The organism is Alistipes sp. An116, from assembly GCF_002161005.1.
Lineage (GTDB): Bacteria > Bacteroidota > Bacteroidia > Bacteroidales > Rikenellaceae > Alistipes > Alistipes megaguti.
Genome location: NZ_NFLR01000007.1, coordinates 57,672 through 115,342 on the forward strand (window position 1 = coordinate 57,672; position 57,671 = coordinate 115,342).

The following is a 57,671-nucleotide window of genomic DNA, read 5'->3' on the forward strand; positions in this document are numbered from 1 at the left end:
ATTCTGATTCTCGCCGATGACCTCGGCGCCGAATGTCTCGGCTGTTACGGCGGCGTCAGTTACCAGACCCCGCACCTCGATTCACTCGCCCGACAGGCCATCCGCTTCGAGAACATGCACGCCTTGCCGCTCAGCACCCCCTCCCGAGTGCAACTCATGACCGGCGTCTACAACGACCGAAACTACGTCAACTTCGGATACATGAACGACGACGAACACACCTTCGCCCACCTCGCCCAACAAGCCGGATACTCCACGGCCATCGTCGGAAAATGGCAACTCGGACGATCCCGGGAGATGGTTCCCAAACTCGGTTTCGACGAATGGTGTCTCTGTCAACTCGAAATCTACAAGGAACTCGCCGGCGATAAGGCCACAGACCGTTACGCCTTCTCCTATCTCGACAACAACGGCCGTTACGACTTCAGTTACTACGGCCCGGATGATGCTCTGCGATACGCTTTCGACTACATCGACCGGCAGGCCGCGGCCCGAAAACCATTCCTGCTCTACTACCCTACGCCGCTGGTACATACACCCCATGTGCCGACGCCCGACTCCGAATGCTGGACCGATAACCCGGAAACCCGGTTCATCCATGACACCCGCCACTTCCCGGACATGGTCGCCTATCTCGACAAACAGGTCGGCAAGTTCGTCGACAAACTCCAGACCGACGGCCTTTGGGACAACACCATTCTGATCTTTGTCGGGGACAACGGAACCATGGAACAGGTCGTCTCGAAACTGGACGACGGCCGCGAAATCAAGGGCGGAAAAGGCAACTCCACCTCCAACGGTACCCATGTCCCGCTGCTCATCGCCTGGGGTGACAAGATCAAAAGCGGACGAGTCAGTCAACGTCTCGTCGATTTGACCGACTTCATGCCGACGCTGGCCGATGCCATGGGTGTCAAGATCCCCGATGAGTGGAACACTGAAGGAATTTCGCTCTATCCCGAATTATGTGGCGATAAACCCCTCGAGCGAGAGTTCACTCTGATGCACTTCAACCCCCTCTGGCCGCACAAAGCCTACCCGAGAGCGGCCCGCTGCGCCTTCAACACCCAGTACAAATATTATTGGGACGGACGATTCTACAACTTTGCGGAGGATCCCATGGAACAGCACCCGATCGACGTAAAACAATGCTCGCCCGAGGTACAGGCCTTGTATGCAAAACTCAAGGCCAAAGTCGACGAAATGCCCGATTGGTATCCGGACAAACCCGGAGCTCCCAGACACGGTGACTACAAGAGTTTTTACGACGCCAATCCCAAACCCGCAATCTGAAAACAGAAGCCCCGGCCTTCGTGCCGGGGCTTTCGCTTGAACGGAATGGGCAATCTCCGAACAGAGACCGCACCCGTAGCAGAATCTCATACCTCCGGAACCCCTGCACCGGATGCGGATGATGCTGGCGGGGCCGGAGTTGAAACGTCGGGTGATGACGATGCAGATGATGCGGGGGAAATCGAGGCGGGTGATGTCGAGGACGAAGGCGTGGAGGACGAAGGATTCGATTGCTGCGGCATATACTCCTGCAATATATAGGTCGTGAAGATCGGGAAGAACATCATCCCCAGCGACGGCAGCAGCACGCAGACCACCTTCCCGACGGCCGTCACCGGAAAGATCTCCGCACCGACGGTCGTGACGTTCATCCACGCCCACCACAGCGCATTGCCGAACCCTTCGAGTTTCGGATTCACCAGCACCTCGTAGTCGTAGAAGACCAGCGCCGAAACGTAGGTGAAGACCACCACCGTGAAGAGATACGCCGCAAAAAGCCACCGCATCCGGCCGCCCCGTTTGCCCCGCACCATCCACTCCACGATGAGAAACATCGCCAGAAAGGCCCGAAGCATCGGAACCAGTCCGACCAGGATCCCCCAATCGTGGGTCATGCGGACGCCCGTCCACGAAATCAGCGTCAGGTAGGGAATCGATATCAGCAAATAGAACAGGTGGCGCACGAAAAAACGACCACGGTGCTCGGACTGCAGTATCCGAAGCAAAAAGTCATAGAGAAAAATCACGCAAACAAAAAACTGGATCGTCAAATAGGTCATTGAAAGGTAGCGGTGATCCCCGGCTATGATCTCCCACGAAAGGGACACCAGCAACGTGATTCCGGCCAACAATTTGACAATGCCCAGTCGGTCGGTCGATTCGGCGTGTTTGGATTCAGAGATGGTCATCGTATTTCAATTTCACGCAGGTGTCTCAAAATCAATGCCAAGGATTTCAAGGCCCAATTTTCTCGCGTTTTTTCGCCCGAATATTTTGCAGGTTTCGATTTTTCCATTACCTTTGCACTCGCAATCAAGCAATGGCGGGATAGCTCAGCTGGTTAGAGCGCATGATTCATAATCATGAGGTCGAGAGTTCAAGTCTCTCTCCCGCTACAAACCCTCCGAAAACCACTTGCTGGCAGCAAGTGGTTTTTCTTTTACTACTTACTACTCCCCTTCATACACGCGATGTGGCCGCTTGGCAATCCGCCACTCCCCCACCTGCAGCATTCCCGCACCAAACAATTTACACCGATTCCATCACAAAGCACCACTTCGTGAAGCTATCCTGAGGCGTGTGGAGTCCGTACAGACCGGGGCGATTGCCGATTGCATCAGCAAGAAAAGACGGAAGGGAGGGGGGGATAGGCGGCAGAGTCTATGGCGGGACAAGGCAGGAAAGGGAAGAGGGCAAAAAGATGGCGGGGCAAGGCAGGAAAGGGAAGAGGGCAAAAAGAAAACCGCCCGCAACCCAGGTTGCAGGCGGTCGTTCACAAGTCGAAAGGTTATCAACCGATGTCGACCAGCGGAGCGTCCGTCGGAACGTTCTGGCCCACGCTTACAAAGATCTGCTTCACCTCACCGGCATAATCCGTCGTGATGGAGTTCTCCATCTTCATCGCCTCGAGAACCAGAATCTCGTCGCCGACCTTCACCTGATCGCCGACCTTCACCTTCAGCTCGATCACACGACCCGGCAGCGGCACCGTAACGGCCTTGCCCTGAATGGTGATCGAAGCGGCTTCCGGCTCGGCAGCCGGCTTCGAGGCCGGAGTGGCAGCCGGCTTCGAGGCCTCGTAGGCCTTCACCTTCTCGTTCGTCAGGAAGGTCTTCGCTACAAGCGGGAACAGCTCCAGCAGCAGCACCTCCTTCTCGTTGGCCGCCAGTTTCACGCCGCCGGCCTCGGGAAGCGTCGGATTCGGCTGCATCTGGTATTTCGACGTATCGTAGGGGGTCTCCTCACGCACACCGCAGATCTTGAAGCGGAACTCCGGGTCGATCTTCACCGGCGTCTTGCCGTATTCGCCCCTCACCAAGCCGACAAACTGCGACGATTTGTTCGTGTACATCGGACGGCCGGCTTTTTCGTCCAGGGCGCAGTTCACGGCCTGAGCACCCACGATCTGCGACGTCGGCGTCACCAGGGGCGGAAGTCCTGCGGCCAGACGAACCGTCGGGATCAGCTCCATGGCGCGCGGAAGGATCTCCTCGGCCTTCAACTGCTTGAGCTGGGCCACCATGTTCGAGTACATGCCGCCCGGGATCTCGGCCTTCTGGACCAGTTCGTTCGGAGCCGGGAAGCCGAAGTAGGCCTCGATCTTGCGGCAGGCGTCGATCGTAGCAGCCTCGTCGTCGGCCTGCGCAGCCTTGATGGCGCGGTCGAACAGGGCGTCGATCTCCGCCGGCAACTTGTCCGTCAGCGGGTTGAAAGGTTTCGGCTCGGGTTTCTCCACGCCGAAGACCGACATGTTCAGCTCCTTGCGGATCTCACGCAGCTGCGTGTTGATCTTCGCGACGGCCTCCATGTTGACACCCAGGTCGATGCCCAGCTTCTTGCAGAAGACGTAGACCAGCTCGATGGCCGGAGCTCCCGTGCCCCCGGCGAAATACCAGCAGTTCGTATCGACGATGTCGACGCCCGCGATGATGGCGACCAGCACCGATGCCAGACCGTAGCCCGGCGTACAGTGGGTATGGAAGTCGACCGGAATCGAGAGGTTCTGCTTGAAGAGTTTGACCAGCGTGGCAACGCGGCGCGGCGGAATCAGTCCCGACATATCCTTGATCGTGATCATGTCGGCGCCCAGTGCGGCCATCTGGCGGGCCTTGTCGAGGAAATAGGCATCGGTGAAGACCGGAGCCGGATTCTTCTTGCCCTTGAGCTTGTCCCAGAAGCTCAGCGCCGGATATTTCGGGTCCACCGTATAGCAGACGGCGCAATCGGCAATGCCGCCGTACTGCTTGACATATTTGACCGTGGATTTTACGTTGTCGACGTCGTTCAGCGCATCGAAAATACGCATGATACCCAGTCCGCTCTCAATCGCATTGCGGCAGAAGCCGTCGATAATCTCGTCCGTATAGGGCGAATAGCCGAAGAGGTTGCGGCCGCGCGAGAGGGCCGTGAGTTTCGACACGTTGCCGACGGCCTTGTAGATCGTCTCCAGACGCGTCCACGGATTCTCGTTCAGGTAACGCATCACCGAGTCGGGCACGGCGCCGCCCCAAACCTCCATCGCATAGAAATTCGCATCCTTGTAGAACGGCAGGCAGCGGTCGATCTGCTCCTGGTTCATACGCGTCGCAAACGACGACTGCTGGCCGTCGCGCAACGTCAGATCTCTGATTTTGAGATTTCTTGCCATTTGTATTCCGATTTTACTGTTATTACAATAACAAAGGTAGTAAAGCCGTACAAATTTGCAACTTTTTTATGGGATTTTTTTACAAAAAGATGTCAAAAAGGCCCTTCACGATAAGAAAACGGGGTATCGGAGGGTCAACGAGGCTGTGAATCGAGAACGAAAAGGCAGTCCGGCGTGCGGTAACGACACCGGAACGGAGTGCCGTCGGCGGAGGAAACCGGCTATCGGAAAGAATCTTACGGGGTAAACGGCCGGCGGAGAGTCACTGGCAGATGCGGTTCCGCTCCAGGTAACGGCACTTGAAGAGGTTGACGAAGTAGAGAAACATCGCCAGAAGCAGCGGTCCGAAGATCACCCCCATGAAGCCGAAGAGCGAAAGCCCGATAATGACCCCGAAGATCGTCACCAGCGGATGGGTATGGGCCATGCGCCGCTGCATCAGGAAACGCACGACATTATCCACGTGGGTAACCACCAGCGTCCCGTAGAGCGTCAGCCCGATAGCCGGCGCCCAGCTACCGGTCAGGGCCATAAAGAGTGCCAGCGGAATCCACACCAATGCCGTGCCGACGATCGGGATGACCGTCGCAAAGCAGGTCAGCACCCCCCAGAACAGCGGACTCGGAGCCCCGAACACCAAATAGCCCACGTAGGCCACGATGCCCTGGATGACGGCCAGCAGCGGGATGCCGATGGCATTCGAACGGACGATGAGGTGGATTTCGTGGATAACCTTGCGCGAGATGCGGGGGTCGAAGGGCATCAGAGAGCTGCAGTAGGCCTCCATCCGACGACCGCCGGTGAGCATGAAGTAAAGCACGAAGAGCAGCACCACGAGGTTGATGGCGAAATCGACTGCCCCGACCACCACCCACTGCCCCACGCGCGGAATATATCCCAACAGCCACCGCACGTTGGCCTCGGACCAGAGTTCGTAGCCCGTGCGCGCCTCGACCAGTTCGACAAGGTGTTTCACCGGGACGAGGATCGAACGCGGATCGACCACCACACGCTGGACCTTCACGGCGACCATCCAGCCGATCAGCGATATGGGAATCAGAAAGCAGATCACCGCCTCCGCCAACAGCACCGTAGCAGCCAAACTCGGACGCCAGTGCCGGTGTTCGGTCAGTTGCCACAGCTGACGCCGCAGCAGAATGTAGATCGTCACGGCTCCGAGCAGTCCGCCCAGAAAGGGAAGGATCTCCACGAAGATCGTCACGCCCAGGCCGGCGATCAGTACATAGAGCGAATATCGCCCGTATTTTTCGCGAAAGGATGACATACGCGGCCTCTGTGCTGCAAGGAGCGTGCCGCAACATACGCGAGAGGACGGGCATGAAGGGGCTCGATGCCAAGAGGGAGAGGTGTACGGGGAGGTACTCAACGCCGACGCGGTCCAAGAGATGGCCGGGAGAAATACCCAACGGCGAAGCGGGCCAGGAAGTGTCGGGCGGAGGCTCAGCCGAGCAGCTGCCGGCGCAGCGTCGCACAAGAAGCCGACGGATTCCGGTGGTCGAAGAGGAAACCGTGGATGCCCAGCCGTTCGGCCGCTGCGACGTTGGCCTCGCGGTCGTCCACAAAGAGGCTCTGCGAGGGATCGAGACCGTAACGCTCGAGCAGAATCTCGTAGATGCGCGGCTCGGGTTTGACGACAAGCTCCTCGCACGAGATGACCTCGCCGTCGAAAAGTCCGTAGACCGGGAAACGGCGCAGGTGGGCAATGAATTCGTGGGCCATGTTCGACAGAACATACAACCGGAAGCGGCCCGAAGCCTTCAGGTCGCGGACAAGCTGCTCGGTCACCGGAATCGGCTCCTGCAGGTCAATGGCCTGTTGCAGCACCTCGGCACAGCGGGCGTAGGTCTGGCCCGTCATCTCCACAAGCGTACGGGTCACCGACTCCAGCGTATTGGTGCCCCGGTCGTAATCCTCCCAGAAGCGAGGCATTTGAGGCGCCCGCAAAAAGCTGAAATAACCCAGCAGATCCGCATCGCATTTCCGTTTGTCACGGGCGAACAGCACGCCCCCAAGATCGAATATGATATTTTTCATGGTCGTCGTTTTCGGGGGCAAAGATACGGATCCTCCTGCGCAGAAGCAAATTTTGCACGCCCGTTCCGCCCATACGGCACAGAAAAAGGAGACAGCCCTCTTTGGAGAGCTGTCTCCCTGAATCGTGCATCGAACGGTATGAGGCATGAACCGGGCGGTCGTTCCGCGGTTCGCACACCCCGCATTCCGAACCGGGCAAAGGCATCGGCGCACACCCCTCCCTCTTCCGGTCCCCGGGTCAGAAGAGGTGCCAGACCACCGTAAGGCCCGCCATGACGATCGAGACCATCGACATCAGCTTGATGAGGATGTTGAGCGACGGGCCCGAGGTATCCTTGAAGGGATCGCCCACCGTATCGCCCACGACCGTCGCCTTGTGGCATTCGGAGCCCTTACCGCCGAAGTGTCCCTCCTCGACCATCTTCTTGGCGTTGTCCCACGCTCCGCCGGCATTGGCCATGAAGACCGCCAGCACGAAGCCCGAACTCAGGCCGCCGATCAGCAGCCCCATGACGCCCGCCACGCCGAAGATCAGACCGACGGCCACCGGAACGATGATGGCCAGCAGGCTCGGGAACAGCATCTCACGCTGTGCTCCGCGCGTCGAGATAGCCACGCAGCGCGCATAATCGGGCGTTCCCTCGCCGGTGAGAATCCCCCGGATCTCGCGGAACTGACGCCGTACCTCCTGCACCATGCTCTCGGCGGCACGCCCCACGGCGTTCATCGTCAGGCCGCAGAAGAGGAACGACATCATCGCCCCGATGAAGATGCCGACAAGCACCGTCGGGTTCATCAGCGAAATATGGTAGTAATCCATGAAATCGAGGATCGAGGCGTCCTGCACGAAGCGCGTCACACCACCCGGCAGGTCGAGCATCGTCACGCCATTATGCAGCAGTCCGATGCGGATCTCCTCGATATACGAGGCCAGCAGCGCCAGGGCCGTCAGCGCCGCCGAACCGATGGCAAAGCCCTTGCCCGTGGCGGCCGTCGTATTGCCCAGCGCATCGAGCGCATCGGTGCGTTTGCGAACCTCGGGGCCCAGACCGCTCATCTCGGCGTTGCCGCCCGCATTGTCGGCAATCGGACCGTAGGCGTCCGTGGCCAGCGTGATGCCCAGCGTCGAGAGCATGCCCACGGCTGCAATGCCGATGCCGTAGAGCCCCAGCGAGAGGTTCTGCGGCGCCAGCATGTTCTCCACGTCAAAGCCGATGGCGCACAGGTAGGCCAGGATGATCGCCACGCCGATCGTCACCACCGGAACGGCCGTCGAGATCATGCCCGACCCCACACCCGCGATGATGACCGTCGCCGGACCGGTCTGCGAACTGCCGGCAATCTTCTGCGTCGGTTTATACGAGTGCGACGTATAGTACTCCGTGGCCTGGCCGATGACGATGCCCGCCACCAGTCCCGTGATGACCGAGAACGACAGCCCCAGCCAGTTCTGGATCCCCAGCAGGTAGAGGATGCCGAACGTCGCCGCGGCGATGAGCAGCGAACTGAAGTTGACCCCCACGCCCAGCGAACGCAGCAGGTCGCGCATCGAGGCCCCCTCCTTCGTGCGGACCAGGTAGATGCCCACGATCGAAAGGACGATGCCCACCGCCGCAATCAGCATCGGAGCCAGCACCGCCTTCAGCTGCAGAGCCTCGCTGCCCGCCGTGGCAAAGGCCGCCGCACCGAGGGCTGCCGTCGCAAGGATCGAACCGCAGTAGCTTTCGTAAAGGTCGGCACCCATGCCGGCCACGTCACCCACGTTGTCGCCCACGTTGTCGGCAATCGTCGCCGGGTTGCGCGGGTCGTCCTCCGGGATGCCCGCCTCGACCTTGCCCACCAGGTCGGCGCCCACGTCGGCCGCCTTCGTATAAATGCCGCCGCCGACGCGCGCAAAGAGCGCCTGCGTCGAGGCACCCATGCCGAAGGTCAGCATCGTCGTGGTGATGACCACCAGTTTCTGCGGTCCGGCCACGTCGACAAACGCATTCAGGATGAGATACCAGAACGAGATATCGAGCAAACCAAGGCCCACGACCACCAGTCCCATCACGGCGCCGCTGCGGAAGGCCACCTTCAGCCCCCGGTCGAGCGACTGCTGCGCCGCATGAGCCGTACGCGCCGAGGCATAGGTCGCCGTCTTCATGCCGAAGTAGCCGGCCAGTCCCGAGAAGAAGCCTCCGGTCAGGAAGGCAAACGGAACCCAGCCGTTCTGCACACCCGCCCCGTAGGCCAGGTAGGCGAAGAAGAGGGCCAGAATCACGAAGACAATGCCCACGACCTTGTACTGCTGGCGCAGGTAGGCCATCGCCCCCTTGCGCACGTGGGCCGCAATCTCACGCATGCGCTCCGTACCCTCGTCCTCGCGCTTCATCAGCCGGTAGAAGGCCCACGCAAAGAGCAGAGCCACGATCGAGGCCGCGGGTACAACCCAGAAAATTGTCGGAATGTTCATATCAGGTAGTTGTTTGATGATTGGCTTATTTGTTATAAAGGTACGAAAATATTGCGAATCCGGTATCGTTCAGCGCGATATTTCGGCAAAAAAACAGAGATTGGGCGGTGCAAGGAGGAGTCGGAAGGCCGTATGCAGGTCGGGACGACGGCTGGTCGGGACGCGACAGGTCGGGACGCGACAGGTCGGGACGCGGCAGGTCGGGACGCGGCAGGTCGGGACGCGACAGGTCGGGACGACGGCCCGCCCGAATGCCCGGAATCCGCCCGAAAGGGGCTCCGGTTCGAACGGCGCTGTTCCTCAGCGGCAAACTGCTCTGACACCGGCCGGACTGACAAAAAGAGCCGGGACCCGATCGGGTCCCGGCTCTTTTCTCCGGTTGGCGGCCGCTATCAGCTGCCGAAGTTGTCGTAGAGGATATTCTCAGGCGGCACGCCCAGCGAGTCGAGCACCTTCACCACCGACGAGATCATCATCGGAGGTCCGCACATGAGGTAGATGCAGTCCTCCGGGGCCTGATGGTTCTTCAGGTAGTTCTCGTAGAGGACGTTGGCCACGTAGCCCGGCGTATAGGGGATACCGGCGGCATCGGCCTCCGGATCCGGACGGTCCAGCGCCAGATGGAACGAGAAATTCGGGAACTCCTTCTCGATCTCGTGGAACTCGTGCAGGTAGGGAGCCTCCTTCAGCGCACGCGCTCCGTACCAGAACGATACCGGACGCTTCGTCTTCTCGGTCTTGAACAGATGCATGATGTGGCTGCGCATCGGGGCCATGCCGGCGCCGCCGCCCACGAAGATCAGCTCCTGCGTGTCGGGCAGGTTGTCCGGCAGGAAGAACTCGCCGTAGGGGCCCGAGATCGTCACCTTGTCACCCGGCTTGCGCGAGAAGATGTACGACGAGCAGATGCCCGGGTTCACCTTCATGAACGTTCCCGTCGCACGGTCGAACGGCGGCGTGGCGATACGGATGTTCAGCATGATGATGTTGCCCTCGGCCGGGTGGTTGGCCATCGAGTAGGCGCGGAACGTCGGCTCGGGATTCGTCGCCACCAGATCCCACATCTTCATGCGGTCCCAGTCGGCACGGTAGCGCTCGTCGATGTCCATGTCCGAGAACTTGATCGCATCGTACTTCGGAATGTCGATCTGGATGTAGCCGCCGCTGCGGAACTTCAGGTGCTCACCCTCCGGGAGCTTCACCACGAACTCCTTCAGGAAGGTCGAGATGTTGCGGTTCGATACCACCGTGCACTCCCACTTCTTCACGCCCAGCACGGCCTCCGGCACGTGGATCTTCAGATTCTCCTTCACCTTCACCTGGCAGCCCAGACGCCAGTGGTCCTTGGCCATCTTGCGCGTGATGAAGCCCGTCTCCGTCGGAAGCAGCTCGCCGCCCCCCTCCAGCACCTGGCACTTGCACATGCCGCACGATCCGCCGCCGCCGCACGCCGAGGGAAGGAATACCTTGTTGTTGGCCAACGTCGCCAGAAGCGTCGATCCGCTCTCCGTCGTGATGACCTTCTCACCGTTGTTGATGTCGATCGTCACGGCCCCCGACGTGGTCAGCTTCGCCTTGGCGTACAGCAGCAGAGCCACCAGCACCAGCGTGATGACCAGAAAGGCCACGATCGCTATGATTATCGTTGTTGTCATTGTTCGAATCTCTTAGTTTAGAACTGAATACCCGAGAAGATCATGAAGGCGATACCCATCAGACCCGTAATGATGAAGGCGATGCCCGGGCCCTTCAGCGCCGCCGGTATGTGCGAATAGGTCGTCTTCTCGCGAATGGCCGCCATCATCACGATCGCAAGCCACCAGCCCAGACCCGAGCCCAGACCGTAGGCGATCGACTGCCACAAGGTCTGCAGTTCGCCCGCATCGACCTTCTGCTGCATGAACAGCGAACCGCCCATGATGGCGCAGTTCACCGCAATCAGCGGCAGGAAGATGCCCAGCTGGTTGTAGAGCGTCGGCGAGAACTTCTCGACGACCATCTCCACGAGCTGCACGAAGGCCGCAATCGTGGCGATGAAGACAATGAACGACAGGAAATTCAGATCCACACTCTCCGGAATGGACGGTATCCACGCGTGAAGCGCCCCCGGACGCAGGATGTATTCATACAAGAGGTAGTTCAGCGGTACGGTCATCACCATCACGAACGTGACGGCGGCGCCCAGTCCCAGTGCCGTCTTCACGCTCTTCGACACGGCGATGTACGAGCACATGCCGAAGAAGAAGGCGAAGACCATGTTGTCGATGAAGATCGACCGGATGAAGATATTCAATGATTCCATATGCTACCCTCCTATTTTTCCTGTAAGTCCTTGTTGCGCGAACGGTGCACCCAGATGATGCATCCCACGATGATCAGCGCCATCGGCGGGAACAACATCAGACCGCAGTTCGAATAGAATCCTCCTTCGGCCATGTACCAGCTCTCGGGGATAATGCGGAAGCCAAGAAGCGTCCCCGAACCCAGCAGCTCGCGGAAGATGGCCACGATCACCAGAATCATGCCGTAGCCCAGTCCGTTGCCGATGCCGTCGAGGAACGACGCCCACGGCTTGTTGCCCAGCGCAAAGGCCTCCACGCGGCCCATCACGATACAGTTCGTGATGATCAGTCCCACGTAGACCGACAACTGTTTCGAAACTTCATAGACGTAGGCCTTCAGCACCTGGTCCACAAGGATCACCAGCGCAGCGATCACAACCAGCTGCACGATGATGCGGATGCGCGCCGGTACGCCGTTGCGCAACAGCGACATCACCAGGTTCGAAAAGCCCGTGACGACCGTCACGCTCAGTGCCATCACGATCGCCGGCTTGAGCTGTACCGTAACGGCCAGCGCCGAGCAGATTCCCAGAATCTGCACGATGACCGGGTTGTTCGCCGAGAACGGGCCCGTCAGGTATTTCATGTTGTTACTCATTGCTTTCAGCTTTTTCTTCGTTTGACACCTCCGCAGCGCCCGTCTCCGTTGCCGGAGCGGCTGCCTGACGTTTCGACTCCAGCAGCGGCAGATAGTGACTGAGGCTGTTGTAGAGCATCGCCGTCACACCGTCCGAGGTCTTCGTTCCGCCCGAGACGGCATCCACCTCGTGGGCCGGATCCTTCGCCCCGCCCTTGCGGAGCGTCACCGACACGAACTTGTCACCCTCGAAGATCGTCTTGCCGACGAAGTTCGCCTGGTATTTCGGCGTGGCGATCTCGGCACCCAGTCCCGGGGTCTCCCCCTTGTGGGCCATGATGATGCCCGCTACCGTATTCATGTCCTTCTCCAGCGCCACGTAGCCCCAGATCGGACCCCACAGTCCGTTGCCCGTCACCGGGATCACCATCCGGCCGTCCCTGGCCTCGAAGACCGGGAACTTGCCCTCGGCAAAGGCCGTCGGAAGGTCGTTCAGCAGCGCGAAGACGTCTCCGTCCGTACGCTGTCCCTCGGCATCGACCACGTAGGCGTCGATGAACTGGTCGTAGGACTCGCCCTCGGCCGACAGCGACGCCAGGATGTTGCGTTTCTTCTCGTTCAGGTCGTTGGCATCCTGACGCGGTTTGAGCGCCAGAGCCGCCACGGCCAGCAACACCGCGACGATCACCACCATCACCGTCGAGTAGAGGATGATATAGGTGTTGCTGTTCGTATCGAGACCCTTCTTCGGCTCCTTCAGTTCGGTGAATTCCGAAGCCGGAGCCCCGCAAACGGGACACTTGTCGGGCGCGGCATCTCCCTCGTGGATATAGCCGCAAACGTTGCATTTGAATTTTTTCGTTGCCATCTCTTCCCTATTTTGCGAGTTTCACACGTTTCTTGCGCCGCGAAATATTCGCCTCGACCACGAAGTAGTCGACCAGCGGGGCCAGCGCATTCATGAAGAGGATCGAGAGCATCATACCCTCCGGATAAGCCGGGTTCACCACGCGGATCAGCACGGCAAGGGCGCCCGTCATGAAGCCGACGATATACTTGCCCTTGTTGGTCTGGGCCGAGGTGACGGGGTCCGTGGCCATGAAGACCGCGCCGAAGGCGAAGCCGCCCACGATCAGGTGCCACCAGGCCGGATAGCTCGTCACGCCCAGCGCCTGGAACAGATAGCCCATGGCCAGTCCGCCGACGAAGACCGAAACCATCGTCCGCCACGAGGCGACGCCCGTCCACAGCAGAATCACGGCGCCGATCAGGATGGCCAGCGTCGAGGTCTCGCCGAACGAACCCGGGATCATGCCCAGGAAGGCATCCAGCGGCGAATAGGTCATCGTACCGGTCGAGCCCAGCTGTTCGAGGGCCGTGGCGCCGGTGATGCCGTCGACGTGGGCGCCCATCATCGTCCAGTTCGAATACCAGACCGTCTCACCCGACATCGAGGGCGTATAGGCGAAGAAGGCAAAGGCGCGGGCCAGCAGCGCCGGGTTGAAGACGTTCATGCCCGTACCGCCGAAGACCTCCTTGCCGAAAATCACGGCAAAGGCCGTCGACAGCGCCACCATCCACAGCGGCGTCGAGACGGGGAAGACCATCGGAATCAGAAGACCCGTGACCAGGAAGCCCTCGTTGACCTCATGGCCGCGCACCTGCGCAAAATAGAATTCGATGGCCAGACCCACGATGTACGACACGCACACCATCGGCAGCACGCGGACCAGTCCGTAGAAGAAGGCCCGGAAACCCTCCAGACCCACCTGCGAGCCCGTCCACCAGCAACCGAACAGGAACGCCGGCATCAGCGCCAGAACAACAACGATCATCGTACGCTTCATGTCGTTGCAGTCGCGGATGTGTGCGCCCTTCACGGTCGTCGTGTTCGGCACGAAGAGGAACGTCTCGAATGCATCGAACGTCGACTCCAGGAAGCCCAGCTTTCCCCCTTTCGAGAACGTGGGCTTGATTTTATCCATTATGTTGCGAAGTCCCATCTTTAAGCCTCCTTGATCATTAAGTTAATACCGTCGCGGATGATCTGCTGGATCTCGGTCTTCGACGGATCCACGAATTCGCACAGCGCGAAATCCTCCTCCGTCACCTCGTAGATGCCCAGATTCTCCATCTTGTCGATGTCGCCCGCCAGGCACGCCTTCAGCAGGTACATCGGATAGATGTCCATCGGCAGATACTGCTCGTAGAGACCCGTGACGACGAACGGACGCTCGCCGCCGTTCATGTTCGTGTCCAGGTCGTAGGCCTTGTGCGGGAAGAGCCACGAGAAGTAGGCCCGCGATACGGAGAACTTCTTCAGACGCGGCTTCGCCCACCCCAGCAGTTCGTACTTGTTGCCCTCGGGGATGGCCGTCAGCTGGTGGGCGTAGAAGCCCAGGTAGCCGTCCAGCGCCGTCTTCGTGCCCGTGAGCACGTTGCCCGAGATGAAGCGCACCGAGTCGCCCTCCTTCTGCGGACGGACGTTCCCGCCGACGATCGAGTCGACCTTCGCCCCGCCGATCACTCGCACGTACTGCGGATGCTCGATCTCGGAGCCTGCCACGGCGATGGTCTTCGTCATGTCGACCTTGCCCTCGTTGAACAGCCGGCCGATGATGGCCAGATCCTGGATGTTGACCGTCCAGACCAGATCGTCCTTGTTGATCGGGTCGATGTGGTGGATCTGCACGCCGACGTTGCCTGCCGGGTGTTTGCCCCGGAAGGTGTGGAGCTCGACGCCCTGCAGTTTGGGCATCTCACCCTCGTGGCCGGCCAGCACCGACAGGTGGACCTTGCCGTCGGTGAGCTTGTGCATCACCTCGAGACCCGTCTGAAGGTTCTGCTGCTCGCCCTTCAGCGCAAAGTTGTAGTCCGGAGCCAGCGGCGCCGTATCGAACGCCGAGATGAAGACCGCCTTCGGCGTATCGGCCGGATTGGCAATGATGCCGTACGGCCGCTGGATCAGCATCGGCCACAGGCCCGAACGAAGCAACAGTTCGACAACCTCCTCGCGCGTGGTCTTCCCAAGCGACGGAATCGTGAACGTCTCGTACTCCTGTACGGAGTCCGGCGTCACCGTCACCGTAAGCACCTTGCGCTTCTCGCCGCGGTTGATGGCCGACACCGTGCCGCTGACCGGCGACGTGAAGAGGATCCGCTCGTTGAACTTGTTGAAGAACAACGCCGTTCCGGCCTTCACCCGATCGCCTGCCTTGACCAGCAGTTTCGGTGTCACACCCTCGAAATCCAACGGTGAGAGGGCATACTCCGAAGCCATCGGCGCCGTGGCCAACGTCTCCTGAGCCTTACCCACCAGATTGATGTCTAAACCCTTGCGTAGTGTAATGATTTTCGACATGGTGTAAGATTTTGAGTTATTTGTGTGTTGGGTTTTCCCATTTCATTCCTCCGCTCCGACGCCCGCACACGCCCCTTCCCATACGGGATTCCGGCGTTGCTGCGGCCGATTTTCAGATTGTGTCGGATTGACTCTTACTGTTAGCGCGCTAACTCTGTTAGCAGGCTAACAGCTTTACCGCGTGCGAAAGTACGAATTTTTTTCCGATATCCGCCCTCTCGTCGACCATTATTTCCTAAATTTACTTAAAATTTCTACTTTTGCTCGGAAAATGGCCCCGTATGTCAACATACACACCCATCGCCCGACGGGTAACGGAATCGAACTCCGGGCCGAAGGCATCCACCCCTGGAGGGCCGATCGCACAACTGCCGAGGAGTTTGCCGCGCGTTTCGACGGTCAAGCCGACGGCCAGTCCGACGGCCGTTTTGACGGCCGCGTGCAGGCCATCGGCGAGATCGGGCTCGATTACGCCTGCGCGGTCGACCGGCAGCTGCAGCTCGACGTGCTGCGAATGCAACTCGCGCTGGCACGGCGCCGGGGACTGCCCGTCGTGCTGCACTGCGTGAGGGCTTTCGAGCCGCTGATGCACGAACTGGCAGTCTGCCCGCCCCGCGCCGCCGTCTTCCACGGATTCATCGGATCCCCGGAGCAGGCCCGCCTGGCTCTCGGACGCGGCTACATGCTCTCATTCGGCGAGCGGACGTTCGCCTCACCGAAGAGTCTGCGCGCCCTGCGGGAGGTGCCGCTCACGCAGCTGTTCCTCGAGACGGACGATGATCCCGTGACGATCGAATCCATCTACGAACGGGTGGCCGCACTGCGCGGAATCAGGCTCGAAGAGCTGAAACAGGCCACGCTGGAGAATTATGAACGCATATTCGCAAAACAGAATGGATAACTGGCTGGAGAGAACCGAACTGCTGCTGGGCCGAGAGAAACTCGACCGGCTGAAACGCGCACACGTCCTGGTCGTGGGACTCGGCGGCGTGGGAGCCTATGCCGCCGAGATGGTGGCCCGGGCCGGCGTGGGGAGGATGACCATCGCCGATGCCGACGCGGTCACCCCCTCGAACATCAACCGCCAGCTCGTCGCCCTGCACTCGACCGTCGGGCGGCAGAAGGCCGACATACTGGCCGAGCGGCTGCGCGACATCAACCCCGAGATCGAACTCGAGGTCGTCAACCGCTACATCCGCGACGAGGAGACCTACCGGCTGCTCGACGCCGCATCCTACGATTATGTGGTCGATGCCATCGACACCCTCTCGCCCAAACTGGCGCTGATTGCCGCCGCCCTCGAACGCCGCTTGCCGCTGGTCAGCTCGATGGGCGCCGGGGCCAAGATGGACCCCACGAAGCTCGAAATCGCCGACATCTCGAAGACCCACCACTGCCCGCTGGCCCACATGCTCCGCAAACGGCTCCACAAACTCGGGATCCGAAGCGGTTTCCGGGCCGTCTTCTCGCCCGAGCCGATGCGCGAAGGGGCGATGATCCTCTGCGAGGAGCAGAACAAGAAGTCGAACGTCGGCACGATCTCCTACATCCCGGCGCTGTTCGGCATCGGATGCGCCTCGGTCGTCATCCGCGGGCTGATCGGCGAGCTCGACGCTCCGGCTCAGGCGGGAGCTGCGAAGCCGGTGGAGCCGGGTGTACGGACGGCTCCGGCAGCAGACTCCGGCGTCCAGGTCCCGGACGGCGCCTCTCCGAAAACGGAACAGCAACAAGACCTTATAAATAAAGAGTCATGAAACCCAACATCGTCTTTCTGGATGAATACTCGCTGGGCGGAGCCGACCTTTCGGCCATCCGCTCGCTGGGCAACTACACGGCCTACGAAACGACCCGTCCCGACGAGATCGTCGGGCGCTGCATGGAGGCCGACATCGTCATCACCAACAAGGTGCCCTTCAATGCCGCCACGCTGCGCGCCCTGCCCCGGCTGCGGCTGATCTGCATCGCCGCCACGGGCATGAACCACATCGACCTCGCGGCGGCCGCCGAACAGGGCATCGCCGTGAAGAATGCCGTCGGATACTCGACCCACTCGGTGACCGAAACCACCATCGGCGCCGCCATCGCCCTCCTGCGGCAGGCGGTCTACTACGACCGCTACACGAAGAAGCACTACGCCGGGGCCGACCGCCAGTTCCACTTCGGCCGCACGACCCATCAGCTCTACGGCTCGCACTGGGGCATCGTCGGGCTCGGAAACATCGGACACAGCGTCGCACGCGTGGCCGAAGCCCTCGGCTGCGAGGTGGCCTACACCTCGACGTCGGGCGTCGCACGCCAGGAGGCCTACCCGATGATGCCGCTCGACGCGCTGCTGGCCTGGGCCGACGTTGTCTCGATCCACTGCCCGCTCAACGACCGCACGCGCGGGCTGATCGGTGCCCGCGAGCTCGCCCGCATGAAGCCGTCGGCCCTCTTGATCAACGTCGCACGCGGCGGAATTGTCGACGAGGCGGCACTGGCCGCTGCGCTCGATGCCGGTCAGCTGGCCGGAGCCGCACTGGACGTCTTCGTCCACGAACCGCTGGAAAAGGGAAATCCCCTGCTCGCGGTCCGCGAACCCGACCGGCTGCTGCTCTCGCCCCACAACGCCTGGTCGCCCGTCGAGGCCGTCGAGGTGCTGGTCGAGTGCATCGCCCGCAACATCCGCGAAAACTGGAAAAACGACTGACGATGGAGACGCAGCAAATCATCCTGCCGCCGGTCGACGAACGCCGGCAGCGGGTCTTCGACTGGCTCGATGCCCACGGGATCCGCTACACGTGGTACGAACACCCCGAGGCCCCGACCATCGAGATAGCCCGCCAATACTGGCACAACGACGGCTCGAAGCATTGCAAAAACCTCTTCTTCCGCAACCACAAGGGCGACCGGCACTACCTCGTCGTATTCGACTGCGAGCAGTCGCTGGCCATCCACGATCTGGAGCACCGCCTGCATCAGGGCAAACTGTCGTTCGCCTCGGAGCAGCGCATGGCCCGCTGGCTGGGGCTGCAGCCCGGTTCGGTCTCGCCCTTCGGCCTCATCAACGATCCGGCGAACCACGTCCACCTCTTCCTCGACGCCAATCTGCGCCGCTGGCCCGCCCTCTCGTTCCACCCGAACGACAACCGCGCCACGGTGGTCATCCCGCAGGAGGAGTTTGCCAAATTTCTCGCCGCTGTCGGAAATGCCTACGAATATATCGAACTTTACTGACGGCTCTTCCGCACCCACAGCCTGCAAGAAAGGGGGCTGTCTAACCATCTTAGACAGCCCCCTTTTCATTGATCCGACTCGATTTTTCCATTCTGTACCGGGACCTGCAGATCCCGCAACGGGATATAAAATTTGGCATGGCTAAATACCCCCCCCATACAATAAAATCAAGCCGGTTAAATAAAATTATTCAATTTGTCCGATACTTAAAGCAGGCGTTTTTCATTTCATCTCGACGAGAACCTTGCCGGTCATCTCCTCGGGCTGCGGAAGATCCATCAGTTTCAGCACCGTCGGAGCCACGTCGGCCAGAATACCGTTATGAACGGCCTTCACGCGATCCGACACAACCACGATGGGCACCGGATTGAGCGAGTGCGCCGTATTCGGCGTGCCGTCCGGGTTGATCGCGTTGTCGGCATTGCCGTGGTCAGCGATCATCACCACCTCGTAGCCGTTGGCCCTGGCTGCCTCAACGACCTTTGCCACGCACTGGTCAACAGCCTTCACGGCCTTCACGATGGCATCGTAGACACCCGTGTGGCCCACCATGTCGCCGTTGGCAAAGTTCAGGCAGATGAAGTCGAACTTCCGCTCGCCCAGCGCGGCTACCAGTTTGTCGGCAACCTCCGGAGCCGACATCTCGGGCTGAAGGTCGTACGTAGCCACCTTCGGCGAGGCAACCAGAATACGCTCCTCTCCCGGGAATTTGTCCTCGCGGCCGCCGTTCAGGAAGAAGGTCACGTGGGCATACTTCTCCGTCTCGGCAATACGCAGCTGTTTCAGACCCTGCTTCGAAACCCACTCGCCGATCGTATCGGGCACGTCGGCCTTGTCGAAGAGGATGTGCAGACCCGTGAACTTGGCGTCGTACGGCGTCATGCAGCAGTAGTAGAGCGGCATGGTGTGCATCCCGGCCTCCGGCATGTCCTGCTGCGTGAGAACGATCGTCAGCTCCTTGGCGCGGTCGTTGCGGTAGTTGAAGAAGATCACCAGATCGTTCGGGCGGATCAGTCCGATCGGCTGGCCCGCGGCGTCCACATGGACGATCGGCTTGATGAATTCGTCCGTCACCTCGTTGGCGTACGACTTCTCGACGGCTGCCACCATATCCGTGTCGTGCTCGCCCACACCCTCAACAAGGGCGTCGTAGGCAACCTTCACACGCTCCCAGCGTTTGTCGCGGTCCATGGCGTAGTAGCGGCCGATCACCGTGGCGATCTTGCCGCCCGTCTTCGAGAGGTGCTCCTCCAGTTGGGCGATGAAGCCCTTGCCGCTGTGCGGGTCGGTATCACGGCCGTCCATGAAGCAGTGTACGTAGGTGCGGTCCGATACGCCGTACTCCTGCGCAATGTCGCACAGTTTGAAGAGGTGCTCGAACGACGAGTGCACGCCGCCGGTCGACGTCAGACCCATGAAGTGAACGCCGACACCCTTCTCCTTCGCATACCCGAAAGCCTTCACGATCTCGGGATTCTTCAGAATCGAGTTGTCGCGGCACGCCCGGTTGATCTTCACCAGATCCTGGTAAACGACACGTCCGGCACCGATATTGAGGTGACCCACCTCCGAGTTGCCCATCTGCCCCTCGGGAAGACCGACGTTCTCGCCGTCGGTGCGCAGTTCAGCGTGGGGATACTTCCCGGTCAGGGCCGAAATGTAGGCCGGATGGGCCGTCCAGATCGCATCAGCCTTGTCGTGATGGCCGTCTCCCCAGCCATCGAGGATCATCAATAATACCTTGTTGCTCATATCTCTCTCGTTTTTGATGTTATTTTACTTGTGCAGAAATCAGTTCCACGGCCTTGTCAATGGCTGCCTGCAGCCCGTCGGCCTTCTTGCCGCCGGCCGTGGCGAAGAACGCCTGGCCGCCACCGCCGCCCTGCATCAGTTTCGCCGCCTCGCGGACTACGGCACCGGCATTGACGCCCTGCGCCGTGATCTCGTCGCCCAGCATCACCGTCAGCGTCGGTTTGCCATCGCACAACGACCCTACGACCAGCACCAGGCGCGGAAGACGCTGCCGCAAATTGTAGGCCAGATCCTTCACCAGATCCGGACGACGGTCCGTCTGCTGGGCGAAGAGCTGCATGCCCTCCCGCTCGGGAACCGATGCGGCGATCTTGTCGGCCCACTGCGCCACCTGTTCGCGGTGCATCGCCTCGACCTCCTTCGAAAGCGCCTCGTTGCTCTCGAGCATCTTCTTCACGGCCTGTACCACCTGCGGGTTATTGAGGCTCTCGGCCAGACTGCGCATCGTATCCTCGGCTGCGTAGATCATCTTCTCGGCCTGCTCGCCCGTGACGGCCTCGATACGCCGTACGCCGGCCGAAATGGCACTCTCCGAAAGGATCTTGAAGAAGCCGATCGTTCCGGTCGAACGCGTGTGCGTTCCGCCGCACAGCTCGACCGACGTGCCAAAGCGCACCATGCGGACCCGGTCGCCGTACTTCTCGCCGAAGAGCATCATCGCTCCGGCAGCCTCGGCCTCCTCCTTCGTCGCCGAGCGGTTCTCGATAAGCGGATAGTCGGCACGAACGGCCCGGTTGACCAGATGCTCCACCTCGCGCAGCTGTCCGGGCGTCACCTTCTGGAAGTGCGAAAAGTCGAATCGCAGCATCTCCGGCGTGACGAGCGAACCCTTCTGCTCGACGTGCGGGCCCAGCACCTTGCGCAGCGCCTCGTGCAGCAGGTGGGTGGCCGTATGGTTGTTGGCAGCGCTCTGCCGCTTCTCGGGATCAACCTTGGCCGTAAATTCGGCCGAGGGGTTCTCCGGAAGCTGGTTGACGATGTGGATGATCAGACCGTTCTCCTTCTCGGTAGCCACGACCGGAATGCGCTCGTTAATGCTCTCGATGAAGCCGATATCGCCGATCTGACCGCCCGAATTGCCGTAGAACGGCGTGCGGTCGAAGACCAGCTGATACGACGTCTTGCCCTTCGACGTCACGCGGCGGTAGCGGGCAATATGGATCTGCTCGGTGAGCGTGTCGTAGCCCGTGAAGATGCTCTCCTTGATCGGGATCAGCTCCACCCAGTCGTCCGTATCGACGGCCGCGGCGTTGCGCGAACGCTCCTTCTGGGCCTGCAACTCCTGTTCGAAGGCATCCAGGTCGACCTCAACGCCCTGTTCGCGGGCGATCAGCTCGGTCAGGTCGATCGGGAAGCCGAACGTATCGTACAGCACGAAGGCATCCTTGCCCGAAATGCGGTTCGCGCCCTCCTTCTTCGTGCGGGCAATCACGCCGTCCAGCAGGTTGATACCCGTAGCCAGCGTCCGCAGGAAGGCGGCCTCCTCCTCCTCGATCACCTTCATGATGAGCGTCTGCTGCGCCTTCAGCTCGGGGAACTGGCCCCCCATCTGCTCGACCAGACCCGGTACCAGCCGGCAGATCGTCGGCTCGGTGAAGCCCAGGTAGGTATAGCCGTAACGAACGGCCCGGCGCAGGATGCGGCGGATCACGTAGCCCGCCTTGACGTTCGACGGAAGCTGTCCGTCGGCAATCGAGAAGGCGATGGCACGCAGGTGGTCGGCGATCACGCGCATGGCAACGTCCGACTTTTCATCCTCGCCGTAGCGCTTGCCCGCCATGGCGGCGATGCGCGCGATGGTCGGCTGGAAGACATCCGTATCGTAGTTCGACTTCTTGCCCTGCAGAATCATGCACAAGCGCTCGAAGCCCATGCCCGTATCGACGTTGCGCGCCGGAAGCTCCTCGAGCGAACCGTTGGCCTTGCGGTTGAACTGCATGAAGACCAGGTTCCAGATCTCGATCACCTGCGGGTGGCCGGCATTGACCATCTCACGGCCCGGTTTGGCGGCAATCTCCGCCTCGTCACGCAGGTCGTAGTGGATCTCCGAGCAGGGACCGCACGGGCCCGTATCGCCCATCTCCCAGAAATTGTCGTGCTTGTTGCCGCGGATGATGTGGTCCTCGGGCAGGAAGCGCCGCCAGTAGTCGTAGGCCTCCTGGTCGAACGGCACGCCGTCCTCCTCCGAACCCTCGAATACCGTGGCATACAACCGCTCGGCAGGCAGTTTGTAGACGTCGTGGAGCAACTCCCAGGCCCACTCGATCGCCTCCTTCTTGAAGTAGTCGCCGTAGGACCAGTTGCCCAGCATCTCGAACATCGTATGGTGGTAGGTGTCGTGTCCGACCTCCTCCAGGTCGTTGTGTTTGCCCGACACGCGAAGGCACTTCTGCGTATCGGCCGCACGCGGATACTTGCGCGGCGCATTGCCCAGGAAGATGTCCTTGAACTGGTTCATCCCCGCGTTGGTGAACATCAGCGTGGGGTCACCCTTCACCACCATCGGGGCCGAAGGAACGATTACGTGGCCCTTCGACGCAAAGAAGTCGAGAAAAGCCTGTCTGATTTTATTGGACTCCATCATATATTATCCTGTTTTCGCGTTCTTGTTTCGGGTTGCAAAATTACACATTTTAAACTAAATTTGCACCTTGCAGCAAGAGATTTTTCGGCAATGGGGCAAAAAGGTCACAGATTCGACAAAGAGGCACTCCGACACGGTGCCGACGAGCTGACGCATGAGGCACAGATCCTTACGCGCGACGTGGTGACGGCCCCCTTCCGACTGAAAACCTACCGCCTGATCCGCAAGATCCTCATCGGTTTCATCCTCGTCTCGATTGCCAACGTCCTCTTCTCCTACTTCTTCTACACGCCCAAGATGTACCGCATCCTGCGCGACAACCGCGAAACGGTCATCCGTTACCGCATCCTCCAGGACCGCATCCGCACGGCACAGCGCCGCGTCGACGAGATCCGCCACCGCGACAGCTACGTCTACCGCTCGCTCTTCTCGACCGACACGCTCTCGATCCCCGGCGTCTGGAAGCCCTACCCCGATTCGAAATACGCCCCGCTGGCCGACGACGACTACGCGCCGCTGATGGTCGGCACCTGGCGCCAGATCGACGCCCTGGCCCGCACGCTCTATCTCGAATCGGTCTCGATGGACGAGCTCCAGCAGCTCTCCCGGAACAAGGAGCAGCTGGCCATGGCCGTACCCGCCATCTGGCCCATCGACCGCAAGGCACTGCACAACAACCACATCGGCGCCTTCACCCCGCGGCGCTTCCACCCCGTGCTCCACCGCGTGATCGCCCACACGGGTGTCGACTTCGGCTGCGACCGCGGTACGCCCGTCTTCGCCACGGGCGACGCCGTCGTCGAGATCGCCTCCGAAAACGGATACAACGGCGGGTACGGACACCAGGTCCTCCTGAACCACGAATTCGGCTACAAAACCCGATACGCCCACCTGAGCGACGTGCTCGTCAAGCCCGGCGATACGGTCGTCCGCGGGCAGATCATCGCCCGAACCGGCAACACTGGCCGTTCGACCGGGCCCCACCTCCACTACGAGGTGATCCACAAGGGAGTCCCCGTCAACCCGATCAACTACTTCAACCGCGACATGACGGCCGAAGAGTATGAGCGTCTGATGGAGAACCTGCGCGAAACCAACTTCGAAAAGTATTGACGCCATGACCGGTAAGAAGGATCTCGAACGTCTCCGCCGACGCAAACGCCGCAAACAACGGATCTTGAGTGCAACCGTACACCTGTTCGTCTGGTTCGGCGTCGCCGTACTCTACTACATCGGCTTCTCGATCTTCTTCGACACGCCGTTCGAATATCAGCTCAAACACTCGACCGACCGCCTCCGCTCGGAATACCACGCCCTCGAACAGCGCTACGACTCGCTGTCGATGGTCCTCGACAACCTCGCGGACCGCGATCGAAACGTCTTCCGCATCCTCTTCGAATCGGAGCCCTACGACTTCGAGGACGAGGTCGAACAGCGGCAGGCCGCCACCTACGAGAAGATCGTCGGACGCTCGACCCGCCAGCTCAAGCGCGAACTGAGGGAAGGAGTTCTCGCCATGGAGCAGCAGATGGTCCGGCTGAACGACTCCTACCTCGAACTCCAGGCCCGGATCGACACCGTCGGCAAGGGCTGCAACAACATCCCCTCGATCCAGCCCGTGATCAACAAACAGCTTACCCTGCTGACTGCCTCCTACGGCATGCGCATCCACCCCTTCTTCAAGACCCTGCAGTCGCATCAGGGCGTCGACTACACCATTCCCGAGGGTTCGCGCGTCTTCGCTACGGCCGACGGCGTGGTCCGCGACGCCTCGTCGCGAAATTCAACCCAGGGCCAGACCGTCGTCATCGACCACGGAAACGGATACGAAACCTCCTACAGCCACCTCTCGAAAATCAACGTCCGCAAGGGCCAGAGCGTCCGCCGCGGCGACATCATCGCCCTCTCGGGCGACACGGGCCTCTCGCTGGCACCCCACCTCCACTACGAGGTGCGCAAGGACGGCATGCGCGTCGACCCGATCCACTACTTCTTCATGGAGCTCACCCCGAGCGAATACCAGCGGCTGATGCGCATCGCACAGTCGGGCATGCAATCCTTCGACTGATGGCACCCGCAGGCAACGATACCCGAATCCGGCTGCTGCTGCTCGATTTCGACGGCACGCTGGCCGACACCCGTCGGGCCAATACGCTGGCCTATGTCGCCGCGCTGGGTGAGGCCGGCTATCCCCTGACCGGGGAGGAGTATGCGGCCCGCTACTTCGGCATGCGCTGCGAGGAGTTTCTCACGCAGTACGGCATCACCGACCCCGCCGAGCGCGAACGGATCCGTCGGCGCAAGATTGCCCTCTACCCGTCGTTCTTCGACTCGGTGCGGTTGAACCGCCCGCTGTGGGAGTTCTGCCGCCAGTTCCGCAGCCAGGGCGGCCGCGTATGGGTGGTCTCGACCGGAAGCCGCGCCAACATCGAAAACGTGATGCATCATCTTGGAATCGGAGGCCCCGACACCCCGGAGGACGAAGCTCCGCTCGGATGCGTCGACGGCATTCTCTCGGGGCAGGACATCGCCCGGGCCAAACCCCACCCCGACTGCTTTCTGGAGGTGATGCACCGCGAAGGGTGTTCGCCGCGCGAGACGCTCATCTTCGAAGATTCGCCGATCGGCATCGAGGCCGCCCGTCGAAGCGGTGCCGGCTACTTCGTCGTCAAGCTCTGACGGCAGAACAAACGCGGCAGAAGAGGGGACAAGGACCGGCGACGGCTGACAGAACAAGCCCCGCGAAAGGCCGGCAACGGCCAATCGGGAAGAGATGCAGCCGCCCGCAATACGTGCGGAAGCCCGCAATTCACACGAACCCGAGACCCGCACAAAACACTCCCAATTCACACAAAAAGCCCCAGGGAGTTTTCTCCCCGGGGCTTTTTATGCCTGTCGCCATTCGATCAGAAGCGCGGATCGTCGTACCGTCGGGGCGGCGTGGGCGGCTTCTGCTTCTTGGGTTTCTTCGGTTTTTGGGGTTTGCCGGGCTTTCCGGGCTTCTGCGGTCCGGGACGCTGCGGCCCGGGATGGTGCGGCCCGGGATGGTGGGGACCATAGCCCGGCGGAGGCGGCACCTCGTGGGGTGGACGGCGCGGCGGCCGAGGCCCGACGGGCCGGACGGGCCGGACGGCACATGAGGTGAACAGCAGTGAGAAGAGCAGGGTCGCAATCAGACCCACACTCCAGAATCGTCGCAGTTTCATGGTCGGAGGTGTTTAGGATTCTCTTACAAAGTTACACTTTTTTCCGGGACTGCAAAACTCTTTCCAGAACGGATCGTCCTCCCCGGTTGAGCCGAAAGACAAAACGAACCGGAAATACCGACCCCATACCCTACCGTTTGCAGATGATGTTGAAGTCGCAGTAGCGGCACGTATCCGCATCGGCACACTGCCGGAACGGTGTTGCCGGATCGTACATCTCGGCCAGCGTCGCGCGCACCAGCTCCTCGAAGCGTTCGGCATAGAGCGTATAGCGGCCGCCGCGGACGCCCGTCTCATGATCAACCAGCGTCGGGAGATACGTCTCCCGGTTCATCGCCCGCACGTAGTACAAGGTCGGCTCGGCATCGAGGCCCTGCGTGCGGTAGAGCATCATGGCGTAGAGCAGCGTCTGCAGGATGTTCGACAGGCGCTGCTTCCCCTCGCCGTGGAAGAGGCTGTCGAGCCCCGCGAACTCCAGATGCGGTGCCCCGGTCTTGTAGTCGACCACGCGCAGCGATCCGTCATCCAGCCGGTCGATGCGGTCGGCAATGCCCGCGAACTTCATCCGCAGCGTGCGCTCCCCGGCCCGGAAATCGAATCCGTACGAAACCGGCTGCTCGAGCCCCTGCACCGTGAAGCCGTCGTGCGCCGCGTCGTAGGGCATCACCCCGCCCCGCAGGTAGCGCGTCACGATATCCTTGACCAACAGCAGGTTGCCCGTATAATCGGCAGTCGTGGCCTTCGGGTCGTTCAGGTAGTTCTCGTTGATCGACTCCTCGACGGCCCGGGCCACCTTCTTCGTGCGGAGCAGTGCGCGGAGCGTTGCGCCGGGGTGCGACTCGCCGACGATCCGCGTGTAGAGTTTCTGCAGCGCCGCGTGAAGGATCGTACCGAACATCGGCGCGTCGACCTCCTCCGAAATCTCGTCGTCGGTCTCCAGCCGCGCCACCGAGTGGAAGTAGAAGCGCAGCGGACACGCCACGTAGCGGTAAAAGGCCGTCGGCGAAAGGGTTGCCTTCGACGCCGGATCGGTGAAGCGCTCCAGACGCTGCATCACCGCGGCATCCTTCGCCACCTCGATCGGTTCGCTCTGCGCCAGGTTGACGTCGACGCCCACCTCGATACGCCGCAGCGGAATGCCGCTCTCGTAGTCGAGCTGGTAGATGTAGCGGCTCGGTTCGCCCGTCGACTTGTCGTCGGCATGCGAGCAGTAGACCATCCACACACGCCGCGCCCGCTGCAGCAGACGGTAGAAATAGTAGGCGTAGACCCCTTCGTGGTGTTCGGGGGTCGGCAGCCCGTAGGCCGAGCGCAGATTGTAGGGGATGAACGACGCCTGGGCCATGTGGTTGCCCGGGAAGTTGTCGTCGTTCATCGAGAGCAGAATGACGTTCTCGAAGTCGAGGTTGCGCGTCTCGAGGATACCCATCACCTGAAGCCCCTCGAGCGGCTCCCCCTCGTAAGGGATGCGCATCGTCTGCAGGTGACGCCGCAGCAGCGAGGCATAGATCTCCGTCGAAAGTTCGATGTCGCACGCCTCGAGCGAGTTGCGAAGCTTGGTGAGCTCCCCGGCAATGACGGCCAGAAACTCCACCCGCTGGCGGGCGTCGTTCCCCTCGTAGGGGATGCGGGCCACGGCCTCGACCACCCGCAGCAGCCACTCCGAAAGCGACTGCCACCCCTCGGCCGCCGCAAAGATCGTCGTCAGCAGTTCGTTGCGCGCCAGCCACGAGCCGTCGATCGAGATGCGCCGCTCGCGGACGATCTCCTCCTGCATCTGCCGCGTCAGGTCGGGATCGCTCTCCGAGACGTAGGGATGGGCCAGAATTCCCTCCGCATCGGCGTGGTAGAACGACCACCCGTCGCCCTTGCGGCGGCGGTGGTTCTGCAGTTCGATGAGGCGCTCGACGAAGGTGTAGGCCAGCGTCGTGCGCAGCGGGTAGCCCATCGTGACGTTCACACGGCCGATCTCGGGCGGCAGGGCATAGAGCAGCGGCAGCAGCAGGTTCTCGTCCGTCAGTACCACGGCCGTGCGTTTGTCGAGCGCCCGCCCGCCGGAGAGTCCGCTCAGGATGCCCGCCGCAGCCTTGCACTGCACGGCGTTCGACACCGCAGCCACCGAGGTGAGCTCCTTCGGCGAGGTCATGTTGTCGTGCGAAACCGCCCCGCGCGGCGGAAACTGCACGACGTTCTCGCGGACGAACATCCCCGCCTCCTGCTCGGGCGAATCCTTGTAGTAGGAGTCATAGTCCCAGTAGAAGTCCGTCTCGGCAGCCGTCGACAGGAAGCGGAAGAGCGTCTTCTCGCATTCGGACAGGGCGTTGAAGCCCGCCACGACGTAGCGCCGCGGCTCCGGGAAGGAGAACGCCCCGGCCCGGATCCGCTCGGCCGCCGCACGCTGGATCATTCCTCCGTAGGCGATGCCCAGCTCCGCAAGGCGGTCGCGCAGCCGGTGATAAACCGTCCCCAGCGTCTTCCAGATGGCCAGAAAGCGCCGCTTCTCGGCCGAAAGATCGGCCTCGGGCCCCAGCGTCGACCAGAACTGCAGGATCTGCAGCTGCCGCGGCGTAAGGTACGAAATGTCGGCCTCGAGCTCCTTGATATCGGTGATGTTGCGGAAGAGCTGGTCGGCATCCACGGCGTATTTGTCGATCGTGTCGAAGTCGTTGAGCAGCATCTCGCCCCAGAAGTAGAACTTGTCGAAGGGCTCGGCGTGGTACTCCGAGTAGATCTTGTAGAGCTCGGTGATCAGACGCACGCGGTCACCCGTATGGAGTCCCGAAATCTCGGTCATCAGGTCGTCGATGGTCACCCACTCGGGCTGCCACATCGGCCGCTCGACAATCTGCGACAGGGCGTCGATGAAGAAGAGCCGCGCACGCCGCGACGGAAAGAGGATCGCCCGCTCCGAGAGCAACTCCCCGTAGCGGGCGTAGAGATCCGCCGCAACCTCCTGCAGAAACGTTTTCATGGATGGGTCGATTCGCAATGGGATTATTGCGCAGCGAGGGCTACTCGCCGATGCGGGTGATGTCGCCGCCCATGAACTTCTCACCCCCGCGGATGACGGTCGGATTGCCCCGGTAGGCGATCTTGCCGCCCGTCGAGGTACTCCCCTCGAAGCGGTCGGTCACCCACAGCGAGGCCGACCCCGAACCGATGACGTTCGCTTCGGCCGACATCACCTCGAGCTGCCCGGCTTCGAGCGTCCCCGACGACAGATAGAGCGATACGTAACGCGCCTCGCCGCTCAGCGAAGTGTGGCTTTTGCCCGTGAGTTCGAGCTTGAGATCCTTGACGTCGAGACTGGCCTCCACGCGGGCCAGCCCTCCGACCGTCAGGTCGAGCGTCGTGGCCACAAGCGTGCTGTCGAACGTCGCCCGTGCATCCGCAATGGCGATCCGCTCCAGCGAGTTGTAATACACCGAAACCTCCGTACGCTCCGCACGCCGCGCATCGGGACGCTCGGCGATGGTCAGCACCCGGTCGCGGACCTCAAACCGGAAACGCGTCGTATAGGCCCCCTTCGTGTCGTAGATGATCTTCGGAGCCTGGTCGTCCGGAACCCGGATGAAGCGCACGTCGATCGGTGCCGCAACCTCCACGGCCGTAAACGACGTGAGCCACTCGCGTTGCGGCCCGTCGGTGGTAGTCGTCTGCGCCTGCATCACACCCAAGAGACACAAGGTCAGCAGCGTCAAAAACATTTTTTTCATGACTCGGTCTGTTTTGTTCCGCTAATTTACGAATTTCTTGCGAATTTCGGGTTTTGTTTCGTATTTTTACCTATCCAAAACGAAATTCCGAACAGTGAGAGCGAAGATCCTGAACGCCAGCGCCGGGTCCGGAAAGACCTATCAGCTGGCCTACAAATATGTCCACGACGTCATCGAAGAGCCCGAACTCTATCGTCACATCCTCGCCGTGACCTTCACCAACAAGGCCACCGAGGAGATGAAATCCCGCATCCTGAAAGAGATTCACCATCTGGCCGCAGGAGAGGAAAGCAACTACCTGCGGAATCTCTGCGACGAACTCTCGCTCGACGAACGCACCGTGCGCAAACGCGCCGCCTCGGCCCAGGCGAAGATCCTCCACGACTACTCGCGATTCACCGTGCTGACCATCGACACCTTCTTTCAGCGCATCCTGCGCGCCTTCATCAAGGAGCTGGGCATCGACCTGAACTACAACGTCGAGATCGAAACCTCGTCCATCCTCTCGAAAAGCGCCGACGCCCTGATCGAGCAAATCACCGTCGATGGCGATCTGCAGCGCTGGCTCACCTCCTTCGTGCAGGAGCGCATCGACGAGGGGCTCAAATGGGACGTCCGCGACGGCATCCTGGCCCTGGCCGGCGAGATCTTCAAGGAGAAAAACAAGTCGGCACTCAACCGCGCCCCCTCGCGCGAGGAGCTCGAACGCATCGTCGGCCGCATCACGGCCCGGTCCGAAGCCTCGAAAAAGGAGATCCGCGAAACGGCCGCCCGCGCCGTCGGAATCATCTCACGGGCCGGACTCTCCGTCGACGACTTCCCCTACAAGAAGGCCGGATTCGCCCGCTGGTTCTTCACCGCGGCCGACGGCGCCGTCGACGGCTGCGGTTCGCGTGCCCGCGAGGCCGCCGACGACCTGTCAAAATGGGGGAAAAGCGACTCCCCGTCACGCAACCTCGCCCCGCAGCTGCAACCGCTGCTCGCCCGCATGCGCGACCTGTACGACGCCAACCGCCGGATCTGGAACACCTGCAGCCTGCTGCGTGAGAACTTCCGCAGCTTCGCCCTGCTGGCCGACCTCTATGCCCGCGTCCAGAAGATCTGCGAGGAGCAGAACCTCATGCTCCTCTCCGAAACCAAATACCTCCTCTCGGAATTCATCGACCACAACGACGCCCCGTTCATCTACGAAAAGGTCGGGAATCGCTATGACCGCTTCATGATCGACGAATTTCAGGATACGTCGGTCAAGGAGTGGGAAAACTTCCTCCCGCTGCTGCAAAACGCCATGGCGCAGTCCGAAAAGTGCTCGGTGCTGATCGTCGGCGACATCAAGCAGTCGATCTACCGCTGGCGCGGCGGCGACTGGCGCATCCTCCACGACCGAGCCCGGCAGGCCCTCGGTCCGAACAACACCGAGGTCGTGGTGCTGAAGGAGAACTGGCGCAGTCTGCCCGACATCGTGAAATTCAACAACGGCGTCATCGACGAGATCGTCCGCAACGACAACCTCGCGCTTAACACCGGCCTGCAGACCGCCGCCGAGGCCGGCGCCATCTCCCGCGACGAGGCCGACGCACTGCGCGACACCCTCGCCAACGCCTACCGCCAACAGGCCCAGACGCCACGCCGCAAGTGCTGCCATCCGGGATATGTCAGCGTGGAGACCTACGACGGGAAACCGCCCGTCGTCGAACGCATCTGCCAGCTGCTCGACCGCGGATTCCGCCCCTGCGACATCATGATTCTCGTCCGAGGTGCCACCGACGGAGGTCGCGTCGCCGCCGAACTGCTCGAATTCAAACAGCAGAATCAGGATCCCCGCTACCGCTTCGACGTGATGACCCAGGAGGCGCTCGTGATCGGAAACGCCCCGATCAGTTCGTTCATCGCCGCAACGCTGCGGCTGGCGCTGAATCCCGACGAGTCGCTCTCGCGGGCCCTCTTCAACCACTACCTCGGGCGGCCGTTCGACGCTCCGCTGAGCGACCCGGAGCGCGAATTCTTCCGCTCGATCCGGCTGCTCTCGCCCGAAGAGGCCTTCGAACGCATCGTCATGAAGTTCAACCTCCGGCACGAACACCGCCAGACGGCCTATCTGCAGGCCATTCACGAACAGATCATCGCCTTCTGCTCGTCGAAGATCGCCGATATCGCCCTTTTTCTGCGCTGGTGGGACGAGACGGGCTCCGGACGCTCGCTGAGTGTCGACGAGAGCCTCTCGACCATCGAGATCACCACCATCCACAAGGCCAAGGGGCTCGAAAAACCCGCTGTCGTGATCCCCTACTGCTCGTGGGCGCTCGACCCCAAATCGAGCGGCACGATTCAGAACATCGTCTGGGCCGAGGCCCGTCAGGGCGAAGCCGAAAAGATCGGACAGTTCCCCGTCCGCTACCGCAAGAGTATGGCCGACTCGGCGTTCTCGTCCGAATTCTACCGCGAACAGGTCTACTCGCACGTCGACAACATCAATCTGCTCTACGTGGCCCTCACCCGGGCCGCCGAATCGCTCCACGTCTTCATCCCACGGCAGAGTGTCAATACGGTCGGCAATCTGCTGCTCAAGAGCCTGCACGTCGAGGAGGGAAAGGCCCGGGTCGGCGATCTGGAGGGGCTCTACACAACGGACGAGACCGGCGAACACTACCTCTTCGGGGAGTTTGCAGCCCCCGAACCCCGCAAAAAGGACGATGCCGAAGTCGAACACCTCGTCCTTGAGGAGTATCCCACGGCACAGGCCGATCTGCGGCTCCGTCTCCCCTCGCAGCGCTATTTCGAGGAGGAGTCTGCGGCCGACATCTCGCCGCGCGACTTCGGTATTCTAATGCACAAGGCCTTCGAGATGGCCGACGACGAGGAGGGGATCTACCGCGCCGTCGAGCAGATGCAGAGCGATGCCGCGCTCTCGCCCGGGGAGGCCGACCGCCTGCGGCAGCGCATTGCACGGGCGCTGAAGCTCCCCGAGGTGCACGAATGGTTCGGCGGTCAGTGGACGCGCGTGCGCAACGAGCAGGAGATCATCGTCCCGGGCAGCGCCTCGACCCGTCGGCCCGACCGCGTCATGATCGCCCGCGACGGCCGCATCGTCGTCGTCGACTACAAGTTCGGCGAACTCGACGCCGAACGCTACCGGCGTCAGATCCGCGAATATCTGCGGCTGCTCAACAACATGGGATATGTCAGCGCGGAGGGATTCCTGTGGTACGTCCGTCTCGGCAAGATCGAAAAGGTGGAGGCATAACCCCGGGGCCGGGGGGGGGCCGGAAGAGTGCACAAAAAAAGCAGACCGGAGGTGACTCCGGTCTGCCTCTTATCAATGATCCGCGGAATTATTCGCCCAGCGCAAAACGCTTGTAAGCGATAACCGTGGCATCCTTGTCGGCCTTCTTGATGTAGTCGGCGATCGTCTCCTTCTCGCCAACAACCAGCTGGTTGAGCAGCGTGTTCTCCTCGAAGAACTTGCGCATCTTACCCTCGGCGATCTTCTCCAGAATGGCCTCCGGCTTGTTGGCGTTCTTCGGATCCTGCTTCATGGCCTCCACGGCGATCTTACGCTCGTGCTCGACAACCTCGGCCGGGCAGTCGGCCTCCGAAATCGATACCGGAGCCATGGCCGTAGCCTGCATGGCTACGACGTGTGCAACCTCGGCCGGAACCTCCTTGTTGAAGCCCAGCAACGTACCCAGCTTCTTGTTGAAGTGTACGTAGGCGGCGCAGTAGGGAGCCTCGATGCGAGCGTAGTAAGCCAGTTCGATCTTCTCGCCCGTCTGACCCGACTTCTCGGTCACCATCTCCTCGACGGTGTGACCCTCGGCGTTCTTGGCAGCCAGCAGGGCGTCGCGATCTGCAGCATCCGCAGCAACGGCTACCTCGAGCATGGCCTCGGCCGATGCCGTATACTCGGCATTCTGGGCTACGAAGTCCGTCTCGCATGCCAGGCAGAGCATGTATGCCTTCTGGCCCACGATCTTCGTTACGACAACACCTTCCGATGCCGTGCGGTCGGCACGCTTCGCAACGACGAGCTTGCCCTTCTCGCGGATAATGTCCTGAGCCCGCGCATAGTCACCTTCGGCCTCGATCAGGGCTTTCTTGCAGTCCATCATGCCGGCGCCGGTCATCTTGCGCAGCTTCATTACATCAGCAGCTTTGATTTCCATAGTCTTTATTGCTTTTTTTCTGTTTCTACTTGCAATGATTACTCTGCCTTCTCGGCGGCAGCCTCCTCAGCGGCGGGTGCAGCCTCCGTCCTGGGCTCCTCGTAGGGAGTCTCAACGGTTGCCACCACGTCGGCTACGGCAGCCTCCTCGGCGTCAATCGAAGCCTTCACGGCCTTCTTGATGCGGGGTTTGCCCTCTTTCTTGGCGCCCTCGGCCTCAGCCTCCTGGGCCTCCTTCTCCTTCTCGAGCTTGCGCTCCTCGGTGCCCTCGGCAATGGCGGCGCACATGGCGTCTACGATCACCGCGATGGACTTCGTTGCATCGTCGTTTGCAGGGATAACGTAATCAATGTCGGTCGGATCACAACAAGTATCTACGATTGCAAACACGGGGATGCTCAGTCGCTTGGCCTCCTTCACGGCGTTGGCCTCCTTCTGTACGTCAACGACGAACAGAGCGGCCGGCAGACGCGTCAGGTCGGCAATCGAACCGAGGTTCTTCTCCAGCTTCGCACGCTGACGGGCGATCTGGAGCTTCTCGCGCTTCGAGAAGTTATCGAACGTGCCGTCGTTGGTCATCTTGTCGATGGTGGCCATTTTCTTGACGGCTTTGCGTATGGTGGGGAAGTTCGTAAGCATACCGCCGGCCCAACGCTCCGTGACGTAGGGCATTCCAACGGCTGCCACCTTTTCGGCAACAATCTCCTTGGCCTGTTTTTTCGTGGCAACGAACAGCACGCGGCGACCGCTCTTGGCGATCTGCTTCAGCGCTGCGGCTGCCTCATCGACTTTCAGCACCGTCTTGTGCAGGTCGATGATGTGGATGCCGTTCTTCTCCATGAAGATGTAAGGAGCCATTTTGGGGTTCCATTTGCGCTTCAGGTGACCGAAGTGCGCGCCGGCTTCCAGTAATGTATTAAAATCTGTACGTGACATTTTAATTCGTTTCGTTTGTTGATTCTAATTCTCTTTTCTTCAACTCCGGGTAGCGGGATTCCCGATCCCGGGAGTTTTCCGCGGTGCGGCAACCGAAAGGTAATACATATATAATACAGGCAGTCCCTCCGATTTGAAAACCGACACCGTGCGTTGCCGAAATTCCGGTCGTGCGATTAACGCTTGCTGAACTGGAACTTGCGACGTGCTCCGGGCTGTCCGGGCTTCTTACGCTCAACCTCACGCGGGTCACGCGTCAGGAAGCCGGCCTTCTTCAGCACCGGACGCATCTCGGCATCGATCTCGCACAGTGCACGTGCGATACCCAGACGAGCGGCCTCGGCCTGTCCCTTGATGCCACCACCATCGAGGTTGATCGTGATGTCATAGCTCTCGGCAGTGTTGGTAGCCAGCAGCGGCTGCTTTACCTGGAACTGGAGAATCTCGAGCGGGAAATAGACGGCGAGTTCCTTGTGGTTGATTGTAATCTGACCCTTACCCGGCTTCACGAATACGCGAGCCACAGCGGCCTTACGACGACCTACGGTGTTTACAACTTCCATAACTCTTACTTAATCTCGTTTAATTTTACACTCTTCGGGTTCTGGGCGGCGTGCGGGTGCTCCGGGCCGACATAAACCTTCAGGTTCGTGAGCAGTTTCTCACCCAGGCGGTTCTTGGGAAGCATTCCCTTGACGGCCTTCTCGATGAGGAACGTCGGTTTTTTGGCCAGATAGTCGGCAGGCGTAGCGTAGCGCTGGCCGCCGGGATATCCGGTGTGGCGTGTGTAGACCTTGTCGGTCATCTTCTTGCCCGTCAGCTTCACCTTCTCCGCGTTGATGATGATGACGTAGTCACCACAATCCACGTGGGGCGTGTAGCAGGGCTTGTTCTTGCCTCGGAGGATCTTCGCGACCTGCGATGCAAGACGTCCCAGTACCTCGTTCGTAGCGTCGATCACCACCCACTCCTTGGTGACGGTCGAGGCGTTGGCCGAGATAGTCTTGTAACTTAAAGAATCCATTACGTTTAATTTAACTTATTGTAATCCGTTTCCCGCACTCTGCGGGTGCGCAAAGGTACAAAAAAGTTTTGGATCTGCAAAACAGGTTGAAAATCATTTCGCAAATATTTTTCATTCCGGGGATTTTCCGACCCGGGGAGCACCGCCCCCATCCGGGAAAAGAGGGCGGAAAAGCGGCAAAAGCATCGGAATGTCCCGGAAACGGAACCAGCGAGAGAGTACCGCCAAACAGGTCGGCGACACACGGCAATACGGACCGGACAGCAGCACGGCCAGAATTGGCGATGGCCTTGGAGACGGTCGTACCGGCCATAAAGAGAGCCTGAAAAGACTGACGCAGGCAAGAAATCACGAAACGCCTCCGGAAGAAACCCAGACGCATGAGAAGGCCCGGGCAGATGAAGATGGGATTGTCCGACCAGGCGGAAGTTCCCAAAAGCCCGACGTCAGAACGAACGGAAAAACTCCTCCATGGATATCCCGAAATAACGACAGATCGCATCGAGCGTGCTGACAGAGATATTCACCTTTGCCGTCTCGATCCGGGCTACATGAATCTGCGTATCCATGTACATAATCTCCTGGGAGACACCCTTCTCTTCCCGCAATTGCTTTATTTTCAAAGCAATCTTCAAAAGAAGCTCCTGATTACGCACCTGTTTCATTCTGCAAAGAGACAAAAAAACACTATTTTTATCGCTGACATATTTGTCATTTTCGTTTTTTCGTTCTACATTTGCATCGGGAAACGACAAAGCCCCTTTTGACAGATTTTCATCAACCTTAAAAAACAAACATCATGAGTCAAAATCAAACGAATGTCGTCATCACGCGCAGCCCCAAAAGCCAGGGAATCGGGATCATCCTCACGCTCCTCTTCGGATCGCTCGGGCTCTTCTATGCCTCGATCATCGGCGCCATCATCATGATCGTCGTCGAGATCGCCGTCGCCATCTTCACCCTCGGACTCGGGCTGATCGTCACGCACCTGATCTGCGCCGTATGGAGCCTGATCGCCGTGAGCAGCTACAACAAAAAACTGCTCGCCGGAAAAAACTGATCCCCCGAAGTCCGATGGAACAGCATCCCCGAATCCGACGTTGCGGTCATTCACTGACCATCGACGAAATGTATTTCCGCATCGACGAAATACGTTTCGTCGATGTCGTGAAACAGTCGCGCCCGCTGTTGCGGCAACTGCTGATCCTTTGTGCCGTATGCTGTACGGTAACGGCCCTTCTGTTCCACGACGCATATCCCGACGCAACGCTCTTTTTCGCCGTATGCGCCGCCGTGGAGTTTGCCGTCGCAGGGGCGATCCGCCGGCGCTATGCCCTGCGCATCGGACAACCGTTCGGGACCTCCAAGGTTCTCATCACGACCGACCGGAAACAACTGGAAGAGCTCCGCGACCGGATCCTCGCCATGCTGCGGGAACAGGACGGGCCCCCGCAGCGCAACAAGGAGCGCTGACCCAACCGACACGACACCACATGGTCCCGGACCCTGCCGGCACAACCTCCAAACGGAACAGTCCCTCGCCCGAAAAGATCCGGCACCGCAAAAAAGGCGGTTGAAGCGCGTCCGGAGTCCCGAACAATCCATACATTCCCCGCCATCCCGCAACACTTGCTCCGAACGATCCGCACCCCGCCACCCCACACCTGCCGAAACTGCCGCCGAAACCGTCCCATGCTGCACCACCAAACCATATACGCTCCCGCATCCGACCAATGGATCGTTTTTATCCACGGTGCCGGCGGCAGTTCGAACGTCTGGTTCCGGCAGATCCGCGCCTTCGCTCCCCGCTACAACCTGCTGCTGATCGACCTGCGCGGACACGGACTGTCGGTCGGGCAGCCGTTGCGAGACCCGCAACGACGCGAAGAGTACACCTTCACGGAACTGGCTGCCGACGTCATCGAGGTTCTGGACGCCCTGTCGTTGAAACGATGCCACTTCATCGGATTGTCGATCGGCACGATCATCATCCGCGAAATCGCCGAGCACAACCCGGACTACGTGCGTTCGATGATCCTCGCCGGAGCGATTCTCAAACTCAACACCCGCATCCGCCTGCTGTCACAAGCCGCCAACCTCTGCAAACGCATCATCCCCTACATGATGCTTTACAAGTTCTATGCCCACCTGATCATGCCCAGCCCCGCACAGCGAACCTCCCGGCAGCTCTTCATCACCAATGCGCTGCGCATCACCCACGATGAATTTCTGAACTGGATGACGCTCAACCGCAACCTGGGACAACGGCTCTGCATCTATTCCGCGGAAACAGGGATTCCGACTCTCTACATCATGGGCGAGAACGACTACATCTTCCTCTCGCAGGTGCGGATCCGGCTCCGCAAACACCACCGCAACTCCTACCTCTGCATCCTGCCCGAAGCCGGGCACGTCTGCAACATCGACCGAAGCGAGGCGTTCAATGCCGTCACGCAATCCTTTCTGGAAGACCTTGCAGCGGATAAAAAAATCCGGGGCCGACGTCCTTGACATCGGCCCCGGATTCATTTTCAAGGCGGATCCCTATGCCAGGAACGCCAGCAGAATACCGGCCACGACGGCCGAACCAACCACACCGGCCACATTCGGACCCATGGCGTGCATCAGCAGGAAGTTCGAAGGATCGGCCTTCTGACCCTCGGTCTGCGATACGCGGGCGGCCATCGGAACGGCCGATACGCCGGCCGACCCGATCAGCGGGTTGATCTTGTTGCCCTCCTTTGCGAAGAGGTTCATCACCTTGGCCAGCAGAACGCCTCCGGCCGTACCCATGGCGAAGGCGAGCACGCCCAGCACCAGGATGCCCAGCGTACGGAGGTTGATGAAGGTCTCGGCCGTGGCCGTGGCACCCACCGTGACTGCCAGGAAGATCACCACCGTGTTCATCAGCTCGTTCTGGACGGTCTTCGACAGACGATCCACCACACCGCACTCCTTCATCAGATTGCCCAGCATCAGGCAGCCAACCAGCGGAGCGGCCGACGGCAGCAGCAACGCGATGATCACCGTGATGATCAGCGGGAAGATGATCTTCTCGGTCTTGGACACGGGGCGCAGCTGGCGCATCTTGATCTTACGCTCCTTCTCGGTGGTGAGCAGGCGCATGATCGGCGGCTGGATCACCGGCACGAGGGCCATGTACGAGTAGGCAGCCACGGCGATCGGGCCCAGCAGTTCGGGGGCCAGAATGGCCGTCAGATAGATCGACGTCGGGCCGTCGGCACCTCCGATGATACCGATCGAGGCGGCCTGCTCGGGCGTGAAGCCCAGGGCATAGGCCCCGATGAAGGTCGTGAAGATACCCAGCTGGGCGGCAGCTCCCAGGAGGAAGCTCTTCGGGTTGGCGATCAGCGGACCGAAATCCGTCATGGCGCCCACCCCGAGGAAGATCAGACAGGGATAGATACCCAGTTTCACACCCAGATAGAGGTAGTCAAGCAGTCCGGCATTTGCCACGAAGATGTCCCAGTGAACATGGCCGCCGGCAAAGAGCTCGGAGTGGTACATGTTCGCGCCCGGAAGGTTCGTGAGCAGCATACCGAAGGCGATCGTCAGGAGCAGCAGCGGCTCGAACTTGTGCTTGATGGCCAGGTAGAGCAGCACGAAGGCGATCAGAATCATCACCACGTTGCCCCACCCCATGTTCGTGAAGAGCGCTGCCACGCCCGTCGATTCGGCAAAGGTCTCCAGACTCTCCAATACGAAATTGGAGCCGGATGTCAGTGCAGTCCACATAAGGCTATTCGATTACAAGTAACGTATCACCTTCCATGACCGTGGCTCCCTGCTGAACAAGGATCTGTTTGACCACTCCGCCACGATCGGCGTCGATGTTGTTCTCCATCTTCATGGCCTCGAGGACCACCAGCGTCTGACCCCTGGTGATCGTGTCACCCACGGCGACCTGCACACCCAGCACCGTACCCGGCAGCGGGCTCTTGACGCTGTAGCCCGACGAGGGCGGTACGGCAGCCAGACGCGGCGACGGCGTGGCCGTCGACGGCATGATCATGCCGCTGTTGGCCGACTTCGGTGCCGGGGCCACCTGCGGTTTGGAGACCTTGACCGACTTGGCGCCTTCGATCTCCACTTCGTAGTCCACACCGTTGACCATTACATGGGCTACCGTCGAGTCCTCGTTGGCGTCGTCGATCTGGACGTTATAACTATGTCCGTTGATTTTCAGTGAATAATCTTTCATTGTTGTTTCTGAATTGTCCTGCTCCAACGAAAAGTGCTATTTCCGGTCGGGAAGCTGGGTTAAACCGTGAATTTTCGAATTCCAGGGCGAATAGGCCCGCTTGATGCTGAGGATGGTCAGAACCTCCGATTCGCGATCGTGCAGGGCGCTGCGGTAGATCTTCATCGCCGTGGCGATGGCCGCGATCTCCTCCTGGCTGATCATCGGCTGAGGGGCGATGGCCGGTTTGCCCGGGAGCGTCGTCGTCCGCGAGCGGAAGCAGGCTCCGAAGCCCTTCATGATGAAGATCAGCGCCACCAGCAGCACGAACACCAGCGCAAAGCCGATGAGCGAGACCCACAGGATTTCGGACCAACCCCAGTTTACAGCTTGAAATATCATGATTTCTGCGTTTTACAGGGTTACAGTGGAATGTTCGAGTGCTTCTTGGGCGGGTTCTGCAGGCGTTTGGTAGCCAGCGACTGCAGGGCGCGGATGATGCGGAAACGCGTGTTGCGCGGCTCGATCACATCGTCGATATAGCCGTAGCGGGCGGCGTTGTACGGATTCGAGAACTTGTCGTTGTACTCCTTCTCCTTCTCGGCGATGAAGGCGGCCTTCTCCTCGGGTTTGTCGGCCAGCTCCTTGAGCTCCTTGCCGTAGAGCACCTCGACGGCACCGCTCGCACCCATCACCGCGATCTCGGCCGTAGGCCATGCGTAGTTGATATCGCCGCGGATGTGCTTCGACGACATCACGATGTAGGCGCCACCGTAGGCCTTGCGCAGCGTGACGGTAATCTTCGGCACCGTAGCCTCGCAGTAGGCGAACAGCAGCTTGGCGCCGTGCGTGATCACGCCGCCGTACTCCTGGGTCGTACCCGGCAGGAAGCCCGGCACGTCAACGAGCGTCACCAGCGGAATGTTGAACGCGTCGCAGAAGCGCACGAAACGTGCGGCCTTGCGGCTGGCGTTGATATCGAGCACGCCGGCCATGAACTTCGGCTGGTTGGCGATGATGCCGACCGACTGGCCGTTGAAGCGGGCGAAGCACGTGATGATGTTCTTGGCATAACCGGCAGCCGACTCCAGATACTCGCCGTTGTCGACGATGGCGCGGATCACTTCGGCCATGTCATAGGGCTTGTTGGCGCTGTCGGGGATGATCTCGTTGAGCGAGTCCTCCAGACGGGTGATCTTGTCCGTGCAGACGGCCAGCGGGGCATCCTCCATGTTGTTCTGCGGCATGTAGGAGATCAGCTTCTTGATCAGCTCGATACCCTCCTCCTCGGTGTCGACGGCAAACTGGGCCACGCCCGATTTGGTGGTGTGCATCGTGGCACCGCCCAGCTCCTCCTGCGTGACGTTCTCGCCCGTGACGGTCTTGACGACCTTCGGGCCCGTGAGGAACATGTTCGAGGTCTCCTTCTTCATGATGATGAAGTCGGTCAGCGCGGGCGAGTAGACCGCACCGCCGGCGCACGGGCCGAAGATGGCCGAGATCTGCGGGATGACACCCGAAGCCATCACGTTGCGCTGGAAGATGTTGGCATAGCCGGCCAGGGCGTTGACACCCTCCTGGATACGGGCGCCGCCCGAGTCGTTCATGCCGATGCACGGGGCACCGTTGCGCATGGCCATGTCCATGACCTTGCAGATCTTGTCGGACATCGACAGCGAGAGCGAACCTGCCGTCACCGTGAAGTCCTGAGCGAAGACATAGACCAGGCGTCCGTCGATCGTACCGTAACCGGTCACCACGCCGTCGCCGAAGAAGTGCTTCTTCTCCATGCCGAAGTCGTAGCAGCGGTGCGTCACGAACATGTCGAACTCCTCGAACGAACCCTCGTCGAGAAGCATCTGGATACGCTCGCGGGCCGTATACTTGCCCTTGTCGTGCTGTTTGTCGATTGCCTTCTGGCCGCCGCCCATGCGGGCCGTCTCGCGGTTCTCGATCAGTTGGTTGATCTTTTCCTGAATTTGGCTCATAATGTTGATATTGTCCGTCCGGGAGGGTTCCGCCTTACACACGGAACGATCCCGCCCGGAGCGGAATCGTTTGTATTGGTTACTTGTTCTTGTTCTCGCAGAGTTCGGTCAGGATGCCCTGGGTCGATTTCGGGTGCAGGAAGGCGATCGTCATACCCTCGGCGCCCTTGCGCGGCGTCTTGTCGATCAGGCGGATGCCCTTGGCCTCGGCATCGGCCAGCTGCTCTTCGATGTTCTCGCAGGCCAGGGCCATGTGATGGATACCCACGCCGCGGTTTTCGATATACTTGGCGATGGTCGAGTCCTCCGAAGTGGGCTCCAGCAACTCGATCTTCGTCTGCCCCAGTTTGAAGAAGGCCGTACGCACCTTCTGGTCGGCCACCTCCTCGATGGCATAGCATTTCAGACCCAGAACGTTCTCCCAGTAGGGAATGGCTTCATCAAGGCTCTTCACCGCGACGCCAAGATGCTCGATATGAGAAACTTTCATAATTTAGTGGAATTATTGGTTGATTGTTTGTCTTGTTGCTGTGTCAGGCAGTGTTATTTTGCGAACACAAAGATAGGTGAATCTTTGAGATTCGCCAAAATTCGACGGACTTTTTTTGGCCGAAATCGGAACAAGATACGCACGAAAAGCGCCCGCAGGGAAAATTCCGTCCTCGGAAGGGTATTCTTAAATTTTAATAGGAAGTTATGAGAAATGTCCCTTGTTTGAATGAAATAAGGCAAAAATTGCCTACCTTTATGGCATTAAAAGTTCATAACCATACTGATTTACAGAGATGAATACGGTTTTGCCATATATGACCATGCCCGGGAATCTTTCGGTTTCCGATAAGGAGTGCCATGTATGTAAAACTGGCTTGTGGCACCTGTCGGCGCAATACACAGGCAACGGAATCTCCCTTGCCTGTGTATGTCGCCGATTTTCATTTATCAGGACAGGCAACGAAATAAACTTCAGCAATATATGACGAACATAAGACGAATATTAATTACAACGGTACTCGCTCTGGTTGTTGGATCCCTTGCGGCGCAGGAGAAGCCCGATACGGTCTATACGTTCCGCTTCGTCACCGATAAATTTTATGTGCCTTTCAACGGTAACGACACGGAACTGGCTCGGTTGGAGCAATGCGTGGAGCGATACAGGCAGGAGATCCTTGCCGGGAACATCCGCCTCCATGTGGACGGCTGGTGCACCGCCGGAGAGAGCGAGGCCGACAACCTTGCGATGGCGAAAGTCCGCTCCAACCGCGTGAAGTCGGAACTGATCGTGCGCCGGCAACTCACCGAAGCGTGCTTCATCACCCGTAACCACTCCGGGAGCGGCGACTACGTGACGGTACGCATCAGCGTGCCGAAAGAGGAGGCTGTGGCACAGAAGGACGAAGGGCGGCAGACCGGGCAGGAAAGTGCCGATACACAGCAGCCGGTGGAAGAGCCGCGCGAAACGGAAGAATCACGCTTTGTGGCCGAACAGATAAGGGCGGACAGCATGGTCGTGGTACATCCCGAAGCCGAGGTTCCTGCGGAAACCACCGGGACGGATGCGGAAGGAACCTCCGGCACAGACAGATGCACGCTCTCCCTGCGTGCCAACCTGCTGCGCTGGGCTACGCTCACGCCCGACCTGGGCCTGGAGTGGCGCATCACTCCGTCATGGGGAATCCTCGTGAACGGCTCGTGGACCTCGTGGTCGTGGAACGACAAGGACCGCCGCTACGCCCTCTGGGAGGTCATGCCGGAAGTGCGCCGGTATATGGGCAGGGAGAAGCGCGGCTACCTCGGTGCGATGTACAAGGCCGGTGGGTTCAACTACAAGTTCTCCGCAACCGGCAAGCAGGGCGACCTGATGGGCGGCGGCATCTGCGGCGGCTACCAGCTCCGTCTGAATAAAGCCTTGTCGCTGGACTTCAATGTGGCCGTGGGCTGCCTGCACGCGGATTATGAGACATACACGGTCCTCGACGGCGTGCGGGTGCGCCGTGGAACGGAATCGAAAAACTGGTGGGGCCCGGTCAATGCGGGTGTCACCCTGATATGGAAAATATATTAAAAGAAAATCATGCATATGTTCGGAAAGAAAACCGGCGATTATTTGAACAAGTGTGGCATCCTACGGCACGGGTATAAACTTTTTGCAGTCCTCCTCCTTGCCTTCGGCATGGCGGCGTGCGACGACGACAACACGGCTCCCGAACCGGATCCGGAGCCGACCTCTACCTTCCAGATACACATCGGCGAGGGAAACATCGCGCAGGTGGATCTGGGAGCCCCTGACAACTATCCTCCCGCATACATGGCGGTGCTGGTCATGGAGGACCTGCCGGCCGATGAGAAAATCATCTACATGGGCAGCGTTTATTCGACCGAGGATCGGGAGCCGGACGTGAACGACTGCACCTACCTCATCGACTACTCGGATGACGACCAGATCCAAGGCTGGCAGTGGGAAGTGGAGCCGCTATACTATGGATGCCTGTACCTCTTCCATCCGCTGCCGGGAGCGACGTATTACGTGCGGGGCTATGTGAAGACCAACAAGGCGGAGTACTACTCCAACACGATAGAAATCCGCTCCAGCCTCACCGACCCGGTAGCGGAGAACCCCGAAGCCTACGAGATTCCCGTGGTCTTCCACCTCTTCCCGGATGCCGAAGGCAACTATCCGGTCAAGGACTGGATGGTGAGGGAACAGCTGGACTATGCCAACCACGTGTACAGCCACTATTTCAACCTCCCCGGGCAGACAGAGACCGGCGTGCGCTTTGTGGCCGCCACCACAGCGCCCGACGGGCAGCCGCTTGAAACTCCCGGCATCGTCCACGAGAAGGAGGCCGTGGAGATAGACTACACGAACGTCGAGCTTGACGACCAATATATCTGGGACAATGAGCACGCGCTCAACGTGTGGGTCGCCCCAATCAATAATGTGTACGTGGATGAGTACAGCATATTTGCCGGGTTCTCGTTTTTCCCCTTCTTCGATGAAGTCGATATGCTGCCGGGGTGCGACACGCCGTATGAGCCAGGTGTCGTCACAGGCATATTCCTGAATACCAGGGCGATGGTGTTGGCCAACGATGTGATGGCGTTTGCCCATGAGGCAGGACATTTCCTGGGATTGGAGCATGTCTATATCGAGGGAGACGACTACTGCGATGATACGCCCTGGTACGATCGCAAAGCCTATGTAGAGACCATGCGGGGCAACATCTCCTTTAAGCGCACGAATGCCGCTACGGGAGAACCCTTCTGGTCCGACAACATCATGGATTACGAGTATGGCTTCATGGCCGGCATCACGCCCGACCAGGTGAAGCGCATCCAACACACCTTGCAGTACGCCTACCTCATTCCGGGCGAAGCGGGCAAGGAAGCGCCTGCGGTACGCTCCGCCGGGCAGCCGCGCCGCTTCGGGGACAAGCCGGTACGGTAAACTGAAAAAACATCCTGCGGATATGAAAACAAGAAAAAGAAGATATGCGACAACGATTCTGGCGACGGCCCTGCTGTTCGCTCCGGGCGGCTGCGTGAAGGACGAACTGCACGACACGCCGCATCCGGACAAGGGCGTAGTGGCAGTGTCAATCGACCTGCCGCAGGGCGCAAGCCGGGAAGACTATACGGTAGAGATTGACGGCACGACCGCCGACGGCAAGGAAGGCCGCTACACCGTTTCCGACCCGCTGCCTCCCGGCGAGTACACCGTGCTGGCCTACAACACGCCGCAGGGGTTCACCGTGACGGACGGCATCGCCCGCGTGGAGCGGACAGACGGCACGGTACGCGCCCTCACCGACTTCATCAATCCCCTGCCGGACTATCTCTATTCGGGTACGAAGCGGATAACCGTCGTGGCGGATGACATCCTGCGCGTGGACCTAAGCGTAGCACAACGGGTGCGCGACCTGCACATCGAACTGACCGTGACCGAGGGCGACCCGGAGCGCATCGCGGCCATAACGGGTACGCTCGGCGGCGTGGCGGAAGCCTACGACCTGTATCGCGGGACACTGACCGGCGAAGCGGTCAGCACACGACCAACCTTCGCCCGTGAGGGTGACAAGGTGTCGGCAGACCTGCGTCTGCTGGGAGTACGGGGCGATGCGCAGACACTGACGCTTGTCCTGACCTTCACCGACGGACAGACACAGACGGTAGAGAGCGACCTGACGGAAATCCTCGCGGACTTTAACGGAGACATGGAAGAAGCCCTGGGCATCGAGGGTGAGCTGCACACGCCGGTCAGGGCCGGTATGGAAGCCACCATAAAGGATTGGAATACCATTCCGGGCGACCCGGTGGAAGCCATGTAAACAGGATAACAAGCAATCTATTATGAAAGCAACCAGATTGAAATGGACTCCCGCCGTCATCATGGCCTTGACGATGACTCTGGCGGCTTGTAATAACGAAGAAACGGCGAATGACCCGCTTGCCGACGGACCGGTAGCCGCACAGGTGACGGCAGGTATCAGTGGCACACGGATCCGTGTCAGTGTTCATGGACAATCGGCAGCGTTTACCGCAGGCGATGTAATTCATGTGGTGGCAGACGGAACAGCCGCCTATGACTATACGTTGCAGGACGGCGGTTCCTGGTCTGCGGGCAGTAACCCGTATTATTTCCAAGACCGTAACGGGGTGTCTTTCCGGGCATGGTATGCCGACCCGGCATTAATTCCTGCGGCCAATGTAATCGACATCGACACCAAGTCGCAGGCTGTGAATGCAGAAAACGGCTGGAACCAGTGGGACATTCTCGTCACGCCTGTGGTAAGTACCAGCGTATCTTCCCCGGAAATCAACTTTACGGGTGACTACGCTTTCAGCCATATCATGTCGCAGGTTTCGTTCGTATTCAAGGCAGGCAACGGTATCAGCAACCTTGCCGCATTGAGCCGCTACACCGTCAAGGGCATCATCACAGATGCCACATTCAACACGCAGTCTTGCGATCTGACGACCGGCAGCACCTCCGGCGACATTGCCATGACGGTAACCGGCGAAGCGGACAAACAGGTGGATTGCTCCCCGATAATCATGGTGCCGCAAACCGTCAGCGGCACATTGAACCTCGAAGTGACCTGTAACGGACAGACCTACAAGACGGCGCTCAATCCTCCGACAGGCGGCCTGCAAGCCGGTTACAGCTATACTTACACCGTGACCATCAGCAATACCGGACTGGAAGCGGGCAACGCGACAATCAACGATTGGTTTACAAACAGTGATCGCGACGGCTCCGGAGATGTCACGTTGCAATAAAACATAATCAACGAAAAACACGAAACCATGAAACCCTATATTCTTCTCGCAGCTACGGCACTTATGCTCGCCGCCTGCACCAACGACGAAGTGACCACCGTGCCCGACGGCGAGGTGGCCCTCAAAGTGAACGCCACCATCAGCGGCACGAATACCCGCGCCAGCGGTACGGACTGGGCGCATGGCGACCGGATCGGCATCACGGGCGGCAATTATACCAACAGGCCGTATGCCTACGAAAGCGGTAAATTCGCCGCAACCGGACAGGAGATCTACTTCGAGGACCCGAACCCTGTAACATTCCGTGCCTACTATCCATACGCCGAGGGTGGCGGAACCGTCACCGCCACTACCGGTGCCGACATGCAGACCGCTGACCAGCAGCCCAAGATAGACTTCCTCTATACCGGCGGTGCCACAGCCAGCAAGGGCAACCCCGTGGTGAACTTCACGGGCGAACACGCCTTCTGCCACCGCATGAGCCAGATTACCCTTGAGTTTACCGAGGGGGCAGACATGGACTTCGACAACGGGATGCTGACCGGCTACACGCTCGGCGGTTTGAAGTTGCAAGGCTCGTTCAATACGCAGGACGGAACAGCCACGGCGGACGACAATGCATCGGCAGCCGAACTCACCATCGCACTCAGCGGCGTCACCACCACGAATGACAGGTACACGGCCTCTCCCGTCATCGTCTTTCCGCAGTCAGCCATCGGCATTGACCTCGCCGTCACGGTGAACGGGCAGACTTACAAGGCCAAGCTCACCGTACCTGAGTACAACTCGGCCTTCGGTCTGCAGCCGGGCGTGAACTACCTGTTCCCCGTCATCGTCAGCAAGACCGGACTGACGGCAGGCTCGGCTGACATCAAGGATTGGGTGACCGTAACCGATGATGACAACACGGCCCTGATGTAAACGGCAACAGCCATCCCGTGCGGCAGTGTAAGCACGGAGATATACTATATATGGTGTATCGGGCGGCATCGCGGCCGCCGGTGGCACGAAACCCAATAAAGAAAAACATGACGAGCAAGATGAAACATACTTTAATCCTCGCGGCCACGGCACTCGTGCTTGCCGCCTGCACGCAGGACGAACCGGCCGAGCAAGGCAACGCCTTGCCCGAAGGCGAATACCCCCTGGAACTGACAGCTACCTGTATGATGCAGGCTGTGGCGGCACCCTCTTCGCGCAGCACGATAGACGGCGATTGGGAGGGCGTGCAAAACGTAGCTGTGCAGGTAGGCAACGAAACGAAGGTGTACACCCTTACCTCCTCCGGCGACTACAAGACTGCCACGCTGACCTCCACCAACCCTTTCTATTGGACAAGCACCAACGAGACAAAGACGGTGGAAGCCTGGTATCCCTGCCTTACCACGTTGCCTGAAACATGGGAGGTGCCTGTCGACCAGTCCGCAGGGATGCCCGCCGATAAAGACTTCCTTCATGCCAAACAAACGATCTCATTCTCCGACAGGAACGAAGCGGGGCTGACATTCGGGCATTGCCTGGCGAAGGTAGTGATAAACATCCAGCAGTCCGACTATCTCGATAGTTCCGGCGGCGATTTGTCCGTGCTGCTGACTGATTTTCTAACCCGCGGAGAGGTAGATCATAATAACGGTTCAATATATATAGAGGAGGATCGATACTCGAAGGGTGCCTCCATCACGCCGCACCGGCTTGATACACCGGCTGACGGAGCTTTCGCCTCCTACGAAGCGCTTGTCATACCTCAAAGTTGTTATGTGGATCCTTCGCGCTTATCCGCGATAGAAGTCCGTGTAGGAGGCGCTGCCTATAAAGCGAGAATATCTGAATTGACAGGCTTGGGTATCAGTTATTCGTTTCAGGCTAACTTTGTACACACCTTCGACATCACCGTAAAGGAAGAAGGCCTGGAGGTATCGGTCGATACCGGCAGCATGACATGGGAAGACGGCGCGGATGGCAGTGGCTCGGTAGTGCTATGACCTTACAATACGAAAGAAAATGATACGCAAAAGATGGACATATTGCATCGGAGTATTCCTCTTCCTCTTGCTCGCCTCGTGCGGCCGCAATAACAGGGGTACCGGCACGGATGCCGCCACCTTCATCCCCGATGCGCCCGACTATGCCGACGCCACGATGTGGTACACCCGCCGGAACAGCACGGCGGAGAGGAGTGCGGACGTGTTCTACCTCGTCTCCACCTGGGAGACCGACTGGACTGCGGAAGACGGGCGCGTCTGCCACTATGCCGACGTGCATAACGCCACACACCGCGCCAACATGGACAAGGAGATTTCCCGCATCGCCGGTTATATGGGCGAGGCAGGTGACTTCTATTCGCCCTACTACCGTCACATCACCATCGAGGGCTGGGCGACGCTGAACGAGGATACCATCAGCAACCGCTTCCGCACCGCCTTCAGCGACGTGCAGGCGGCCTTCGACACCTTCCTCCGTCAACGCCCCGACCCCGACCGTCCCTTTGTGCTGGCGGGCTTCAGTCAGGGCGGCAAGGCGGTGGTGGAGCTGCTGAAGACGATGCCCGCAGACGTGGCAAACCGTCTGGTGGCGGCCTACGTGCTGGGCTATAAGGTGACACCCGCCGACACCCTCGCCTCGGAGAACATCCGTCCGGCGCATGGAGCCACGGACACGGGCGTGACCATCTGCTACAACTCCGTGTCCGACGTGCGCTGCATCCAGCCCGTGGTGGCAGCTCCCTGCGCGATGTGCATCAACCCCGTGAACTGGCGCACCGATGCCACGCCCGCCACGCTGCACGACACCATCACCGTCACGGTTTCGCCCCGGCACCATGTGTTGGTTGTGAAGGGCTACAGCGGCTCGGAATACCGGCCCATCCTGGGATTCCTCAATGTGGGTGACTTCCACAGCGCCGAGCCGTGGTTCTACGAGGAATGCCTGCGCGAGAACATCCGGGCACGGGTGGAGGCGTATTATAAGAATGAAGAAGAAGGAACGAAGAATCAGGAAGGAGAGAAGATATGAAGAGAAACAGATTATTTACAGCAATATGCCTTGCGGCGGCAACCCTGCTCACCGCCTGCACGCAGGACGAACTGGCCGAGCCGGGGAACACCCTGCCCGACGGCGCATATCCCTTGCAGATAGGCCGTGTAAGCATCACCGCAGAAAGCAGCGCAAAACCCTGGACGCGCGTGGCGGAAAACGAAACGGACGGCATGGGCAGCCACTGGACGGGCGGTGAACGCATTGGCGTGCGCATTGGCGACAATGAGGAAACGGGCCTATATATCATAAATGTAGATGATGCGGGAAATGTCACAGTCACCCCCGAAACGCCCGTCTATTGGAAGAACTCCCGGACTGCCGAAGTCACTGCCTGGTATCCCGCTACGGATGGCACAGTAAACCTCCGCGACCAAGAGAGGAACGGGCTGACCTACGTGCTGCACGGCATTGGCACGGGCGACCACCAAACACCCGTCACCCTCAGCTTCACCCACCAGCTTGCCAAGGTGCGCGTGGTGACCAAGGGCACAGCCCGGGTGGGAGGAATTGACATCCATAATAATCCGGTAAGTTGTAACATCCGGCAAGGGAAAATAATACAGGATATGTTTATGAAAGACAGGGTTCCCATGCGCCAGACCACCTGCCAAGACGGCACCGAGTGCTGGGAAGCCAATGTAGTACCCGGGGAAGAAATACAGTACATCATAGTTACGAATAAGAATTTGAATATTTCACACTCTTGTGAGATTTCACCGAACATAACTCCGGAAGCAGGCAAAGTCCACACCATCACGATTACGGCAAACAGCGAAGGCACGCAGACGATTGACCTCTCTACGCTGACCGACACGCGTGAGATTGCCGATAATGGTACTTACTATGTTACCGGTACGGGTCAATACGGCATACGGGTGACGGGGGGGGGTAAGCCGGACATCCATCTGGAGGATGCACGGATAAGCGTGTCGAGCGGCAATGCCATCAGCATCACCGGCGGCACCCCCACTATCCATGTAAAAGGAAATGATAACGAAGTGTCTTCCAGCGACGGCGCAGGCATCTATGTGGCAGAGAACTCTACCGTCACCATCACAGGCAGCAGCCGCAGCGATGTTCTGACAGTGACAGGCAATAACGGCAGCAGCGGTATTGGTGGTTATGTGATTGATGACAATAACCACCAAAGTGCGAATAGCGGCAACATCAATATCGAAAATGTAACCTTATATGCTTATAGTAGCAGTCCAAGTACTAAGGAAACAGTTTCACCAGGACTCGGAAGTACAGGAAACGCAACATGCCAATCCATCACCATAGATAATGCTGCTGTTCATGCGTATGGATGTGGGGGAACAAACTGGTCTACCCCGGCCATAGGCAATGGCATGGATTGGATGGGAAACACGGCATCTTCCACTCCAACTGTGACAATCTCCAATAATTCAGAAGTCCACGCCCACAGAGGTGAAAGGAATGGTCGCAGTTTTGCCGATTATATCGGACGTGCAGGCACATCGTCTTTCCCATATAGCGATGTAATAGCCACTGTTGATGCGAGCAGCGTGGTCTATAAATATACAGGGGATGGAAACACGCCAGATGAATGATGAAAATACCCCATACATGGATGCCAACAAACACCCATTGTAACACCATCCCGCCGTCCGGGACCGCCCTGCCCCGCACTCGCCCGACGCCCCTTTTTCCCCGAAAAATTTGCGGCTTCCGACAAAACGTACTATCTTTATAGCGGACAAAACAGGACGCTCCATGAAGAAAGCTCTGCTTATTCTCTTGGCGGTGTGCGGGTTGGGCCTCTCACTCGCCCGAGCCCAGAACATCATCCTCGGTGAAAAGGTCCCCGAGCTCAAACCCGCCGGCTGGATCGACAACCGACACCCCCAGCCCGCACCGATCACCTACGTCGAGTTCTTCCACTCGTCGAATCCCGCCTGCATCACCTCGCTCGAACGTCTCCGCGACCTCTCGGCCCGTTCGAAACCCGCCATGCGCGTGATCGTCGTCACGCGCGAGGACACGGCCCGCATCGCTCCGATGCTCAGACCCTTCCTCTCGCAGCGGATCACGGCCACGATCCATGCCGAACGCGGGTTCGCCGCCTACGGCGTCACGTACGTCCCGTTCGGCGTGCTGATCGACGCCCGCAACCGTGCCCTCTGGATGGGCAACAGCCTGCAACTCAACGAAAAAATCATCGAACAATCAACCCGTTGACACCCATGTCATTTACCAGGATCGACCACTACGAAAAGGAGTATGCCGACACGCATCACGATACGGCGCTCAACGTCGCCGAGGGCGTCGAAGACCAACCCGTCGTAAGCCCCTACTTCAAACGCCACAAGAAACGCCAGCTATCGACCGACGAATATGTCGAGGGAATCCTCGCCGGTAAGATCACCATCCTTTCGCAGGCCATCACGCTCGTCGAATCCTCCAACCCGGCCCACTACGCCCAGGCGCAGGAGATCATCGAACGCTGTCTGCCCCACGCCGGAAAATCCATCCGCATCGGCATCACCGGAGTCCCCGGAGCCGGCAAGTCGACCTTCATCGAGGCCATCGGGAACATGGTCACCTCGCTGCGCCACCGCCTGGCCGTGCTGGCCATCGACCCCTCGTCGGAGCGCAGCGGCGGCTCGATCCTCGGCGACAAGACCCGCATGGAGAGCATCTGCAACAACCCTGACGTCTTCATCCGGCCCTCGCCCTCGGCCGGATCGCTCGGAGGCGTGGCCCGCAAGACCCGTGAGACGATCGTGCTGTGCGAAGCCGCCGGTTTCGACGTCATCTTCATCGAGACGGTCGGCGTCGGGCAGTCCGAAACGGCCGTCCACTCGATGGTCGACCTCTTCATGCTGCTGCAGATCTCGGGCGCCGGCGACGAGTTGCAGGGCATCAAGCGCGGTATCATGGAGATGGCCGATCTGATGGTCATCACCAAGGCCGACGGCGAAAACATCCACAAGGCCGAGTTGGCCCGCACGCAGTTCCAGGGGGCCCTGCGGCTCTTCCCCGTCCCGGAATCGGGCTGGCGCCCCAAGGTCTACACCTCGTCGGCCGTGACGAAAGCCGGTCTGGAGGAGGTCTGGAAGGGCGTCGAGGAGTATCTCGACCACATCCAGCGCAACGGATACTTCCAGCACAACCGCAACCGCCAGAACAAATACTGGATGTACGAGACGATCAACGAGGCGCTGCGCAGCAGTTTCTACCGCGACCCGGCCGTCGAAAGCCGCATCGGCGAGTACGAACAGCGCGTGTTAAACGACAAGATCTCGTCGTTCGTCGCCGCCAAGGAGTTGCTCGACCTCTATTTCAAGGATGTCAAATAGCGGCCGGGAAACGCCGCTCTCCTGCACAAAAACGGACCGCATGACATGCGGTCCGTTTTATTTATATGTGTGGAATCGCGCTCCCGCGCCCCTACTTGAGGATCGGCAGACGGAGGCCGAAGCGGACCGCCACGATCCGCAGGGCAATGACCGCGGCCGCCGTGATGATCTGCAGCGCGGCCCCTTCGATGCCCGCCCAGCGGCACAGCCAGAAGACAAAGCCGCCGAAGACGCACGCCAGCGCGTAGATCTCCTTGCGGAAGATCAGCGGCTCCTCGTTGATCAGGATGTCGCGCAGCACGCCGCCCGCCGCGCCGGTCATCGTGCCCATGATCACGGCCACCCACAGCGGAAAACCCGTCGCAAGGGTCTTCTCGATGCCGACAACGGTGAAGAGTCCCAGACCGATGGCGTCGAAGATGAAGAAGGTGTTGTTCAGCCGGATCAGATAGCGCCCCAGCAGGATGACGATCCCCAGGGCGATGGCCGTGACGATGAGGTAGACGCTGTCCAGCATCCAGAACGGCGTCTGCGAAAGCATCAGGTCGCGGAGCGTTCCGCCCCCGATGGCAGTCGTGAAACCCACGACGTAGGCCCCGAACCAGTCAAAGCGCTTGGCCGAGGCGAGCCGGATACCGCTGATGGCAAAGGCCAGCGTTCCGAGCATCTCCAGAATGAAATAGGCGGTCATGATGCTTCATCGGCGTTATTTGTCCGCAAAGGTCCGGCGCAGCAGGCCGGCCAGTTCGGGAACCCCCTCCGAGGCCCGTTTGCGAATGACCGTCAGCGGATTGCGGATGCCGCGCGTATCGGGATTGCCCGGATCGACCAGGTAGATCGGCACGCCGGGCTGTACGTAGCGCACGAGCGAGGCCGCCGGATAGACGGCCAGCGACGTTCCGACGACGACCATGATCTCGGCCCGTGCGGCGATCTCGGCCGCCCGCTCGAACATCGGCACCGATTCGCCGAAGAAGACAATATGCGGCCGCAGCAGCGAACCGTCCGAAGCCCGGGCATCGAGCGGCTGCTCCCACCCCTCGATCGGAACGATGAGGTCGGGGTTGGCCGTCGAACGCAGCTTGCGCAGTTCGCCGTGAAGGTGCGTCACGCGCGTCGAGCCGGCCCGCTCGTGCAGGTCGTCGACATTCTGCGTCAGCACGTCGACGTCGAAATCCCGCTCCAGCGCGGCAATGGCCCGATGGCCGGCATTGGGTTCGCAGCGGAGCATCTCGCGGCGGCGTTCGTTATAGAAGCGGATGACCAGCGCCCGGTTGCGCGCCAGCGCCTCGGGCGTGCAGACATCCTCGATGCGGTAATTGGCCCACAGGCCGTCGGCATCGCGGAACGTAGCCAGTCCGCTGTCGGCGCTCATCCCCGCGCCGGTAAATACGACGAGTCGTTTCATGGCAGTATGTTTTTCCGGGACAAAGATACGCACTTTTTCCGCAAAACGTGCGCCACGGACGCCCGCTCCACGGTAAAAAAGAGCCGGCCGGCAGGGGCTCCGGCGTCGGGTTCTGGCACAGTTCGTGCAACCGTTCGACGACGTAAACCATAAATGCTACACACCATGAAACAACAGAACATGTCGGCCGCCGATGCCGCCGCCGAGATCTTCGGATCGAAGCAGATGCGCTCGCCGGCTCCCACCCAGTTCATCCCCCGCGGCAAGACCTCGCCCGAAATCGCCTACCAGATGGTCAAGGACGAAACCTACCCGCAGACCCAGCCCCGGCTGAATCTGGCCACCTTCGTCACGACCTACATGGACGACTACGCCACGCGGCTGATGAACGAGGCGATCAACGTCAACTACATCGACGAAACGGAGTATCCGCGCGTGGCCGTCATGTGCGGCCGCTGCATCAACATCCTGGCCAACCTCTGGAACTCGCCCGAAAAGGCCGAATGGAAGGCCGGAGCCGTCGGCATCGGGTCGTCCGAGGCCTGCATGCTGGGCGGTGTGGCCGCCTGGCTGCGCTGGCGCGACCGCCGCAAGGCCGCCGGGAAACCCTACGACAAGCCCAATCTGGTGATGAGCTCGGCCTTCCAGGTCGTCTGGGAGAAGTTCTGCCAGTTGTGGCAGATCGAGATGCGCACGGTGCCCCTCACCCCCGAAAAGAAGACCCTCGACACGGAGGCCGCCCTGAAGCTCTGCGACGAGAACACGATCTGCATCGTCCCGATCGCCGGCGTGACCTGGACCGGTCTGAACGACGATATCGAGGCCCTCGACCGGGCGCTCGACGCCTTCAACCAGAAGACCGGCTACGAGATTCCGATCCATGTCGATGCGGCTTCGGGCGGCTTTATCCTGCCGTTCCTCAACCCCGACGTGAAGTGGGATTTCCGCCTGAAATGGGTACTCTCGATCTCGACCTCGGGCCACAAGTTCGGTCTGGTCTACCCGGGTCTGGGATGGACCGTCTGGAAGGAGAAGAAGTATCTTCCCGACGCGATGTCCTTCTCGGTCAACTACCTCGGCGCCAGCATCACCCAGGTGGGGCTCAACTTCTCGCGTCCGGCGGCGCAGATCCTCGGCCAGTATTACAACTTCATCCGACTGGGATTCGAAGGCTACCGCGAGATTCAGCAGAACTCGATGGATATCGCCTGCTACTGCCACCGCGAGATCGGCAAGATGCCCTGCTTCCGCAACTACGCCGAGGAGATGGTCAACCCGCTCTTCATCTGGTCGCTGGATCCCGAATACGAAAAAACGGCCAAATGGACCCTCTTCGACCTGCAGGCCGCCCTGCAGCAGAGCGGATGGATGGTCCCGGCCTACACCATGCCCCGCAACATCGAGCAGATGATCGTCATGCGCATCGTCGTGCGGCAGGGCTTCTCGCGCGACATGGCCGACATGCTGCTGGGCGACATCCGCAACGCCGTGGCCGAATTCGAGAAGCTCCGCTACCCGACCACCTCGCGCCTGAAGTTCGAGGCCCACGAACACCAGAAGGGAAAGGTCTACACGCACTGACGGTATATGCATCGCTTACCGTAAATTGAGCGACCGGCCGGCGGAGGGATTCCGCCGGCCGGTTTTGTGTCGTGCGGAACCGGACCGGCAAGGGTTCGGGAACGACCGGAATGCTCAAAACCGCCGCTCCCCCGCAGCCGCACCGAACGGCAACATCCACACCCGACTGATCCCGAGGAAAATTCGAACAACTACCGACGGGTCCGGACCTTGACCGACACCGAAAATTTTCCTAACTTTACGCCACTTTACGAATCCCCGCCCGACATGCGCGAAACATTCGACATCTTCCTCATCGTCATGGCCTCGCTGGCCCTGGTGGTCTTCATCGCCCTGCACTTCTTCGAGGCCGGTTACGGCTACCTCTTCAACCGCCGCTACGGACCGCCCGTTCCGAACAAAATCGGATGGATGCTGATGGAATCCCCCGTCTTCATCCTCATGGCCGTGCTGTGGGCCACCTCCGACCGTATGGGGCAGGCCGCACCGCTTGTCCTCTTCCTCCTCTTCGAGGCCCACTACTTCCAACGTTCGTTCATCTTCCCGCTGCTCATGCGCGGAAACTCGAAGATGCCTCTCGGAATCGTCCTCATGGGCATGCTCTTCAATACGCTCAACGCCCTGATGCAGGGCGGATGGATCTTCTGGGTATCGCCCGCCGACTACTACGACGGCTGGTTCACAAAACCCTACATCTACATCGGAGGCGCGCTCTTCATCGCCGGAATGGCGATCAACCTCCACTCCGACCGCA

General features: G+C 60.1%; 50 protein-coding genes, 1 tRNA gene and 1 pseudogene (2 of these 52 cut by a window edge). 25 read left to right on the plus strand and 27 right to left on the minus strand.

Translation table 11 applies throughout. From position 1 onward, the window contains the following. On the plus strand, nucleotides 1-1,293 hold the 3' portion of the coding sequence (locus B5E60_RS06460) for a sulfatase-like hydrolase/transferase (protein WP_087310494.1). The gene continues 90 nt to the left of window position 1, outside the view; 1,293 of the gene's 1,383 nt are visible here — the last part of the coding sequence; the start codon falls outside the window, past its left edge; it ends in the stop codon at nucleotides 1,291-1,293. A gap of 86 nt (nucleotides 1,294-1,379) precedes the next feature. On the opposite strand, the gene B5E60_RS06465 is transcribed toward B5E60_RS06460, so the two are convergent. Next, a complete protein-coding gene (locus B5E60_RS06465) occupies nucleotides 1,380-2,201 on the minus strand; it encodes a potassium channel family protein (protein ID WP_087310496.1) in 822 nt (273 codons plus the stop codon). A gap of 133 nt (nucleotides 2,202-2,334) precedes the next feature. Between B5E60_RS06465 and B5E60_RS06470 the strand changes: the two genes are divergently transcribed. Beyond that, nucleotides 2,335-2,408 (plus strand) — tRNA-Met (locus B5E60_RS06470). A gap of 395 nt (nucleotides 2,409-2,803) precedes the next feature. Here the strand turns inward: B5E60_RS06470 and B5E60_RS06475 are convergent. The 10 genes from B5E60_RS06475 to B5E60_RS06520 form a co-directional block, all read right to left on the minus strand. Next, nucleotides 2,804-4,660 (minus strand): biotin/lipoyl-containing protein, encoded by a 1,857-nt coding sequence (locus B5E60_RS06475; RefSeq protein WP_087310498.1) that lies wholly within the window; start codon nucleotides 4,658-4,660, stop codon nucleotides 2,804-2,806. A gap of 262 nt (nucleotides 4,661-4,922) precedes the next feature. Then, the gene (locus B5E60_RS06480; protein WP_087310500.1) at nucleotides 4,923-5,945 is read right to left on the minus strand and encodes an AI-2E family transporter; all 1,023 of its coding nucleotides are present in this window, start codon (nucleotides 5,943-5,945) and stop codon (nucleotides 4,923-4,925) included. A gap of 176 nt (nucleotides 5,946-6,121) precedes the next feature. Next, nucleotides 6,122-6,715, minus strand: a complete 594-nt coding sequence (locus B5E60_RS06485; protein WP_087310502.1) for an HAD family hydrolase — start codon at nucleotides 6,713-6,715, stop codon at nucleotides 6,122-6,124. 238 nt (nucleotides 6,716-6,953) lie between these two features. Further along, nucleotides 6,954-9,170, minus strand: a complete 2,217-nt coding sequence (locus B5E60_RS06490) for a sodium-translocating pyrophosphatase (RefSeq protein WP_087310504.1) — start codon at nucleotides 9,168-9,170, stop codon at nucleotides 6,954-6,956. Nucleotides 9,171-9,562: 392 nt separating this feature from the next. Next, on the minus strand, nucleotides 9,563-10,825 hold the full coding sequence (nqrF, locus tag B5E60_RS06495) for an NADH:ubiquinone reductase (Na(+)-transporting) subunit F (protein ID WP_087310506.1): 1,263 nt from the start codon (nucleotides 10,823-10,825) through the stop codon (nucleotides 9,563-9,565). A gap of 17 nt (nucleotides 10,826-10,842) precedes the next feature. Continuing rightward, the gene (gene nqrE / locus B5E60_RS06500) at nucleotides 10,843-11,472 is read right to left on the minus strand and encodes an NADH:ubiquinone reductase (Na(+)-transporting) subunit E (protein WP_087310508.1); all 630 of its coding nucleotides are present in this window, start codon (nucleotides 11,470-11,472) and stop codon (nucleotides 10,843-10,845) included. A gap of 11 nt (nucleotides 11,473-11,483) precedes the next feature. Next, the gene (locus B5E60_RS06505; RefSeq protein WP_087310510.1) at nucleotides 11,484-12,110 is read right to left on the minus strand and encodes an NADH:ubiquinone reductase (Na(+)-transporting) subunit D; all 627 of its coding nucleotides are present in this window, start codon (nucleotides 12,108-12,110) and stop codon (nucleotides 11,484-11,486) included. Next, complete coding sequence (gene nqrC / locus B5E60_RS06510; protein ID WP_087310512.1) at nucleotides 12,103-12,957, minus strand: NADH:ubiquinone reductase (Na(+)-transporting) subunit C; 855 nt, start codon at nucleotides 12,955-12,957, stop codon at nucleotides 12,103-12,105. Before nqrC ends, B5E60_RS06505 begins: the two co-directional genes overlap by 8 nt. 7 nt (nucleotides 12,958-12,964) lie before the next feature. Continuing rightward, nucleotides 12,965-14,074 carry an NADH:ubiquinone reductase (Na(+)-transporting) subunit B gene (gene nqrB, locus B5E60_RS06515; RefSeq protein ID WP_087310514.1) on the minus strand — a complete coding sequence of 370 codons (1,110 nt, stop codon included), beginning with the start codon at nucleotides 14,072-14,074 and terminating at the stop codon, nucleotides 12,965-12,967. A gap of 20 nt (nucleotides 14,075-14,094) precedes the next feature. After that, nucleotides 14,095-15,450, minus strand: a complete 1,356-nt coding sequence (locus tag B5E60_RS06520) for a Na(+)-translocating NADH-quinone reductase subunit A (protein ID WP_087310516.1) — start codon at nucleotides 15,448-15,450, stop codon at nucleotides 14,095-14,097. Between the two features lie 271 nt (nucleotides 15,451-15,721). On the opposite strand from B5E60_RS06520, the gene B5E60_RS06525 reads away from it, so the two are divergent. From B5E60_RS06525 to B5E60_RS06540, 4 genes and pseudogenes are all read left to right on the plus strand, one after another. Continuing rightward, nucleotides 15,722-16,351: a TatD family hydrolase gene (locus B5E60_RS06525; RefSeq protein ID WP_087310518.1), complete on the plus strand. Its 630-nt coding sequence runs from the start codon at nucleotides 15,722-15,724 to the stop codon at nucleotides 16,349-16,351. Then, nucleotides 16,344-17,063, plus strand: a pseudogene (locus tag B5E60_RS06530) (tRNA threonylcarbamoyladenosine dehydratase); the annotation flags it as partial. The gene B5E60_RS06525 and the pseudogene B5E60_RS06530, both read left to right, overlap by 8 nt. 137 nt (nucleotides 17,064-17,200) lie before the next feature. Continuing rightward, nucleotides 17,201-18,139: an NAD(P)-dependent oxidoreductase gene (locus B5E60_RS06535; RefSeq protein WP_087310522.1), complete on the plus strand. Its 939-nt coding sequence runs from the start codon at nucleotides 17,201-17,203 to the stop codon at nucleotides 18,137-18,139. 2 nt (nucleotides 18,140-18,141) lie between these two features. Further along, entirely contained in the window at nucleotides 18,142-18,666 is a 525-nt protein-coding gene (locus tag B5E60_RS06540; RefSeq protein WP_087310524.1) for a prolyl-tRNA synthetase associated domain-containing protein, read from the plus strand. A gap of 222 nt (nucleotides 18,667-18,888) precedes the next feature. Here B5E60_RS06540 and gpmI read toward each other — a convergent pair whose 3' ends face one another. After that, complete coding sequence (gpmI, locus tag B5E60_RS06545; protein ID WP_087310526.1) at nucleotides 18,889-20,418, minus strand: 2,3-bisphosphoglycerate-independent phosphoglycerate mutase; 1,530 nt, start codon at nucleotides 20,416-20,418, stop codon at nucleotides 18,889-18,891. 19 nt (nucleotides 20,419-20,437) lie between these two features. Further along, a complete protein-coding gene (gene alaS, locus B5E60_RS06550) occupies nucleotides 20,438-23,059 on the minus strand; it encodes an alanine--tRNA ligase (RefSeq protein ID WP_087310528.1) in 2,622 nt (873 codons plus the stop codon). A 93-nt stretch (nucleotides 23,060-23,152) separates the two neighbouring features. On the opposite strand from alaS, the gene B5E60_RS06555 reads away from it, so the two are divergent. The 3 genes from B5E60_RS06555 to B5E60_RS06565 are packed head-to-tail and all read left to right on the plus strand — an operon-like array spanning nucleotide 23,153 to nucleotide 25,741. Beyond that, a complete protein-coding gene (locus tag B5E60_RS06555) occupies nucleotides 23,153-24,175 on the plus strand; it encodes a M23 family metallopeptidase (protein WP_087310530.1) in 1,023 nt (340 codons plus the stop codon). A gap of 4 nt (nucleotides 24,176-24,179) precedes the next feature. Then, nucleotides 24,180-25,130, plus strand: a complete 951-nt coding sequence (locus B5E60_RS06560) for a M23 family metallopeptidase (protein WP_087310532.1) — start codon at nucleotides 24,180-24,182, stop codon at nucleotides 25,128-25,130. Then, nucleotides 25,130-25,741, plus strand: a complete 612-nt coding sequence (locus B5E60_RS06565; RefSeq protein ID WP_087310534.1) for an HAD family hydrolase — start codon at nucleotides 25,130-25,132, stop codon at nucleotides 25,739-25,741. The genes B5E60_RS06560 and B5E60_RS06565 overlap by 1 nt, the downstream gene beginning before the upstream one ends. A 657-nt stretch (nucleotides 25,742-26,398) precedes the next feature. Here the strand turns inward: B5E60_RS06565 and B5E60_RS06570 are convergent. Continuing rightward, a complete protein-coding gene (locus tag B5E60_RS06570) occupies nucleotides 26,399-29,239 on the minus strand; it encodes a PD-(D/E)XK nuclease family protein (protein ID WP_087310536.1) in 2,841 nt (946 codons plus the stop codon). 40 nt (nucleotides 29,240-29,279) lie between these two features. Further along, nucleotides 29,280-29,984, minus strand: a complete 705-nt coding sequence (locus B5E60_RS06575; protein ID WP_087310538.1) for a GIN domain-containing protein — start codon at nucleotides 29,982-29,984, stop codon at nucleotides 29,280-29,282. Nucleotides 29,985-30,078: 94 nt separating this feature from the next. Between B5E60_RS06575 and B5E60_RS06580 the strand changes: the two genes are divergently transcribed. Continuing rightward, nucleotides 30,079-33,228, plus strand: coding sequence for a UvrD-helicase domain-containing protein (locus B5E60_RS06580; RefSeq protein ID WP_087310540.1), 3,150 nt, complete (start codon nucleotides 30,079-30,081; stop codon nucleotides 33,226-33,228). Between the two features lie 88 nt (nucleotides 33,229-33,316). On the opposite strand, the gene tsf is transcribed toward B5E60_RS06580, so the two are convergent. From tsf to B5E60_RS14375, 5 genes are all read right to left on the minus strand, one after another. Beyond that, nucleotides 33,317-34,147 carry a translation elongation factor Ts gene (tsf, locus tag B5E60_RS06585; RefSeq protein ID WP_087310542.1) on the minus strand — a complete coding sequence of 277 codons (831 nt, stop codon included), beginning with the start codon at nucleotides 34,145-34,147 and terminating at the stop codon, nucleotides 33,317-33,319. A 38-nt stretch (nucleotides 34,148-34,185) separates the two neighbouring features. Further along, the gene (rpsB, locus tag B5E60_RS06590) at nucleotides 34,186-35,082 is read right to left on the minus strand and encodes a 30S ribosomal protein S2 (protein WP_087310544.1); all 897 of its coding nucleotides are present in this window, start codon (nucleotides 35,080-35,082) and stop codon (nucleotides 34,186-34,188) included. Nucleotides 35,083-35,258: 176 nt separating this feature from the next. Next, nucleotides 35,259-35,645 (minus strand): 30S ribosomal protein S9, encoded by a 387-nt coding sequence (gene rpsI / locus B5E60_RS06595; protein ID WP_087261539.1) that lies wholly within the window; start codon nucleotides 35,643-35,645, stop codon nucleotides 35,259-35,261. A 5-nt stretch (nucleotides 35,646-35,650) separates the two neighbouring features. Next, nucleotides 35,651-36,106, minus strand: a complete 456-nt coding sequence (rplM, locus tag B5E60_RS06600) for a 50S ribosomal protein L13 (protein ID WP_087310546.1) — start codon at nucleotides 36,104-36,106, stop codon at nucleotides 35,651-35,653. A gap of 446 nt (nucleotides 36,107-36,552) precedes the next feature. Beyond that, the gene (locus tag B5E60_RS14375) at nucleotides 36,553-36,771 is read right to left on the minus strand and encodes a helix-turn-helix domain-containing protein (protein WP_087310548.1); all 219 of its coding nucleotides are present in this window, start codon (nucleotides 36,769-36,771) and stop codon (nucleotides 36,553-36,555) included. A 134-nt stretch (nucleotides 36,772-36,905) separates the two neighbouring features. Between B5E60_RS14375 and B5E60_RS06610 the strand changes: the two genes are divergently transcribed. From B5E60_RS06610 to B5E60_RS06620, 3 genes are all read left to right on the plus strand, one after another. Further along, nucleotides 36,906-37,166, plus strand: a complete 261-nt coding sequence (locus B5E60_RS06610) for a hypothetical protein (protein WP_087310550.1) — start codon at nucleotides 36,906-36,908, stop codon at nucleotides 37,164-37,166. A gap of 14 nt (nucleotides 37,167-37,180) precedes the next feature. Beyond that, a complete protein-coding gene (locus B5E60_RS06615; RefSeq protein WP_143260686.1) occupies nucleotides 37,181-37,579 on the plus strand; it encodes a DUF6232 family protein in 399 nt (132 codons plus the stop codon). Nucleotides 37,580-37,798: 219 nt separating this feature from the next. Continuing rightward, on the plus strand, nucleotides 37,799-38,617 hold the full coding sequence (locus tag B5E60_RS06620; protein ID WP_087310554.1) for an alpha/beta fold hydrolase: 819 nt from the start codon (nucleotides 37,799-37,801) through the stop codon (nucleotides 38,615-38,617). A 33-nt stretch (nucleotides 38,618-38,650) separates the two neighbouring features. On the opposite strand, the gene B5E60_RS06625 is transcribed toward B5E60_RS06620, so the two are convergent. From B5E60_RS06625 to mce, 5 genes are all read right to left on the minus strand, one after another. After that, the gene (locus tag B5E60_RS06625; RefSeq protein ID WP_087310556.1) at nucleotides 38,651-39,862 is read right to left on the minus strand and encodes a sodium ion-translocating decarboxylase subunit beta; all 1,212 of its coding nucleotides are present in this window, start codon (nucleotides 39,860-39,862) and stop codon (nucleotides 38,651-38,653) included. 4 nt (nucleotides 39,863-39,866) lie between these two features. After that, nucleotides 39,867-40,328, minus strand: a complete 462-nt coding sequence (locus tag B5E60_RS06630) for an acetyl-CoA carboxylase biotin carboxyl carrier protein (protein ID WP_087310558.1) — start codon at nucleotides 40,326-40,328, stop codon at nucleotides 39,867-39,869. Between the two features lie 36 nt (nucleotides 40,329-40,364). Beyond that, nucleotides 40,365-40,709, minus strand: coding sequence for an OadG family protein (locus tag B5E60_RS06635; RefSeq protein WP_087310560.1), 345 nt, complete (start codon nucleotides 40,707-40,709; stop codon nucleotides 40,365-40,367). Nucleotides 40,710-40,729: 20 nt separating this feature from the next. Next, on the minus strand, nucleotides 40,730-42,295 hold the full coding sequence (locus B5E60_RS06640) for an acyl-CoA carboxylase subunit beta (protein WP_087310671.1): 1,566 nt from the start codon (nucleotides 42,293-42,295) through the stop codon (nucleotides 40,730-40,732). Between the two features lie 79 nt (nucleotides 42,296-42,374). Continuing rightward, complete coding sequence (gene mce / locus B5E60_RS06645) at nucleotides 42,375-42,785, minus strand: methylmalonyl-CoA epimerase (RefSeq protein ID WP_087310562.1); 411 nt, start codon at nucleotides 42,783-42,785, stop codon at nucleotides 42,375-42,377. A gap of 483 nt (nucleotides 42,786-43,268) precedes the next feature. Between mce and B5E60_RS06650 the strand changes: the two genes are divergently transcribed. The 10 genes from B5E60_RS06650 to meaB all read left to right on the plus strand — a co-directional run bounded on the left by B5E60_RS06650 (nucleotide 43,269) and on the right by meaB (nucleotide 53,928). Beyond that, on the plus strand, nucleotides 43,269-44,357 hold the full coding sequence (locus tag B5E60_RS06650; protein ID WP_087310564.1) for a DUF3575 domain-containing protein: 1,089 nt from the start codon (nucleotides 43,269-43,271) through the stop codon (nucleotides 44,355-44,357). A 15-nt stretch (nucleotides 44,358-44,372) separates the two neighbouring features. Continuing rightward, on the plus strand, nucleotides 44,373-45,740 hold the full coding sequence (locus tag B5E60_RS06655) for a M43 family zinc metalloprotease (protein WP_162611602.1): 1,368 nt from the start codon (nucleotides 44,373-44,375) through the stop codon (nucleotides 45,738-45,740). Between the two features lie 22 nt (nucleotides 45,741-45,762). Continuing rightward, nucleotides 45,763-46,620: a FimB/Mfa2 family fimbrial subunit gene (locus B5E60_RS06660; RefSeq protein ID WP_087310568.1), complete on the plus strand. Its 858-nt coding sequence runs from the start codon at nucleotides 45,763-45,765 to the stop codon at nucleotides 46,618-46,620. A 22-nt stretch (nucleotides 46,621-46,642) separates the two neighbouring features. Beyond that, the gene (locus tag B5E60_RS06665) at nucleotides 46,643-47,572 is read left to right on the plus strand and encodes a fimbrillin family protein (protein ID WP_087310570.1); all 930 of its coding nucleotides are present in this window, start codon (nucleotides 46,643-46,645) and stop codon (nucleotides 47,570-47,572) included. 27 nt (nucleotides 47,573-47,599) lie between these two features. Further along, nucleotides 47,600-48,493 carry a fimbrillin family protein gene (locus tag B5E60_RS06670; RefSeq protein WP_087310572.1) on the plus strand — a complete coding sequence of 298 codons (894 nt, stop codon included), beginning with the start codon at nucleotides 47,600-47,602 and terminating at the stop codon, nucleotides 48,491-48,493. 119 nt (nucleotides 48,494-48,612) lie between these two features. Continuing rightward, on the plus strand, nucleotides 48,613-49,554 hold the full coding sequence (locus B5E60_RS06675) for a fimbrillin family protein (protein WP_162611603.1): 942 nt from the start codon (nucleotides 48,613-48,615) through the stop codon (nucleotides 49,552-49,554). 19 nt (nucleotides 49,555-49,573) lie between these two features. Then, the gene (locus tag B5E60_RS06680; RefSeq protein WP_087310576.1) at nucleotides 49,574-50,584 is read left to right on the plus strand and encodes a DUF3089 domain-containing protein; all 1,011 of its coding nucleotides are present in this window, start codon (nucleotides 49,574-49,576) and stop codon (nucleotides 50,582-50,584) included. Continuing rightward, nucleotides 50,581-52,179 carry a fimbrillin family protein gene (locus tag B5E60_RS06685; RefSeq protein ID WP_087310578.1) on the plus strand — a complete coding sequence of 533 codons (1,599 nt, stop codon included), beginning with the start codon at nucleotides 50,581-50,583 and terminating at the stop codon, nucleotides 52,177-52,179. Before B5E60_RS06680 ends, B5E60_RS06685 begins: the two co-directional genes overlap by 4 nt. A 163-nt stretch (nucleotides 52,180-52,342) precedes the next feature. Beyond that, a complete protein-coding gene (locus tag B5E60_RS06690) occupies nucleotides 52,343-52,807 on the plus strand; it encodes a hypothetical protein (protein WP_087310580.1) in 465 nt (154 codons plus the stop codon). A gap of 5 nt (nucleotides 52,808-52,812) precedes the next feature. Continuing rightward, nucleotides 52,813-53,928, plus strand: a complete 1,116-nt coding sequence (gene meaB / locus B5E60_RS06695; RefSeq protein WP_087310582.1) for a methylmalonyl Co-A mutase-associated GTPase MeaB — start codon at nucleotides 52,813-52,815, stop codon at nucleotides 53,926-53,928. A gap of 91 nt (nucleotides 53,929-54,019) precedes the next feature. Here meaB and B5E60_RS06700 read toward each other — a convergent pair whose 3' ends face one another. Together B5E60_RS06700 and B5E60_RS06705 are read right to left on the minus strand one after the other, a co-directional pair. Next, nucleotides 54,020-54,622: a trimeric intracellular cation channel family protein gene (locus B5E60_RS06700; RefSeq protein ID WP_446698000.1), complete on the minus strand. Its 603-nt coding sequence runs from the start codon at nucleotides 54,620-54,622 to the stop codon at nucleotides 54,020-54,022. 12 nt (nucleotides 54,623-54,634) lie between these two features. Next, complete coding sequence (locus B5E60_RS06705) at nucleotides 54,635-55,336, minus strand: SIR2 family NAD-dependent protein deacylase (RefSeq protein ID WP_087310587.1); 702 nt, start codon at nucleotides 55,334-55,336, stop codon at nucleotides 54,635-54,637. Between the two features lie 165 nt (nucleotides 55,337-55,501). On the opposite strand from B5E60_RS06705, the gene B5E60_RS06710 reads away from it, so the two are divergent. Then, the gene (locus tag B5E60_RS06710; protein WP_087310589.1) at nucleotides 55,502-56,917 is read left to right on the plus strand and encodes a glutamate decarboxylase; all 1,416 of its coding nucleotides are present in this window, start codon (nucleotides 55,502-55,504) and stop codon (nucleotides 56,915-56,917) included. Between the two features lie 267 nt (nucleotides 56,918-57,184). Further along, nucleotides 57,185-57,671 carry the 5' portion of a DUF1295 domain-containing protein gene (locus tag B5E60_RS06715; RefSeq protein ID WP_087310591.1) on the plus strand. 275 nt of this gene lie beyond the right edge of the window, so only the first 487 of its 762 coding nucleotides appear in the window; it begins with the start codon at nucleotides 57,185-57,187; its stop codon lies off the right edge, out of view.

Excerpts from the sequence above, each read along its gene's own strand:
- B5E60_RS06560 (WP_087310532.1), top strand. The coding sequence starts at position 24,180 with ATGACCGGTAAGAAGGATCTCGAACGTCTCCGCCGACGCAAACGCCGC.
- B5E60_RS06640 (WP_087310671.1), bottom strand. The coding sequence starts at position 42,295 with ATGAGCCAAATTCAGGAAAAGATCAACCAACTGATCGAGAACCGCGAG.
- nqrE (WP_087310508.1), bottom strand. The coding sequence starts at position 11,472 with ATGGAATCATTGAATATCTTCATCCGGTCGATCTTCATCGACAACATG.
- gpmI (WP_087310526.1), bottom strand. The coding sequence starts at position 20,418 with ATGAGCAACAAGGTATTATTGATGATCCTCGATGGCTGGGGAGACGGC.
- B5E60_RS06505 (WP_087310510.1), bottom strand. The coding sequence starts at position 12,110 with ATGAGTAACAACATGAAATACCTGACGGGCCCGTTCTCGGCGAACAAC.
- B5E60_RS06635 (WP_087310560.1), bottom strand. The coding sequence starts at position 40,709 with ATGATATTTCAAGCTGTAAACTGGGGTTGGTCCGAAATCCTGTGGGTC.
- B5E60_RS06480 (WP_087310500.1), bottom strand. The coding sequence starts at position 5,945 with ATGTCATCCTTTCGCGAAAAATACGGGCGATATTCGCTCTATGTACTG.
- B5E60_RS14375 (WP_087310548.1), bottom strand. The coding sequence starts at position 36,771 with ATGAAACAGGTGCGTAATCAGGAGCTTCTTTTGAAGATTGCTTTGAAA.
- B5E60_RS06690 (WP_087310580.1), top strand. The coding sequence starts at position 52,343 with ATGAAGAAAGCTCTGCTTATTCTCTTGGCGGTGTGCGGGTTGGGCCTC.
- B5E60_RS06485 (WP_087310502.1), bottom strand. The coding sequence starts at position 6,715 with ATGAAAAATATCATATTCGATCTTGGGGGCGTGCTGTTCGCCCGTGAC.
- B5E60_RS06710 (WP_087310589.1), top strand. The coding sequence starts at position 55,502 with ATGAAACAACAGAACATGTCGGCCGCCGATGCCGCCGCCGAGATCTTC.
- B5E60_RS06475 (WP_087310498.1), bottom strand. The coding sequence starts at position 4,660 with ATGGCAAGAAATCTCAAAATCAGAGATCTGACGTTGCGCGACGGCCAG.
- B5E60_RS06670 (WP_087310572.1), top strand. The coding sequence starts at position 47,600 with ATGAAACCCTATATTCTTCTCGCAGCTACGGCACTTATGCTCGCCGCC.
- B5E60_RS06555 (WP_087310530.1), top strand. The coding sequence starts at position 23,153 with ATGGGGCAAAAAGGTCACAGATTCGACAAAGAGGCACTCCGACACGGT.
- B5E60_RS06535 (WP_087310522.1), top strand. The coding sequence starts at position 17,201 with ATGAAACCCAACATCGTCTTTCTGGATGAATACTCGCTGGGCGGAGCC.
- rplM (WP_087310546.1), bottom strand. The coding sequence starts at position 36,106 with ATGGATTCTTTAAGTTACAAGACTATCTCGGCCAACGCCTCGACCGTC.
- B5E60_RS06630 (WP_087310558.1), bottom strand. The coding sequence starts at position 40,328 with ATGAAAGATTATTCACTGAAAATCAACGGACATAGTTATAACGTCCAG.
- B5E60_RS06655 (WP_162611602.1), top strand. The coding sequence starts at position 44,373 with ATGTTCGGAAAGAAAACCGGCGATTATTTGAACAAGTGTGGCATCCTA.
- B5E60_RS06610 (WP_087310550.1), top strand. The coding sequence starts at position 36,906 with ATGAGTCAAAATCAAACGAATGTCGTCATCACGCGCAGCCCCAAAAGC.
- B5E60_RS06525 (WP_087310518.1), top strand. The coding sequence starts at position 15,722 with ATGGCCCCGTATGTCAACATACACACCCATCGCCCGACGGGTAACGGA.
- B5E60_RS06665 (WP_087310570.1), top strand. The coding sequence starts at position 46,643 with ATGAAAGCAACCAGATTGAAATGGACTCCCGCCGTCATCATGGCCTTG.
- B5E60_RS06680 (WP_087310576.1), top strand. The coding sequence starts at position 49,574 with ATGATACGCAAAAGATGGACATATTGCATCGGAGTATTCCTCTTCCTC.
- B5E60_RS06625 (WP_087310556.1), bottom strand. The coding sequence starts at position 39,862 with ATGTGGACTGCACTGACATCCGGCTCCAATTTCGTATTGGAGAGTCTG.
- tsf (WP_087310542.1), bottom strand. The coding sequence starts at position 34,147 with ATGGAAATCAAAGCTGCTGATGTAATGAAGCTGCGCAAGATGACCGGC.
- mce (WP_087310562.1), bottom strand. The coding sequence starts at position 42,785 with ATGAAAGTTTCTCATATCGAGCATCTTGGCGTCGCGGTGAAGAGCCTT.
- B5E60_RS06570 (WP_087310536.1), bottom strand. The coding sequence starts at position 29,239 with ATGAAAACGTTTCTGCAGGAGGTTGCGGCGGATCTCTACGCCCGCTAC.
- B5E60_RS06650 (WP_087310564.1), top strand. The coding sequence starts at position 43,269 with ATGACGAACATAAGACGAATATTAATTACAACGGTACTCGCTCTGGTT.
- B5E60_RS06705 (WP_087310587.1), bottom strand. The coding sequence starts at position 55,336 with ATGAAACGACTCGTCGTATTTACCGGCGCGGGGATGAGCGCCGACAGC.
- rpsI (WP_087261539.1), bottom strand. The coding sequence starts at position 35,645 with ATGGAAGTTGTAAACACCGTAGGTCGTCGTAAGGCCGCTGTGGCTCGC.
- B5E60_RS06620 (WP_087310554.1), top strand. The coding sequence starts at position 37,799 with ATGCTGCACCACCAAACCATATACGCTCCCGCATCCGACCAATGGATC.
- B5E60_RS06685 (WP_087310578.1), top strand. The coding sequence starts at position 50,581 with ATGAAGAGAAACAGATTATTTACAGCAATATGCCTTGCGGCGGCAACC.
- rpsB (WP_087310544.1), bottom strand. The coding sequence starts at position 35,082 with ATGTCACGTACAGATTTTAATACATTACTGGAAGCCGGCGCGCACTTC.
- B5E60_RS06540 (WP_087310524.1), top strand. The coding sequence starts at position 18,142 with ATGGAGACGCAGCAAATCATCCTGCCGCCGGTCGACGAACGCCGGCAG.
- B5E60_RS06490 (WP_087310504.1), bottom strand. The coding sequence starts at position 9,170 with ATGAACATTCCGACAATTTTCTGGGTTGTACCCGCGGCCTCGATCGTG.
- nqrF (WP_087310506.1), bottom strand. The coding sequence starts at position 10,825 with ATGACAACAACGATAATCATAGCGATCGTGGCCTTTCTGGTCATCACG.
- meaB (WP_087310582.1), top strand. The coding sequence starts at position 52,813 with ATGTCATTTACCAGGATCGACCACTACGAAAAGGAGTATGCCGACACG.
- B5E60_RS06520 (WP_087310516.1), bottom strand. The coding sequence starts at position 15,450 with ATGTCGAAAATCATTACACTACGCAAGGGTTTAGACATCAATCTGGTG.
- B5E60_RS06565 (WP_087310534.1), top strand. The coding sequence starts at position 25,130 with ATGGCACCCGCAGGCAACGATACCCGAATCCGGCTGCTGCTGCTCGAT.
- B5E60_RS06465 (WP_087310496.1), bottom strand. The coding sequence starts at position 2,201 with ATGACCATCTCTGAATCCAAACACGCCGAATCGACCGACCGACTGGGC.
- nqrB (WP_087310514.1), bottom strand. The coding sequence starts at position 14,074 with ATGGATAAAATCAAGCCCACGTTCTCGAAAGGGGGAAAGCTGGGCTTC.
- alaS (WP_087310528.1), bottom strand. The coding sequence starts at position 23,059 with ATGGAGTCCAATAAAATCAGACAGGCTTTTCTCGACTTCTTTGCGTCG.
- B5E60_RS06660 (WP_087310568.1), top strand. The coding sequence starts at position 45,763 with ATGAAAACAAGAAAAAGAAGATATGCGACAACGATTCTGGCGACGGCC.
- B5E60_RS06575 (WP_087310538.1), bottom strand. The coding sequence starts at position 29,984 with ATGAAAAAAATGTTTTTGACGCTGCTGACCTTGTGTCTCTTGGGTGTG.
- B5E60_RS06615 (WP_143260686.1), top strand. The coding sequence starts at position 37,181 with ATGGAACAGCATCCCCGAATCCGACGTTGCGGTCATTCACTGACCATC.
- nqrC (WP_087310512.1), bottom strand. The coding sequence starts at position 12,957 with ATGGCAACGAAAAAATTCAAATGCAACGTTTGCGGCTATATCCACGAG.
- B5E60_RS06675 (WP_162611603.1), top strand. The coding sequence starts at position 48,613 with ATGAAACATACTTTAATCCTCGCGGCCACGGCACTCGTGCTTGCCGCC.